Below are 55,213 nucleotides of genomic sequence, written 5' to 3' on the forward strand. Positions count from 1 at the left end.
CGAAGTCCATGCCCTTTTCGAACAACACCAGCCGGCAACGCTGGGAGAACGGGCAAGTTGTGCCGGAATACAGAACCATCATGTTTACGTTTCCTCAAAAAGCTGAAGGGCCAGCGCGCGGAAAAACCGTTCAGCAGGTTTTTCCTGGCGCCGGCCCCACGCCGATGACGGCGTGATTATTTGATATGTTTCCAGTACGCGGCGTTCAATCGCCATGCGAAAAAGCTCAGAATGCCGAGGAACAGCAGCACCCACACGCCAAGCTGTTTGCGGGTTTTCTGCGTCGGTTCGGACATCCATGACAGGTACGACACAAGGTCGGCCACAGCAGAATCATAATCTACCGGCGACATCGTCCCCGGCGTGACCTGTTGATAGCCCACAAATTTGTGCACCGTTTCGCCTGTTTTTTCGTCGATTGCGTCACCGAACTTCGCGGTACGTTGCCCCTGAAGCTGCCACAGCACGTGAGGCATGCTCACGTTTTCGTACACCAGATTGTTCCAGCCGGTCGGCCGCGTATCGTCGCGATAAAAACTGCGCAAATACGTGTACAGCCAGTCTTTGCCGCGCGCTCGCGCTTCCACCGACAAATCCGGCGGATTCGCGCCGAACCAGGCTTGCGCGTCTTCCGGGCGCAGCGCCACGGTCATGGTGTTGCCGACCTTGTCGGTGGTGAACAGCAGGTTCGACTGGATTGCGCTCGGCGTAATGCCGAGATCGGTCAGCCGGCTATAGCGCATCAGGTTCGCGCTGTGGCAATTCAGGCAGTAGTTTACAAACAATTGCGCGCCGTGCTGCAAAGAAGCGAAATTCTCCGCATTCTCGGGCGCGCGGTCGAGAGGGAAATTCTCGTCCGCGCGCGCCGGGCCTGCGGCCAGCGCGAGCAGTGCCGCGCCGATCAGCGCGCACGTCGAAAGCAGTTTTTTCATTTCGTGTTCTCCTGGGTCGCGCTTAGTGTGGCTTGAACCGCACGCGTTCGGGCGGCTGCTTGAACGTGCCAAGCCGCGTCCAGAACGGCATACCGAGGAAAAACGCGAAGTAGATCAACGCGCACACCTGCGCAATCAACGTCGAAACCGGCGACGGCGGCTTGGTGCCGAGGAAGCCCAACGTCAGGAAAGCGAGCACGAAGATCCCGTAGAACACCTTGTGAAAAAACGGCCGGTAGCGAATCGACTTCACCGGCGAGCGATCGAGCCACGGCAGGAAGAACAACGAGATCACCGCGCCGCCCATCACCACCACACCCCAGAACTTCGATTCGGTGAACGCCATCGCCAAAATCACCAGCACCGCGAGCACCGGCAAGCCGAGCTTCCACTTGCCCCGGGCGCGCACCAGTGCGAACAGGCCGAGCAGCGCGATGATGATCATCAGAACAATCTTGAACGGATCGGTGGTGGCGCGCAACATCGCATAAAACGCCGTGAAGTACCACACTGGCGCAATTTCCGGCGGCGTTTGCAGGGGATTGGCGGGAATGAAGTTGTTCGCCTCGAGGAAATACCCGCCCATCTCCGGCGCGAAAAAGATGATCGCGGCGAAGACCAGCAAGAACACGCTGACGCCCATGAAATCGTGCACGGAGTAGTACGGATGGAACGGAATGCCGTCGATCGGAATGCCGTTCGCGTCCTTCTTCGCCTTGATCTCGATGCCGTCCGGATTGTTCGACCCCACCTCATGCAGCGCCACGATGTGAGCGATCACTAGCCCGATCAGCACCAGCGGAATCGCGACCACGTGAAATGCGAAGAAGCGGTTCAGCGTGACGTCCGAGACGACGTAATCGCCGCGAATCCACAGCGACAGATCCGGGCCGATGAACGGAATCGCCGAGAACAGGTTCACGATCACCTGCGCGCCCCAGAACGACATCTGGCCCCACGGCAGCAGGTAGCCGAAGAACGCCTCGGCCATCAGGCTCAAAAAGATCGCGCAGCCGAAAATCCACACCAGTTCGCGCGGCTTGCGGTACGAGCCGTACATGAGCCCGCGGAACATGTGCAGATACACGACCACGAAGAACATCGACGCGCCCGTGGAATGCATATAGCGGATCAGCCAGCCCCACGGCACCTCGCGCATGATGTACTCGACCGACGAGAACGCAAGCGTCGCGTCGGGCTTGTAGTTCATCGTGAGGAAGATGCCGGTGACGATCTGGTTGACCAGCACCAGCAGCGCCAGCGAGCCGAAGAAGTACCAGAAATTGAAGTTCTTCGGTGCGTAGTACTCGGAGACGTGCTTCTTCCACGTCGACGTCATCGGAAAGCGCCGATCGATCCAGCCGGCCAGTCCGGTCGTCTCCACTTCGTGTTCGATCGCCATTTACGCTTCTCCTTTCTCGTCCTTGCCGATCACGAGGGTGTTCGCCGAGGTGAACATGTAAGGCGGGACGTCCAGATTCTGCGGCGCAGGTTTGTTCTTGAAGACGCGGCCGGCCATGTCGTAGGTCGAGCCGTGGCACGGGCACAGGAAGCCGCCAGGCCAGTCGTCGGGAAGATTGGGCTGCGCGCCCTCCTGGAAGCGCGGCGTCGGTGTACAGCCCAGATGGGTGCACACGGCGACGGCGACGAAAAGGTTCTTGTGATCGGTCCGCGAACGGAATTCGTTGTTGCAGTACTCCGGCAACTGCATCGAAAAAGGATTCTTGGTGTGGGGATCCGCTACTTCGTTATCGGCTTTCTGGACATCGGCGAGCATCTTGTCGGTACGGTTGATGATCCATACCGGCTTGCCGCGCCAGGCAACGGTCATCATGTCGCCGGGCTTGAGGTTGCTGATGTCGACTTCGACCGGGGCGCCTGCCGCCTTGGCCTTTTCAGATGGTGCAAACGAACTAACAAAGGGTACGACAGTGGCAACGCCTCCAATGCCACCTGCTACGGTCGTCGCTATCAGCCAGGTACGGCGGCTGCCGTCGACGCGTTCATCTTCCTTGTCTCGCATCACACGCCCCACTTCTGAGTTGGATTTTTCCTTCACGTCGCTTCTACCGCCGCTAGTTTGCGCGAATGGAGTCGCCATTTACAAGGGCCGATTGCCAAAAAGCGTGCGAAGCCCTTGATATCTCAGGGTTTCTCCGTACAGATCGCAAACTTTTTTGCAGCTCCTTTTAAGTGCTCCCTTCGTTATTCGTACCTTTTTCTTCTGTAATGCGGATTTTCAATTCAAACGGGATTAGGGATATCGATAAACAGGTGTTCGATATCGAACGACTCGGACAGGTGCTTGCCGACCGCCTGCACGCCGAAACGCTCGGTGGCGTGATGGCCGGCCGCGAGGAACGCGACACCGCTTTCCGCCGACGTGTGCATGACCGACTCCGACACTTCGCCGGTCAGATAAACGTCGGCGCCCGCGTCGATGGCGGCGTCGAACATGCCTTGCGCGGCGCCGGTGCACCAGCCCACGCGGCGCAGTTCGCGATCGGCGTCGCCGAACACGAGCGGCGTGCGGCCGAGCGTGTGCTCCACTTGCGCTGTGAAGTGCGCGAGCGTAATCGGCATCGGAAACGTGGCGAGCCAGCCGAGATTGTTCTCGCCGAAGCGCGCGTCGCTGATCCAGCCCATCTTCGCGCCGATCTGCGCGTTGTTGCCGAACTCGGGATGGTCGTCGAGCGGCAGGTGGTAGGCGAACAGGTTCAGGTCGTTGGCGAGCAGCAGCTTCAGGCGCGCGTATTTGCGGCCGGTGATCTGAGGCGCCTCGTTGCGCCAGAAGTAGCCGTGATGGACTAGCACGGCGTCCGCGCCCCAGTCCAGCGCGGCCTCCAGGAAGGCCGCCGAAGCGGTCACGCCGGTCGCGAGCTTGTTGATCTTGCGACGCCCTTCGACCTGCAGTCCATTGGGGCAATAGTCCTTGAAGCGTGCGGTTTCAAGGAGATTGTTCAAGTACAATTCAAGTTCGATCCGATCCATATAAACCTCTAGTCTTCAGATGCTTAGACGCTTTTGGCTGTTCTTTGCCCAAGCGGTGACCGTGCTGTTGGCGCTGATGTTCATCATCGCGACCCTCAAACCGCAGTGGCTCCAGCGTCAAGGGCAATTCGGCAAGCAACTTGCCGAACCGATCGTCGCGCTGCGGGAAGTGGCGCCGGGCATCGGCAGCGGCCCTGCACAGGCGTCTTATGCAGACGCCGCGCAAAAGGCCATGCCCGCCGTCGTCAACGTGTTCTCCAGCAAGGATGGCTCATTGCCCCCGGATCCGCGCGCGAAAGATCCGCTGTTCCGCTACTTCTTCGGCGACAAGAACAAAGGCAAGCAGCAGGAGCAACCCGCAGCGAATCTCGGCTCGGGAGTGATAGTGAGTTCGGAAGGTTACATTCTAACGAACCAGCACGTCGTGGACGGCGCGGATCAGATCGAAATCGCCCTGGCCGATGGTCGCACCACCAATGCGAAGGTGATCGGCGTCGATCCGGAAACGGATCTGGCCGTACTCAAGGTCAACATGACCAATCTGCCCACCATCACGCTCGGCCGCATGGACCAGACGCGCGTGGGCGACGTGGTGCTGGCAATCGGCAATCCGTTCGGCGTCGGCCAGACGGTGACGATGGGCATCGTCAGCGCGCTCGGGCGCAATCACCTCGGCATCAACACCTTCGAGAACTTCATTCAGACCGACGCGGCCATCAACCCGGGCAACTCGGGCGGCGCATTGGTCGACGTGAACGGCAATCTGCTCGGCATCAATACGGCGATCTATTCGCGCTCGGGCGGCTCGCTCGGCATCGGCTTCGCGATCCCCGTATCGACGGCGCGCAGCGTGCTCGAGAGCATCATCACCACCGGTTCGGTGACGCGCGGCTGGATCGGCGTCGAGCCGCAGGACGTGACGCCGGAAATCGCCGAATCGTTCGGGCTGGAGCAGAAATCGGGGGCGATCGTCGCGGGCGTATTGAAGAACGGTCCCGCCGACCGCGCCGGCATCAAGCCGGGCGACATCCTGATGACCGTGAACGGCCAGGACATTACCGACACCACGCGCCTGTTGAACGTGATTGCGCAGATCAAGCCGGGCACGGCCGCAAAGGTTCATCTGGTGCGCAAGAGCCGTGGAATGGATCTGGACGTGACGATCGGCAAGCGCCCGCCTCCGCCGAAGCAACCGGCGGACGAAGGCGGCGGCGATCAGCAGGACGAAGACGGCGGTTAAGACACGAGCGGGGGCGGCACGAGCCGCAAGCGCGGGCGGCACCGGCAAACCGGCAAACCCGCAGGCGGGACATGGCAGCACCGCAGCCGTAAAACAAAAGGGCAGCCCATTGTGGACTGCCCTTTTGTTTGGAAACTGCGGTTGGACACTGCGGTTTGCAAACTGCGGCTTACCGTGCTTCCAGCCGTCGCGTGAAACGCTACGTCAATTCGGCGGACTCGCGTCTTCGGCCACCACCGGCTGCTTGCCGACAATCAACCGTGCCGCGATGATGCCCGCCTCGTACAGCACGATCAGCGGAATCGCCAGAATCAGCTGCGAGAACACGTCTGGCGGCGTCACCACGGCCGACACCACAAACGCGCCGACGATCACGTACGGACGAATTTCCTTCAGCTTCTTGATGGTCAGCACGTTCATGCGAACCAGCAGCACGACCACGATCGGCACCTCGAAGGTCACGCCGAACGCAATGAACATGGTCAGCACGAAACTCAGGTAATTGTTGATATCGGTGGTCATCTCCGCGCCGAGCGGCGCATTGTAGTGCGCCATCACGCGAAAGATGGTCGGAAACACCACGAAGTACGCGAACGCCATGCCGCACAGGAACAGCGTGTAGCTGCTGCCCACCAGCGGCCCGACCAGCTTCTTCTCATGCTGATAAAGACCCGGCGCGACGAACGCCCAGATCTGGTACAGCACGATCGGCAGCGCGATCACGAAGGCGACCAGCATGGTCACCTTCATTGGCACGAAGAACGAGCCGGTGACATCGGTGACGATCATCTTGCCGTCTTTCGGCAAGTTCATCATCAACGGTCGGGCAAGTAGCCGGAAGATGTCCGGCGCCCAGTACACGAGTCCGACAAACACCACGATGACGGCGAGGCCCGCTCGGATGATGCGGTCGCGTAGTTCAACGAGGTGGGAAATGAAGGTCTCTTCAGTGCCTTCGTCCTGGGTATGCTGGGGGTCGCTCACACCGGCCCTCGGTTAGAGATTGTCGTTCTGATCATCAGAAGAACCGCGTCGGACGACGCAACGTGGCCGGCGTATGACGGGCCACGCGCGCCGCGCCCGATTGCACGCGCGTGCGGCGCGTAGTGGCGCGCTTGTACCAGGTGGGCATGGCGGTCTGCTTGACGCGCCAGTTCTTGCGTTTAGGCGCTGCGGCCGGCGTGCTGGTTTGCCACGACGACGTGCCCACGCCACCTTCGAGCGCGCCGCCGGCAATGCTCGGCGACACCGATGTGCCTGAATTCCAGGCATCGTTCAGCTCGGTTTCGTGCTTGCGCAGATTGTCGTGAACGGCGGTCTCGACATTGCTCGCCGCCGATTCGAACTCGCTCTTCATCCGGCGCAATTCGTCGAGTTCGATTTCGCGCGTGACTTCGGCCTTGACGTCGTTGATATACCGCTGCGCACGGCCAAACAGCGCGCCGGCCGTGCGAGCGACGCGTGGCAGGCGCTCAGGCCCGAGTACGACCAGCGCGACGACGCCGATCAGCGCCATCTTGGTTAGACCGAGGTCCAGCATGAAGTGGAATGTCCGTCAGTAACGCGGTTGGGCCGCGGCTTAGCGGTAATCGCCGGAACGCGGCGTCTTTTCCTTCGCCTCTACATCCACGGCGCCGTTGCGCGGCAGTTCGCGCTGCTGTTGCGCGTCAGCCGGCGTTTCGGCTTCCTTCATGCCTTCCTTGAAGCCCTTCACTGCGCCACCCAGATCGGTACCGATATTGCGCAGCTTTTTCGTGCCGAACACCAGAGCGACGATCAACAACACGATCAGCCAATGCCAAATACTCAACGAACCCATGACTACTCTCCTTAACCCCGACGCCGCCTATGGATGCGGCACAACTTTTATGCCTTGCGGTGTGAATCGAAGCGCGTACGCCTCATCTCCACGTTACCGCAGACCCTTCCGACTCAACCGGCGGCACAGTGAATGTCATTGTGACCAGACGATCGCGTCGGCGTCGTTACAATGCGGCAGAAACAACGCTGCGCTATTGTCCATGGCCAAAACTCGCCGTGCAGCCGGCGGCCATTTGTTATTCGTCAGCCCATCCGATGCCACGGACGCGGTCCCGCCAGAATGTGCGCATGCAGGTGATACACCTCTTGCCCGCCGCCGGGACCGGTATTGATCACCGTGCGAAAACCGGTATCGCCACCGGTATAAGCCACGCCCAACTGATCGGCCAAACGCGCCACCAAAACGAGCATTCTACCAAGCAGCGATGCGTCGCTTTCGGCGCAGTTCGACAGCGTCGCGATGTGCTTGCGCGGAATCACCAGCACATGCGTTTCGGCCGCCGGACGAATGTCGCGGAAGGCAACAAACTCTTCGTCTTCGTGGACTTTGGTCGACGGAATCTCGCCGGCGGCGATCTTGCAGAAAAGGCAATTAGGGTCGTGACTCATCGTGTTCCTGACGCGGTATGGCTAAAGCGCGAAGCGTAGGGCGCGGTTCCGCGGTTTGCATTGCCGGCTCGGCAGCAGCCAGCCGAAACTCAGAACCAGCCGCGCGGATTCGCGAGCGGCTTGTTATCGTACAGATACAGCCAGCCCTTGATAATACGGTACAACATCCAGATGCTGACGGCCCACAAAACCGGAATGCCGACCACGACGAAGAGCAGCACGCCGCCGATCGCATAACCCAGCAAACCGAACCAGAACGTGCGGATCTGCCACTCGAAGTGCGCTTCGTACTGTGTGCCGGCCACGTCAGGCCGCTTCACGTAGTTGACGATGATCGCAATCAGTATCGTCAGGCCGCCCGTCAGCCAGTGGACCGCATACAGCGCGTACAGCACATGAGTGAGCGTGCGCAGACTGCGTTCGCGGTCGGGTTCGATGCCGTTGCGGTAGGCCGGCGGCGGATAATTTTCATGCGACTGTTCCATGCTTGCGTCCTCCCGATGGTCCGATCAGATGCTACCGGTGCAATGCTGGCATGAGTGCCGGACGTCAATACGACGCCCGCTCGCAACGCCGCCAGATCAGTCGCCGTTCTGCTCGCGCTCGCGGCTCTTGCGCAGCGCCTTTTCCTCGATGCCCGAGGTGCCTTCGCGGCGCTCGAGTTCGGCGAGCACGTCCGCCGGGCTCAGATCGAAATGCGACAGCATCACGAGGCAGTGAAACCACAAGTCGGCCACTTCGCCGACCAGCGCATTCGGCGCGCCGCCGTGGCGCGCGTCCTTGGCCGCCAGCACGACTTCGGTGGCTTCCTCGCCGATCTTCTTCAGCACCGCGTCATCGCCCTTGTGGAACAGGCGCGACACGTACGAGATATCGGGATCGCCGCCCTTGCGGCTGTCGATGATCGAGGCGAGCCGCAGCAGCGTGTCGCTGGCAGGTTGTGTGGATTGCGTCATTTGTAGATGTGTTCGGGGTCTTTCAACACGGGCGCGACAGCGACCCAGTCGCCATCGTCGGCCGTGCCTTCGAATTTCTGGAAAAAGCACGAGTGGCGGCCGGTATGGCACGCGATGCCCGACACCTGCTCGACCTTCAGCAGCACGACGTCTTCGTCGCAATCGAGCCGCACTTCGTGCACGTGCTGCACGTGGCCGGACTCCTCGCCCTTGAACCACAGACGCTGGCGCGAGCGCGAGAAATACACCGCGCGACCGGTTTCGACGGTTTTCGCCAATGCCTCGCGGTTCATCCACGCGAACATCAGCACGTCGTTCGTCGACGCTTCCTGCGCGATCACCGGCACGAGGCCGTTCGCGTCCCACTTGACCTTGTCGAGCCAGCCCGCTTCCGAGGGATTCACCACGTTACAACCTCACCGAAATGCCTTGATCGGCCATGAAGCGCTTGGCCTCGCCCACGGTGTGTTTGCCGTAGTGGAAGATGCTGGCGGCCAGCACCGCGTCCGCGTGGCCGTTCTTGATGCCGTCGGCCAGATGCTGCAACGAACCGACGCCGCCTGAAGCGATCACCGGAATCGGCACCGCGTCGGACACGGCTCGCGTGAGCGCGAGGTCGAAGCCGCTCTTGGTGCCGTCGCGGTCCATACTGGTCAGCAGGATTTCGCCCGCGCCGAGTTCGGCCATCTTGCGCGCCCATTCGACGGCTTCGAGGCCGGTTGCCTTGCGCCCGCCATGCGTGAAGACTTCCCACCGCGGCGGCTCGCCGTCCGCAGACACGCGCTTCGCGTCGATCGCGACGACGATGCATTGCGAGCCGTATTTGTCGGTGGCGTCTTTCACGAGCTGCGGATTCGCGACCGCCGACGAGTTCATGCTGATCTTGTCCGCGCCCGCATTCAGCAGGCGCCGCACGTCTTCGACGGCGCGCACGCCGCCGCCGACCGTCAGCGGAATGAACACCTGCGAGGCGACCGCTTCGATGATCGGCAGGATCAGATCGCGCTGGTCGGAAGTGGCGGTGATGTCGAGGAAGGTGAGCTCGTCGGCGCCCTGATCGTCGTAGCGGCGCGCGATTTCGACGGGGTCGCCCGCATCGCGCAGCTCAACGAAGTTGATGCCCTTGACCACGCGTCCAGCCGTGACGTCGAGACAGGGGATGATGCGTTTAGCTAGAGCCATGATCTTGCAATTCTGCCAATACCGCTGATGGGGCCGCTCGTTCGGGAGCGGCACAGTGCCGGCGCGGCTCGCCGCGTCAGGCCGCCAGTGTGTCGAACACGCCCGGCATGACGCGCGCTCGGGACGCGCCTCTATGTCCGCTCAAGTCCGCTTGAGCGGATTGCGCGGTTCAGGCGTCGTCCGATTCGCGCAGCCGGTCCGCGAGGGTCTGCGCAGCCGCGAAGTCCAGATCGCCCGAGTAAATCGCCCGGCCGCAGATCACGCCTTCGATGCCCTCGTCCTCGACTTCGCACAACGATTCGATGTCCGCGAGATTCGACAAACCGCCGCTCGCGATCACCGGAATCTTCACCGCGCGCGCGAGACGCACCGTCGCTTCGATGTTGATGCCTTGCAGCATGCCGTCGCGGCCGATGTCGGTGTAGATGATCGATTCGCAGCCGTAATCCTCGAACTTGCGCGCCAGATCGGCCACTTCATGGCCCGTCAGCTTGCTCCAGCCGTCGGTGGCGACTTTGCCGTCTTTCGCATCCAGCCCGACGATGATATGGCCGCCGAACGCCGTGCACGCATCCTGCAAGAAGCCCGGGTTCTTCACCGCCGCCGTGCCGATGATCACGTACGACAAACCGTCGTCGAGGTAGCGCTCGATCGTGTTCAGGTCGCGGATGCCGCCGCCCAGCTGGACGGGAATCTCGCCGCCCACCTCGTCGATGATCGCGCGAATCGCGTCTTCGTTCTTCGGCTTGCCGGCGAATGCGCCATTCAGGTCGACGAGATGCAGGCGCCGGGCGCCGCGGTCGACCCAATGCCGGGCCATCGCCGCCGGTTCCTCGGAAAAAATCGTCGCCTGGTCCATATCGCCTTGTTTGAGGCGTACACACTGACCATCTTTCAGGTCGATGGCGGGAATCAGCAGCATAGCAATCGGGTGTTGTCTGGGAGGTGGTTGAAGGTTGGCGGCAGTGGCTGGTGAGCCAGCTCGACGCGACGCCGTTCCGCTAGTTTAGTACAACTCTTTGGGCACCCTTGCCGGGCGCCGTGGAGCCGGGAAATCGCCGTGCTGCGGTTGCGGCGCGCGGCAGCCGCCCGGCCTGTAGTGGAACGGTGCACGGCAACTGGATGGGGAAAGGCGCTCACGGGTTCCAGTGCACGAAGTTGCGATACACGCGCAAGCCCGCTTCGGCGCTCTTTTCCGGGTGAAATTGGGTGGCGAAGATGTTATCCCGCGCCACCGCCGACGTAAAGGGCACACCGTACACCGTTTCGCCCGAGGTATGAGCGGCGTTGTCCGGCGCCACGTAATAGCTGTGCACGAAATAGAAGAACGCGTTGTCGGCGACGCCGTCCCACAGCGGATGCGGCTGCACCTGACGCACGCGGTTCCAGCCCATCTGCGGGACCTTGAAGCGCGAGCCGTCGTCCTGCAGCTGGCCTTCCAGGTCGAAGCGCAGCACCTTGCCGGGCAGAAGGCCGAGGCCAGGCGTGTCGCCTTCGGCGCTCCAGTCGAACAGCATCTGCTCGCCGACGCATACACCCATCAGCGGCTTGCTGCGCGACGCCTCGAGCACGGCGTCCTGAAGGCCGGATTCGGCGAGGCAGCGCATGCAGTCGGGCATCGCGCCCTGGCCGGGCAGCACCACGCGGTCGGCCGCGCGGATCGCTTCAGGCTGATCGACGATCGCCACGTCCGCTTCCGGCGCGGCCTTGCGCAGCGCCTGAGCCACCGAACGCAGGTTGCCCATTCCGTAATCAACAATCGCTATCGAAGTTTTCATTTCAAGTTAGGCAGCAATGCCTTCAATCCGTCGACGATGAATTCCACCGCCAGCGCGGATAACATCAAACCCATGAGCCGCGTGCCGATGTTGATACCCGTGCGACCCACCCAGCGGGCAATCGGTTCGGCAAGACGCAGCGAAAAAAAGCAGATCACCGCCAGCACCGCGCCGATCGCGATCAGGCTGAGCCGGTTATACCAATGCGCCGAGCCGGCCGCATAGATGATCGTCGTGCTGATCGCGCCTGGGCCGGTCAGGAGCGGAATCGCCAGCGGCACGACCGCGACGTTGTCCTTCTGCTCGGCTTCGTGGCGCTCTTCCGGTGTCGAACGGCTGTTGCCGATCTGCGCGTTCAGCATGTTGATCGCCATCAGCAGCATGATGATCCCGCCGCCCACTTCGAGCGAGCCGACCGAAATGCCGAAGAAGCTGATGATCTGCTGCCCGAGCAGCGTGGTCACCGCGATCACGCAGAACACCGAAATCGCCGCGATACGGATCGTCCTGCGCCGCTCGAGCTCGCCCTGCTGCGCCGTCAGGCTCATGAAGAACGGGATGGCGCCGATCGGATTGATCAGCGCCAGCAGCGAAATAAACGACTTCAGACTGTCCATCGCATACCGGGCGCGCGCGAGCGCAGCCGGTCCAGGTTCCGAGGCGGGTAAATGAGCGCTTAAAGGCTGCCCTTGGTCGACGGAATCTGCCCCGCCGCGCGTTCGTCCAGTTCGACGGCCATGCGCAACGCACGTCCGAACGCCTTGAACACCGTTTCCATCTGGTGATGGGCGTTCAGGCCGCGCAGGTTGTCGATATGCAGCGTCACGCCGGCGTGATTCACGAAACCGCGGAAAAATTCGATGGAGAGATCGACGTCGAACGTGCCGATGCGCGCGCGCGTGAACGGCACATGGAATTCGAGGCCCGGACGGCCGGAAAAGTCGATCACGACGCGCGACAGCGCTTCGTCGAGCGGCACGTAGGAATGACCGTAGCGGCGAATTCCCTTGCGGTCGCCGATGGCTTTCGCGACTGCCTGACCGAGCGTGATGCCGGTGTCTTCGACCGTGTGGTGGTCGTCGATGTGCAGGTCGCCATGCGCTTCGATGTCGAGATCGATCAATCCATGCCGCGCGATCTGGTCGAGCATGTGGTCGAGGAACGGCACGCCGGTGGCCAGCTTCTGCTGACCGGTGCCGTCCAGATTGATCTTCACACGGATCTGCGTTTCGCTGGTGTTGCGAACGACTTCCGCAAGGCGCATGGTAATTCCTCGAATCTAGCTAGAAAGCAGTAATAGTGTGGGATGGGAAAACGGCGGGCCGCGCGCGTCATGCCGAAGCGCTCACGCAGCCCTTTAACGCCGTTCAATGCAGCACGAGTTTCAGTGCGGCGACCAACTGGGCGTTTTCATCAGGGGAACCGACAGTCAAACGCACGCAATTGGCCAGCAATGGATGCATTTTACTCACGTTTTTGATCAGAACCCGTGCTGCCAGCAGCGTTTCGAACATAACGGACGCATCGGGCACCCGCACCAGCAGGAAGTTGCCGGCGCTCGGGAACACTTCTGCGCCCGGCAATTGGGCCACGGCCTGCGCGAGTTTCGACCGCTCTTCGCGCAACTGCGCGGCCTGGGAGTCGAGCACATCGACGTGGTCGAGCAGGAAATCGGCGGCGGCCTGCGTCAGCACGTTGGTGTTGTACGGCGGGCGCACCTTGTCGAATTCGGTCAGCCACGCGGGCTTGCCGACCAGGTAACCGAGGCGGATTCCGGCCAGACCGAGCTTGGATACCGTGCGCATCACGACGACGTTGTCGAACGCGTCGGCGCGCGGCAGCCAGCTTTGCTGCGCGAACGGCTGATACGCCTCGTCGATCACCACGAGGCTCTTGCTCGCCGCGGCGATGATGCGCTCCATGCCGGCGTCGTCGTAGAGCGTGCCGGTCGGATTGTTCGGATAGGCCAGGTAGACGATGGCCGGTTCATGCTCGGCGATCGCGGCGAGCATGGCCTCGGTGTCGAGCGTGAAGTCGGCCTTCAGCGGCACGCCGATGAACTCCAGATTCGCCAGCTTCGCCGACATCTGGTACATCACGAAACCCGGCATCGGCGCGAGCACCTTGGCGCCCGGCTTCGCGCACGCAATCGACAGCATGCTGATGATCTCGTCCGAGCCGTTGCCGAGCAGCACGTCACAGCCGACCGGCACGCCCATCACGCGCTTGATCTTCTCGATCAGCGCTTCCGGACGCGGCGCCGGATAACGGTTCAGCGCGACGCCGGCCAGATGCTCGCCCAGATGCGCGGCCAGCACCGGCGGCAGCGGAAACGGATTTTCCATCGCGTCGAGCTTGATGTAGCCCGTCGCGTCCGGAACCGGGTAGCTCGTCATCGCGAGCACGTCGCGGCGGATGATGTCTTGAGGTGTCGTCATAAGTCAGCGGACCGGGCCGCAAGGGAGACGCCGGCCTGGTATCGGCGGCGCGCCGGCCGTTCCAGGTTGGTCTGTATTGTCGTTATTCAACGGAAAACCGCACGAAATCCGTCGGCGAAGTTCGCGGACATCGGCCCGATGCCCGCCTGCTCCAGCATCGAACAGTCCGTGTTCGGCCGCTTTCACGCCCGCCTTCAGCTGTTTTGCCGCATCCGGTATTCGGCGCTGCGGGCATGCGCCTGCAGGCCTTCGCCGTAGGCGAGTTCGGCGGCGATCTCGCCGAGCGTCTGCGCGCCTTCCGCGCTGACTTCGATCACGCTGGAGCGCTTGAAGAAATCATAGACGCCCAGCGGCGACGAAAATCGTGCGGTACGCGACGTGGGCAGCACGTGATTCGGCCCCGCGCAATAGTCGCCGAGGCTTTCGCTGGTGTAGCGGCCGAGGAAGATCGCGCCGGCGTGGCGGATCAGCTTGCCCCATTGATGCGGCTCCAGCGCGGAGATTTCGAGGTGCTCCGGCGCGATGTCGTTGGCGATCGCGCAGGCTTCGGCCATGTCGCGCACCTTGATCAGCGCGCCGCGGCCTTCGAGCGAAGCGCGGATCACGTCCCGGCGCGGCATGGCGGGCAGCAGCTCGTCGATCGCTTCCTGCACGCGGCCGATGAACGCCTCGTCCGGACACAGCAGGATGGATTGCGCGAGTTCATCGTGCTCGGCTTGCGAGAACAGGTCCATCGCGACCCAGCGCGGATCGGTGGTGCCGTCGCACAACACGAGAATTTCCGACGGCCCGGCGATCATGTCGATGCCGACCGTACCGAACACGCGGCGCTTGGCCGACGCGACGTACGCGTTGCCGGGGCCGCAGATCTTGTCGACGGGCGGTATGGTTTCGGTGCCGTAGGCGAGAGCGCCCACCGCCTGCGCGCCGCCGATCGTAAACACGCGATCCACGCCGCCCAGCAAGGCAGCCGCCAGCACCAGCGGATTCTTTACTCCGTCCGGCGTGGGTACGACCATGATGATTTCGCGCACGCCGGCCACCCGCGCCGGTATCGCGTTCATCAGCACCGACGACGGATACGCCGCCTTGCCGCCCGGCACGTAAATACCCGCTCGATCCAGCGGCGTGACCTTCTGGCCGAGCACAGTGCCGTCGGCTTCTGTGTACTGCCAGCTGTGGCTGCCGCACTCGATCTTCTGCTTCTCGTGATAACCGCGCACACGCGCCGCCGCCGCTTCGAGCGCCGCGCGACGCTTAGGCTCGAGGCCTTCGAGCGCCGCTTCGAGTTCCGACATCGGCAGCTCGAGCGCCGCGACGCTCGTCGCGTCGACGCGGTCGAAGCGGTTCGTGTACTCGAGCACAGCGGCATCGCCGCGCGCCTTCACGTCGTTCAGAATCTGCGCGGCCGAGCGCTCGATTGCTTCGTCCTCGCTCGCCTCGAACGCGAGCACCGCGTGCAGCGACTTCTGGAAGTCGGAAGCAGTGGAATCGAGTTTGCGAATCTTGATAGACATACGGATATCCGTTTCGGTAAGGCGCGCTTTACAGCGTGGTCAAACTGCTCAGGCCGCCGCAGCGCCGGGCTTCGACGCGCGTTCGAACGCGTCGAGGATCGGCCGCAGCGCGGCGCGCTTGAGCTTCAGCGCCGCCTGGTTCACAACGAGGCGCGACGAAATCTGCATGATCTCCTCCACCTCGACAAGATTGTTGGCACGCAAGGTATTGCCCGAGCTCACCAGGTCGACGATCGCATCGGCGAGGCCGACCAGCGGCGCCAGCTCCATCGAGCCGTACAGCTTGATCAGGTCGACGTGAACGCCCTTGGCGGCGAAATGCTCGCGTGCGGTTTCGACGTATTTGGTCGCCACCCGCAGCCGGGCACCCTGACGCACGGCGCTCGCATAGTCAAAACCCGCCGCCACCGCGACCGACATCCGGCAACGCGCGATATCCAGATCGACCGGCTGATACAGCCCGCTGCCGCCGTGTTCGAGCAGCACGTCCTTGCCGGCCACGCCGAAATCGGCTGCGCCGTACTCGACGTAAGTCGGCACGTCAGTGGCGCGCACGATGATCACCCGCAGGTTCGCGTCCGTGGTGGGCAGAATCAGCTTGCGCGAGGTTTCCGGATCTTCGGTCACTTCGATGCCGGCTGCGGCGAGCAGCGGCAGCGTCTCTTCGAAGATACGCCCTTTCGACAAAGCCAACGTGAGCGGTGCGCTCGCCGCCGGCGACGACGACGTTTGCGGCATCGAGCTCATGCCTCGCTCCCGGAAATGCGGCGCACTTTCGCGCCGATCGCAGTGAGCTTGGTTTCCATCCGGTCATAACCGCGATCCAGGTGATAGATGCGGTCGATCAGCGTTTCGCCTTCGGCACGCAGCGCGGCAATCACGAGACTCGCTGACGCTCGCAGATCGGTGGCCATCACCTTCGCGCCCGAGAGTTTGTCGACGCCGGTCACGAGCGCAGTGTTGCCGTCGATCGTGATGTTCGCGCCGAGGCGGTTCAACTCCTGCACGTGCATGAAGCGGTTTTCGAAAATCGTTTCCACGACCTGCGACGTACCTTCGGCGAGCGTGTTCAGCGCCATGAACTGCGCCTGCATGTCGGTCGGGAACGCCGGGTACTCGGAGGTGCGGAACGTGACCGCGCTCGGACGCCTGTTCATGCGCACGCGCATCCAGTCCTCGCCTTCCTCGATCGTCACGCCCGCTTCGCGCAGCTTGTCCGTCACGGCTTCGAGAATCAGCGGACGCACTTTACGCAACGTCACGTCGCCACCGGCTGCGGCCACCGCGCACAGGAACGTGCCGGCTTCGATGCGATCCGGAATCACCGTGTGCTTCGCGCCATGCAGCTTGTCGACGCCCTGGATCATCAGACGGTCCGTACCGATGCCTTCGATCTTTGCCCCCATCTCGACCAGCAGATGCGCGAGGTCGCCGACTTCCGGTTCGCGTGCGGCGTTCTCGATCACCGTTTCGCCTTCGGCCAGCACGGCGGCCATCAGCAGGTTTTCGGTGCCGGTCACCGTGATCATGTCGGTCACGATGCGCGCGCCCTTCAGACGCTTCGCGCGCGCTTCGATGAAGCCGTGTTCGATCGTGATCTCGGCGCCCATCGCCTGCAGACCCTTGATGTGCTGATCGACCGGACGCGCGCCGATTGCGCAGCCGCCCGGCAGCGACACCCTGGCGTGGCCGAAGCGCGCGACCAGCGGGCCGAGCACCAGGATCGACGCACGCATCGTCTTCACCAGTTCGTACGGCGCGACGAGGTTATCCACCTTCGACGCGTCCAGCGCCACGCGCCCCGCGCCGCTCTCGATACGCACGCCCATCTGGCCGAGCAGCTTGAGCATCGTGCGCACGTCCTGCAGGTCGGGCACGTTTTCCAGATGCACCGGCTCCGCGCTGAGCAGACCCGCGCACAGGATCGGCAACGCCGCGTTCTTCGCACCTGAGACGACGATTTCACCCGAAAGCGGGTAGCCACCTTCAATGACGAGTTTATCCATGCCTGTCAGTTCCTGATGGACCCGGATTTCAGCCGGGCTTGCTTTGCTTGTGTTCGGCGCGCCGCTACCGGCCTCGCGCCCTTCTTGAGTAATTCGCACTAAATTTCCAGATTACGCGTTCTGCCATTCGGCGGGCGTCAGCGTCTTCATGCTGAGCGCGTGGATTTCTTCGCGCATGCGGTCGCCGAGCGCCGCATACACGAGTTGATGGCGCGCGATCAGACGCTTGCCTTCGAAGCTGGGCGAAACGATGGTCGCAAAGAAATGCTGGCCGTCGCCTTCGACTTCGAGATGCTGGCAAGCAAGCCCAGCCGCGATGTATTGCTTGACCTGTTCGGGAGTCGGCAACATGAGAGAAGCTCCTGATCAGTGGCGCAGCTTGTAGCCGGACGCGAGCATGCGCATCGCGATCACCGCCAGCACCACGAAGAAACCGGCAACGATCGCGAGGCTCGTGAGCGGATCGACATCCGACATCCCGAAGAAACCATAGCGAAAGCCGTCGATCATGTAGAAAAAGGGATTGAGCCGCGACACTTCGCGCCACACCGGCGGCAGCGTATGCGTGGAGTAGAACACGCCCGAGAGGAACGTGAGCGGCATGATCAGAAAGTTTTGAAACGCAGCGAGCTGGTCGAACTTTTCGGCCCAGATGCCGGCGATCAACCCGAGTGTGCCGAGGATCGCCGCGCCGAAAATAGCGAACAGAATGATGTAGAGCGGCGCGCTGAAGCTGACCGGCACGAACCAGATCGTCACGATGAATACGCCGGCACCCACTGCCAATCCGCGCGCGACGGCCGCCAGCACATACGCGCCGAACATCTCGTAGTGCGACAGCGGCGGCAGCAGCACGAACACGAGATTGCCGGTGATCTTCGACTGGATCAGCGACGACGAGCTATTCGCAAACGCATTCTGCAACACGCTCATCATGACGAGGCCCGGAATCAGGAAGCTCGTGTATTCGACGCCCGGGTAGACATGCACATGATCGCGCAGCGCGTGGCCGAAAATCGTCAGATACAGCAGCGCGGTGATGACCGGCGCCAGCACGGTCTGGAACGACACCTTCCAGAAACGCAGGATTTCCTTGTAAAACAGCGTGCCGAATCCGCTATAGCCGTTCATGCCAGCCCCTCGATCACTTCCGGACCGTTCATCACCTGAACGAACACATCTTCGAGGTCGGCCTTGCGGACCTCGATTTCCTCGAATGTACAGCCCGCCGCACGGCACTGCGCGAGAATCCGCTCGACGTCGTCGTAGCTCGCGAGGCGCAGCAGATGCTGGCGGCCATTGCCGTTGCCCGCGCCGCTCTCCACTTCAAGCGAGCGCAGCTCGGCGGGCAGCACGCCTTTCGCGAGGCGCACGAACAATTGCATGCCGGCAAAGCGTTGTAGCAATGCGCTGGTGCGATCGAGCGCGACCACTTCGCCGCGCCGCAGCATCGCAATACGGTCGCACAGCGATTCAGCCTCTTCCAGATAGTGCGTAGTCAGCACGATCGTGTGACCTTCGCGATTCAGGCGCGAGATGAATTTCCACAGCGTTTGACGCAATTCGACGTCGACGCCCGCGGTCGGCTCGTCGAGCACGATCACCGGCGGCCGGTGCACCAGCGCCTGCGCGACCAGCACGCGGCGCTTCATGCCGCCCGACAGCGCGCGCATGTTGGCGTCGGCTTTTTCGGTGAGATCGAGATTGGCCATGATCTCGTCGATCCACGCGTCGTTGTTGCGCAGCCCGTAATAGCCGGACTGAATGCGCAAGGTTTCCCGCACGGTGAAGAACGGATCGAACACGAGCTCCTGCGGCACCACGCCGAGCGCGCGGCGCGCCAGACGAAAATCGTCGACGACGTCGTGGCCGCGCACTGCGATGCTGCCTGCGTCGGCACGCGCCAGACCGGCGAGGATGCTGATGAGCGTCGTTTTGCCCGCGCCGTTCGGACCGAGCAGTCCGAAAAACTCGCCTTCTTCCACCGTGAGGCTGACGCCCTTGAGCGCCTGCAAGTCCTTGTAGCGCTTCTTGACGTTACGAATTTCTATGGCTGACATGACTGTGGGCCGCGTGCATCGCGGCGCCTAAATGAGCCCTGACGGGGGCGCAAAGTGCTGGAAGGAACGAAATTGGGGCCGGTTATCTGCCCCAAAAAACGTTTGATTATAGGGCAAAAATCGACTGCCCCGGCTCAGCCTGGGGCATTGGGAGTGACGCTATTGACGTGTCAATGGGGTGTCGACGCGGCGTCGATGCGGCGTCAATGTCGCGCCGAAAGGAGGGTATCGACGCCGTAGGCTTGCGCGAGGCTGGCGAGGCCGGCCGGCAGATTGACGATCTCGAAGCTCGCGCCACGTGCCTGAGCGGCACGCTGCCAAGCGAGCAGGACCGCCAGCGCGGATGAATCGAACTGCGCGAGCGGCGCGCAATCGACACCGTTCGCGCCAGCCGCGATCCGCTGCAAACCCGCCGCGAGCGCAGCGGGCGTGCTCGCGTGGGTCAGCGTCGCGCCGCTGTCGAAACAGTTGGCGACGGGGCTCAGCACCTCGCTCACGATTGCTTGCCCGAGGCCAGTTGCTGATTGCGCTGCGTGAGGAACTGGATCAGTCCGTCCACACCCTTCTGCTGGATCTGCTCGTTGAACTGTTGCTGATACGCCTGGATCAGCCACGCGCCGAGCACGTTAATGTCATAGACGCGCCACCCGTTCGGCGTCTTGTACAGACGGTAGTCGAGTTCGATCGGCGAGCCGTTGTTCATCACCACCGAGCGCACCACCGCATCGGTGTCGTCCGGGTTCATGCGGAACGGCTTGTACTGGATCTGCTGGTCGCGCACTTGTGCCAGCGCGCCCGAGTACGTACGGATCAGCAGCATCTTGAACTGCTCGACCACGGCGCTCTGCTGCTCCGGCGTAGCGGTGCGCCAGTTGCGGCCCATCGCCAGTTGCGTGGTGCGGCGGAAGTCGGTGTACGGCAGGATCTTTTCGTTGACGAGGCGCGTGATGTGCGTGATGTCGCCTTGCTGGATCGATTTGTCAGCGTGGATCGCGTCGATCACCTGCTGGGTGACGGTCTTGACCAACGTGTCGGGCGAATTCGAGTCGACGGTTTGTGCCGATACACCAGCACTTCCGAACGAAAACAACGCGACGAAGAACGGAATCAGGAAGAATTTTTTCATATCGAGCCTTGCCTTAAAAATAGTGCGAACCGTTTGAGCCGACATTAACACGCGAGTTCAGCAACAATCCATGCGCAAACTGCGAGAGTCGTATCGAGGTGTTACGGCTGCCCATTAACGCAATTTGAATGACGGAAAGGTGAAACGCGACGGCGGGACCAGTTGGCCGGCCGGAATCTGCGTGGTTTCCGGGCCGCCGTTCAGATCGAGCGGAGGCGATTCCGAGGTGCCGGACGCGGCTTCCGGCGCAGCCGCATTACCGGTCGCGCCCGTGGCCGCAGCCGCCGCCGAAGCCGCTTGCGGCGCTGTGGCCGCGGCCGGGCCGGACACCGCCTTCGCTGCGCCGGCCGGGGCCGCAGCCGCGCCCCCGTCGACGTCTTCATACTTCGGCAGCGCCGCTTCATCGCCGTAGTTCGGCAGCGCCTGCGATTGCTTGCCGTCCGACAGCAAATACTGACGGCGTTGCAGATACGCGTTACGCACGAACGAGTACTTGTCGAGCGCGGCGCCTTCCAGCACCTCGCCCGCGTTGAGCAGGTTCGCGCGCGTATTGATCACGTTCAGGCCGTACAGCGCCCAGCTCAAACCCGGCGGATCGATGTAACTGAGCGGGTTCACATAATAATTGCCGATCGAGCCGACCGCGTCGCGCACGGTGCTCGGCCCGAACAGCGGCAGCACGAGGTACGGCCCCGGTGGCACGCCGTAGTGGCCGAGCGTCAGACCGAGGTCGTTGTCGTGCTTGGGCAGCTTGGCAAGAGTCGCCACGTCGAACAGGCCGCCGACACCGAACACCGTATTGATCACGATTCGCATGATGTCTTCGACGCCATCGGTGATCTTCAATTGCAGCAGGTTGTTGGCCGCGATGTAGACGTCGCCGATGTTCGAGAAGAAGTTGGTGACGCTGTCGCGCACCGGTTGCGGCGTGATAAACACGTAGCCCTTCGCGACCGGCTTCAGCGCGTACTGGTCGAGCTTGTCGTTGACGGTGAAGATCGTGCGGTTCAAGCCTTCCAGCGGGTCGCCCTTGGTCGGCGTCTGCACGGTCGTGCAGCCCGCGAGCGTGGCGGCCGCCGCCGCCAGCGTCGCGACCTGGAAGGCGCGCACGCCTTTGCTGCGTAGGGTCTGCATTCTTGTTCTCCTTATTGACCGGCCGCACCGGAGGCGGCGGGCAGGGTCGGTGCCGGGGCCGCCGGCGCAGGCGCCGCGGCAGGTGCAGCAGCGGATGCGCCGGATTTGGACGCGCCCGAATCTGCCGCCTTGCTGTACAAAAACTGTCCGATCAGATTTTCCAGCACGATCGCCGATTGCGTCATGGAGATCGTGTCGCCCGCTTTGAGCGTCTCGCTGTCGCCGCCGGGTTCGAGCCCGATGTATTGCTCGCCGAGCAGTCCCGAAGTCAGGATCTTCGCCGATGTATCTTTCGGAAACTGATATTGCTTGTCGATATCGATCGTGACGAGGGCCTGATACGCATTGCTGTCAAAGCCGATCGACGCAACCCGGCCCACCGTCACGCCAGCGCTTTTCACCGGCGCGCGCGCCTTCAGTCCGCCAATATTGTCGAACTTGAGCTTGACCGGGTACGTTGCCTGAAACGACAACGAGCTCATGTTGCCGGCCTTCAGCGCGAGAAACAGCAACGCCACGAAACCCAACACCACGAACAGGCCGACCCAGAAGTCGAGAACAGTCTTTTTCATCGTCATCCCAAAGTGAATCCGCTACGCCACCCACACTCCCGCCGCGCGCAGCCCGTGACGCGCCCGCCGACGGCAAACGTGCGGCGCAGTCTTAACTGAACATCAGTGCAGTCAGCAGAAAATCGAGGCCGAGTACCGCAAGCGATGCGTACACGACAGTCTTGGTCGTGGCACGCGACACGCCTTCCGGCGTCGGCATGGCTTCGTAGCCTTGAAACAGCGCCACGAACGTCACCGCGAGGCCGAACACCACGCTCTTGACGACCCCGGCGCCGACGTCGCGCCAAACATCGACGCCGCCTTGCATCTGCGACCAGAACGCGCCGGCATCGACGCCGATCAGCAGCACGCCCACCACATAACCGCCCAGCACGCCGACCGCGCTGAAAATCGCGGCCAGAACCGGCATTGAAATAATGCCCGCCCACATGCGCGGCGCGACCACGACCTTGACCGGGTCCACCGCCATCATTTCCATCGCGGTGAGCTGCTCGCCCGCCTTCATCAAGCCGATCTCGGCGGTGAGCGACGTGCCCGCGCGTCCCGCGAACAGCAGCGCGGTCACCACCGGCCCGAGTTCGCGCACCAGCGACAGCGCGACCAGCAGCCCGAGCGCCTGTTCGGAGCCATAGCGGTTCAGCGTGTAATAGCCCTGCAAGCCGAGCACGAAACCGACGAACAGGCCCGACACCGCAATGATCACCAGCGAATAATTACCGACGAAGTGGATCTGCTTTGTGACAAGACGCGGACGGCGCAGCAAGGGGAAAAACTCGAGCACCAGCCGGAAGAAGAAGCGCGTGGCGTAGCCGGCCGTTCCCAGCCCGTCGAGCACCGAGCGGCCGAGTGAGCTGATCATGACTGACCTCCGCCGATGCCGAAATCCGCCGCAAGCGGCGTCTGGCTGGGATAGTGGAATTTGAACGGGCCGTCCGGCGCGCCGTCGATGAACTGGCGCACCGTAGGATCGGTCGACGCGCGCAGTTCAGCAGGCGTGCCTTCGGCGAGCACGCCGCCGTTGGCGAGGAAATACACGTAATCGGCGATCGCAAACGACTCGGGCACGTCGTGCGTGACGAGGATCGACGTTGCGCCGAGGGCCTGATTCAGCGTGCGAATCAGGTTCGCGGTGATCCCGAGCGAGATCGGATCGAGGCCGGCGAACGGCTCGTCGTACATCATCAGTTCGGGATCGAGGGCAATCGCGCGAGCCAGCGCCACGCGCCGCGCCATCCCGCCGGAAATCTCCGACGGCCGCAGATCGCGCGCGCCGCGCAAGCCCACTGCGTTGAGCTTCATCAACACGAGGTCGCGGATCAGTTCTTCGGGGATCTCGGTATGCTCGCGCAGCGCGAAAGCCACGTTGTCGAACACCGACATGTCGGTAAACAGCGCGCCGAACTGGAACAGCATGCCCATCTTGCGGCGCAGCGCGTAGAGGCCTTCACGCGTTTGCCGGCCGACGTCCTGGCCGTGAAACAGGACCTGGCCGCGCTGGGCGTGCTCGAGGCCGCCGATCAGGCGCAGCACCGTGGTCTTGCCGCAACCCGAGCCGCCCATGACCGCGACCACCTGGCCGCGCTTGAAGCGCAGATTCAGGTTCGACAGGACGAGCCGATCGCCATAACCGAAGTCGACGTCGCGCAGCTCGAGTAAGGTCTCGGGGGAGGAAGACACGAAACTGACAGTCCTTTTACACGGAAGGCCGAATTATAGGGCCATCATGCAAAAGCTGCCGTGAGGTGCCCTGTCCCTTTACTCAAGTTGACGATTATTGCGTAAACGCGTGTTGCAACGCAGCAACAGCGGCAGCGGGATCAGCCGCCTCCGTCACCGCCCGCACCACCGCTGCGCAGCCCACGCCTGTTGCCAGCACGGCCGGCAGCACGTGCAGATCGATTCCGCCGATCGCCACCAGCGGCACGACGCCGTCGAGCAGCCGCACGTAACGCGCGAGGCGCCGCAGGCCCTGCGGTGCGGTGGGCATGACCTTGGTGGTGGTGGGGAACACCGCGCCCAGTGCAATATAGCTTGGCCGGAAATGCAGAGCGGTCAGAATCTCGTAGAAACCGTGAGTGGACAACCCGAGCCGGCCGCCTGCGGCGGCCAGCGCCTCGAGATCAGCCGTATGCACATCTTCCTGGCCCAGGTGGACGCCATACGCGCCCGCTTCCAGCGCGGCTTGCCAGTGATCGTTGATGAAAACCTGGGCGTCGTGCTCACGGCCGGCGGCGACGCAACGGGCGATTTCGCGCTTCAGCTCAGCGGCGGGTTCGGCCGATTTGCGGCGCAGCTGAACGGTTTTCACACCGAAGCCCACCACCCGTTCGACCCACTCCGCGGTCGGCAGCACCGGATACAGACCCAGCCGGTCCGGGCAGCGCGCGAAGGCTTGCGCCGGCGCGTCCGGCAAACCGGCGATCCGCGGAAAGCGCGCGAGGTCGGCCGGAAAGGCGTCGTCGGCGCGGGTTTCGTCGCCGTCACGCCAGGCCAGAGCCAGCACCAGCGCGTCGTGGGGATCGAAACCGCAGTCCAGAAACGCGGCCAGCGCGGCGCTCCAGTCTTCCGCGAGATGGCCCTCCAGCCGGTATTTCTCGCCGCCCAGATGCAGCGTCGCGCGGTTCTCGGCGGCTTCGATCACGCCCGCCCCCCGCACCAGCCAGCGCGCCACCTGTTCGCCATGCTGCTGCTCATCGGCGACGATGATCAGGTCGCTGCCGTTCGGCTCGTCCGGCGCGGTCAGGCAGATGCGCCACGGCGCATGCGTCGGCGGCCAGTCGCCCAGACGGGCGCGGATGCGCTCGGCGGCTTCGGTGAGTTCGTCGGCGGGCGGCCAGAAGAGGTCACGGTCCTGCAAAGCCAAAGTCTGCGTCATGCGGCACTCCCGTCTTGATGCCAGAACGGCATGCCGACCACCGGCGTGCTCGCGTGCGCGCTTTCGCGCTCGGCCATCGGCCCTGCCAGAAAGGCCTGGCGGCCCGCTTCGACGCCCAGTGCGAAGGCCCGAGCCATCGCGTCAGGATGCGTGGCCTGCGATACCGCGGTATTCAGCAGCACGCCGTCAAAACCCCACTCCATCACCTGCGCGGCATGCGACGGCACGCCGAGCCCCGCGTCGACGATCAGCGGCACATCCGGCAGCCGCTCGCGCAGCACGCGCAGGCCGTACGGGTTGATCACGCCCTTACCGGTGCCGATCGGCGCACCCCACGGCATCAGCGCTTCGCAGCCCGCATCCAGCAGACGGCGGCCGATCACCAGATCCTCGGTGCAATACGGCAGGACCTTGAAGCCGTCCTTGACGAGCTGCGCGGCCGCTTCGATCAGGCCGACCGGATCGGGCTGCAACGTGTAGTCGTCGCCGATCAGTTCGAGCTTGATCCACTCGGTTTCGAAAATTTCACGCGCCATGTGCGCGGTCGTCACCGCCTCGCCGACGCTCAGACAGCCGGCCGTATTCGGCAACAGCGGCACGCCGTGGCGCTTGAGCAGATCGAAGAAGCCGGCTTCGGCGCCGCCCTCGTTCATCTGCCGGCGCAGCGCGACGGTCACCATGCCGGGGCGTGCGGCATCGATCGAAGCGGACAGCGATTGCAGCGACGGATAGCGCGAGGTGCCGAGCAGCACGCGGCTCGCGAAGGTTTCGCCGTATAGCGTGAGCGCGTCAGCGGACTGGGGGGAAGTCATTTGCATAATCCTTGTCTCCGGCCATGCGTGGCGGCGCTCAGCCGCCTGCCACGGGTTGCACGACATCGAGCTTGTCGCCGGGCTGCAGCGCGCGCGCCGCATGCTGGGTGCGCGCGACGAAATCGCCGTTCAGCGCGACCGCGAACGGCGGACGCGCGCCGTACACGGCGAGCGCATCGGCGACGGTCGCGCCTTCGGGCAGCGACAACGGCTTCTGGTTGATATGAATGTCCATGGTGTTCGAATACGGTTCAATCGATGGCGGCAGCGGCCTCGCGCGAGCGCGCAGCAAAACGCGCAACGCTCATGCCGGCTCCCGCGTGGAATCCAGTTGAAACAGTTCGCTCCAGCGCGCAGCGCGTTGCCAGTCGGCGAAGGCGTCGGCATCGCCGATGCGGCCGTCGAGCAACGCCGCGGCGAAACGCACGGCTTCGTCGGCGACTTCGGGCACGATCATGTAGCCGTGCCGGTACAGGCCGTTCACGCGCAAGGTCTGCGCGCCGTCCCACAGCAAGGCCGGACGGTGGTCCGGCAAAGTCGGGCGGCACTGCGAATTCAATTCGAGGATGCGTGCCTCGCCGAAGCCAGGATGCACGGAAAATGCCGCGCTCAGCAGTTCGAGCGCCGAGCGCACGCTGACCGGCGACATGTCCTCGCCCTCCACCTCGGTCGCGCCGATCACGTAGCGATCGTCCTGCTTCGGTGCGATATAGAGCGGGTAGCGCGGATGCAGCAGGCGCACCGGCCGCGTCAGGTTGATACCTGGCGCATGCACGCGCGCGACTTCACCGCGAATGCCGCGCAAGGTGGGCAGAACCGCCTTCGCGCCGAGACCTCGGCAATCGATCGTGATGCGCGCAGGCGGCAGCGCATGATCGTCGACGGGCGCGTTCCAGTGCGTTTCGACGCCGCGCTCGGCGAGACCCGCTGCCAACGCGGATAGCACCTGACGGTTATCCAGCTGCCCCTCGCGCGGCAGCAGCCAGCCCTGATTGAAGCGGCCCGCCAACGCCGGTTCGGCGGCGCCGACCTGTGCGCCGGCGAGCGTCACGAAGCCGCCGTCGAGCAGCTCGGCGGGCGCATTCGCGCGCACCCGGCGTTCGAACAGCGGCGCTTCGGTGCGGTCGGCATGATGCCAGACGACCAGCGTGCCGTTGCGCTGGAAAAACACCGGTTCGGGCAACTCGGCCAGCACGCGCGGCCAGGTTTCGAGCGAGCTCGCGCCCAGCCGCGTAATCAGCATCTCGGCGCTGGCGGCCTCGGCAAGCGGCGCGAGCATGGCTGCGGCGACCCACGCGGCGGCCTGCGAACCCGCTGCGTCGCCACGCTCATAGAGCGCCACGCGATGTCCCTCGCCGGCCAGGCGCCACGCCACGAGGCGCCCGCACAGGCCGCCGCCGAGTACCGCGAAGTCGGGTTGTGCAGGACGGTTCATCGTGCACACCCCCGATTACAGCGACGCCAGGCACGGCTAAAGCAGACCGGCGCGCAAACGGCCGCGTGGCGAAGAGCAAAAGTCATATCTGAAGAATAGGCGGTCATCGAGTCCTTTCCGTACGGCAACAAACGCACGTACCCAGGACGAAACCGGCGGGTAAGGCCGGCCGGACAACACGCGCGTCGCGATGACGGACGCCGCCCGGCGGGGAATGGAAGACTGGCTGCTTCCGGAAACTTCCCGCGCCGGTATTACCCGGATCGGGTGCAAAGGGTCTCTCTCAGCCTCGCCGCCGTTGCATGGACATCCGTGCAATCCGTACGCGAAGCACCCCTGTTTCGTCGAAGGTCATTAGACCATAAAAGGCGCGGCGCCCGCAAACCAGCGGCTCGTGCGATCGCCCGCAGTCGATCCGGCACCATCTATTGATTCACCAATACGAACGTGCGCGCCGCTCTGGCACAATGCCGAGACCGGATGCCGCAGGAACCTGGCGTCGGCGGCACGGCTGGCAGCCGCTCAGTCGGGCGCTCAGTCAGCCGCTTAGCCAGGCGGGCTCAGTCAGCTGGCTGGCTAGCCGCACGACGGCGGCATCGAGGCGGCTCCCCAAGGCGGAAGTTAATTTTCGCTTAAGGGGGTCGAGCCAGAATTGAACGCTCACCCGGGCGTGCGTTCGTCGTGCACGACGGCGAGGCACGCACCGCGAACCCGCCGTGGATCAGCCCGATACGGGCCCGCTCCACATGGGCCGGCCTGAGATGGGCCAGCCCGTGATGGGCCAGCCCGTGATGGGCCAGCACTACATCAGGATGCTCATGACAATGAATACCTCTGCCAGCCCCACGCTGCCACCGGACGAAAAAGTCTCCGCCTGGAGCCTGATCAAGCCTTACTGGGTCTCCGAAGAACGAAAAACGGCGTGGGGGCTGCTCGTCGCGATCATCGTGATGAATCTGCTCGTCGTGTGGATCAACGTGCGCCTGAATCGCTGGAGCGCCGACTTCTACAACGCGCTGCAAACCAAGAACGTGCACGATTTCCCGCACCTGCTGATGGTGTTCTCGGGGCTCGCGTTCGGCTTCATCATCCTCGCGGTGTACGGCCGCTATCTGCGCCAGATGCTCGGCTTCCGCTGGCGCCAGTGGCTGACCACGCGCTATCTGAACGAATGGCTGCATGACAGCGCCTTCTACCGGATCGAACGCGACCGTCTCGCCGACAACCCCGACCAGCGGATCAGCGACGACCTGCAATCGTTCGCCACCAGCACGCTGACGCTGACGCTCGATCTGCTGTCCACCGTCGTCACGCTGGTGTCGTTCATCACGATCCTGTGGTCGCTGGCCGGCGCGCTGACCCTCTCGCTCGGCGGCATGCCGATTCAGATTCCGGGCTACATGGTGTGGGCCGCGGCGCTCTACGCGGTGCTCGGTTCGCTGATCATCCAGAAGGTCGGCCACCCGCTCGTGTCGATCAATTACCAGGCGCAGAAGGTCGAGGCGGATTTCCGCTTCGGCCTGATCCGTCTGCGTGAAAACGCCGAGCAGATCGCTTTCTACAACGGCATGGAAACCGAGAAGACGAACGCGCGCACGCTGTTCGGCCGCATCCGCGACAACTGGTGGCGGGTGATGAAGTACACCAAGCGGCTCACCTTCGTGCTGAGCTTCTATGGTCAGATCGCGATCATCTTTCCGTTGGTGGTCGCCGCGCCGCGCTACTTCGCGGGCGCCTTCACGTTCGGCGTGCTGATGCAGATTTCGAGCGCATTCGGCACCGTCAGCGATTCGTTTTCGTGGTTCATCAACAGTTACGGTACCCTGGTCGAATGGCGCGCTACCGTGAACCGGTTGCGTGAATTCAGGCGCGTCGTGCATGCGCCGCGCCTGAAGGAATCGGTGTCCCCGGCTACCGCGCATGGCGGCATCAACCTGCATTTCGTCGACGACGACAAGCTCTCCACCGACGGCCTCAAGCTCGCGCTGCCGAACGGCAACCCGCTGTCGCGCATTCGGGATATCGCGATTCAGCCGGGCTCGCGCTGGCTGGTGCGCGGTCCGTCCGGCTCGGGCAAGAGCACGCTGATGCGCGCACTCGCGGGCCTCTGGCCGTTCGGCGACGGCTCGATCGACGCGCCGGTCAACGCGCGCATGATGTTCATCCCGCAGGTCAGCTACATGCCGATCGGCACGCTGAAAGCGGCGCTCACTTACCCGTCCCCCGCCGATACCTATACCGACGAAGAATGCCGCGAAGCGCTGCGTGTCTGTCATCTGTCGGAGTATGCCGACCGGTTGCAGGAATCCGGACACTGGACGCGGATTCTGTCGCCGGGCGAACAACAACGTTTGGCCGCCGCGCGCGTTCTGCTGCACAAGCCCGACTACCTGTTCCTCGACGAAGCGACCAGTGCGCTCGACGCAGAAAACGAAGCGCGTCTTTATCACCTGTTCACCGAGCGGCTGCCGAAGGCGGCGATCGTCAGCGTCGCGCATCGCGAATCGCTGGCGGCCTATCACGGGGAAACGCTTGACGTCGAGCGTTCTGACGAACCCGTCGCGGCATGAGCGGCGCTGAAGTCGAGCGCGTCGTGCTGATCACCGGAGCCGGCTCCGGGATCGGTGCGGCACTAGCCCGACGCATTGCCGCGCCGCGCACGGCGTTGATGCTGCATGCACGCGGCGGCGACGACGAAGCGCGCCAACGGCTCGCCCAGGTTGCCGCCGATTGCAGCGCGAACGGCGCAAACTGCGCGACGGTGTTCGGCGATCTGGCCGAACGCGGCGCCGCGGAGCACATCGTTCACCAGACGCTCGCGCGCTTCGGCGCCCTCGATCAGCTGGTCGCCAACGCGGGCCACGCGCAACGGCAAACGCTCAACGCGCTCGACACGGACAAATTGAGCGCAGCCTTCGCCGCGATGCCGGCCGCGTTCGCCGCGCTGGTCAAACGCGCGACACCTGCGCTGGAGACATCGAAACGAGGCCGCGTCGTCGCGCTCAGTTCGTTCGTCGCGCACCGCTATCGCGCGGACGCACCGTTCGCCGCTACGGCTGCGGCGAAGGCAGCAGTCGAATCGCTGGCGAGAACCGCGGCCGCCGAACTCGCGCCGCATGGCGTGACGGTCAATTGCGTCGCGCCCGGCTACACCCGTAAAGATCGCGGCCCCAGTGCCGATAATGCATCCGTGTGGACTCGCGCCGCCGAAGCGACACCGCTCGGCCATGTCGCCGAGCCCGCGGATATCGCCGCCCTGATCGCGTTTCTGTTGTCGGACGAAGCGCGCCACATTACCGGCCAAGTGATCCACGTCGACGGCGGCCTCACGCTCGGCTAAGCGGCGCGGCGCCAGTCGCAAGGCCAGCGCATGCTGCGAGGCAACCCGCCGCAAGATCCGGAAACACGCGACAAGAGTTAGAAAGCATTTACGAAGCGGGCAAGCTGTTCCGCGCTTTGAAAATGCGCTGTAGCAGCGACGATAGTCGTGCGGGCCGAACCACGTCCGGCCCACCATGCCATTCACTGCTACCGGACTCGCCGCCCATGTCATTCGATCGCCGCGCCACTCCTCTGATCCAGCGCCTCGCGCTTGTTCTCGGCGCAGGACTGCTGCTGCCGAGCGCCGCTGACGCTGCCCAAACCTCCCAGCCGGGCGAGCCGGCGGACGTTTGCCCGGCGCTCAAATTCATCGTCGACGCACCCGACTTCAAGCAATTGCACACGCAGCCCGCCGCGCAATTGCCGGGGCTGTCGAACGCGGACGACTGCCGCGCGAACAGCCGCTCGTACGATTGCCACTGGCGCGCGCATTGGCAAGCCGACGGCGTCGTCAACGATCCGCTCGAAGAATTCGGCGCCGATATCGCCGCCTGCTTTCCGAACGTCGTGCACGACGTCAACACGCCGACGCAGCAGCATTTCATCGTGACCACCGCCGAGCGGCGCGTCAACGTCACCGCCAGCGTACATGGGCAAAACGAATTGCGCCTGCGCGTCACCCGCTGAGCGTGAACTCGCTCGCCGTTACCCGCCGCCTTGCTCACCGTTGCGAGAGGCCCCGCGTCATGACCTTCACGCCGAGCTTGCGCGCTTGCGCTTCAACGCATGCCCCACTGGCTGGATGGGCCAAGTTGCGGCGGCTTGCCGCCGTCGCCGTGCTCGCCTTCGGCCTGAACGGTTGCGCGTGGACACTGATCTCGGCGGCCGACGCCACCGGTTCGGTGATTCAGGCGGGCTACGCGATCGCATCGAACTATTCGTCGCCGACCTTCGTCAACGGGCGGCCGGCGTCAGTGCATAACGTCTGCATCGAAGTGAATCAGACGGTATCGGTCGGCGATTTCGTGCCGGCGCTGCAACTCGCGCTCGAGCGGCGCGGCATTCATTCGGATGTCTACAATCCGGGCACCTCGCCGGCCGGATGCGAAGCGCGGCTCGTCTATAACGCCGCGATCGACTACGGCCGCCGCTCGTTCAGCGACGAGTCGATTCAGTACCTGTCGATCATCGATCTGACGCTGATCCAGAACGGCCGCATTCTGGTCACCGCGCGTTATCAGACCGGTGGCCTCAATGCCGACCGCTTCTCCAACGCATCGACCAAGCTCAACGGCTTGATCGAGCGGATGGTGGTCGATCAGACCGTGTTCCGCCCGCAAACGATGCAGACCATTCAGACTTCCCAGGTAAACTGAACAAGCTCTGAACAAGCAGACTGAGCAGGTGAAGCGAGTAAGCAGGCTGAGCAGTTCGCTTGCCATTTCTTACGCGGGAAAGGATTCGAAAGCGTTGTGCGCTTTGCGCTGCTCGCACGGATCACTAAGATGATCCGAATGAACCAATCCATTCTGGTCGTCGACGACGACCCCGTCGTACGCGAGCTCGTCAGCGAATATCTCCAAGGGCGCGGTTTCAAGGTTTCCGTGCTCGAACACGGTATGGCGTTGCAGCGTAAATTGCAGGACGACCGTCCGGCGCTGGTCGTGCTCGACATCATGATGCCGGAGCTCGACGGCATCAGTGCGCTGCGCGCGCTGCGCGTCGCCGGCGACGATATTCCCGTGATTCTGCTGACCGCGCGCGCCGACGTGATCGACCGCGTGATCGGCCTCGAACTCGGCGCCGACGATTATCTCGGCAAGCCGTTCGAACCGAGCGAGCTGGTCGCGCGGATCCGCACGGTGCTGCGCCGCCGCGGCGCGATTGCGCCGAGCGCGCCGGAACATCGTGCGCCGTATCGCTTCGGCCGCTTCGAGGTGAATTTCCCGGCGCGCGAGTTGCGCCGCGACGGCGAGCGCATCACGCTGCGTTCCAGCGAATTCGCCATGCTCAAAGTGTTCGTCACGCATGCGATGACCGTGCTGACGCGCGCGCAGTTGCTCGAGAAACTGCACGGCAATAGCGAGGTGCATCGCAATCGCAGCCTGGACGTGTCGATCTGGCGTTTGCGGCGGCTGATCGAAGTCGATCCGTCCGAGCCGCGCTATGTGCAAACCGTGTGGGGACGTGGCTATGTATTCGTGCCCGACGGCGAAATCGGCGCGGCGGAGCGCAGCGCGCCCCCGCTCGTCTAGCGCAGCGCGCGAGTGTGAAACGAGGCACGCCTCGCGTTCGAGGCGTCGGCGCTAGAACGTCAGCACGCTCAGGAACATGCGCTGCAGCCAGCCCATCGTCGTCGCGTCGGACACCATCCCCACGCCCGTCTGTTCGATGCGCGCGTTCGCGACCTTGCTCGAAGCGACATAATTGCCCGCGTCGATATCCTTCGGATTGACGATGCCGGACAGGCGCAAGCGGTCGCGGTTGCCGCTCATCGAGATGACCTTCTCGCCCGACACCACCAGATTGCCGGTAGACATGGTGCCGATCACGGTGACCGCCAATGTGCCGGTCATGCCATTAACATCGGTGAGACTGCCCTGCCCTTTGAAGTCGGTGTTGGCCGAGCCGACATTGAAGAGTTTCGCGAGCCGCGCGGCGGCGTTGCTCGAATGATCGGCGGCGTCGGCGGTGATGCTGCTCGAACGGCTCGCCGCCGCGGTCGAGCTATTGTTGCCGCTGTACGATTCCGCAAGGCGAATCGTCAGCACGTCGCCGATATGCTGCGCGCGCGGCGTTTCATAGAGCAGCAGCGGCGCGCCCGCCTGATAGATCGCGCCCTGCGTGTTGACGTTCAGCGGCGCCGACGCGAGCGGCGGCAACATCGGCGTGTCGACGATCGAGGGCTGGCTGCTGCTTGCGCAAGCCGCGAGGCAGGCCGCCGCGCCTAGCGCGACAGTGAGACGTAGCGCAGTCATGGGTGCTCCTTGGCCGGATCGGCCGGAATAAAAAAAACGGACCTTGCGGCCAGCGTGCCGCAATGGTCACAGACGCGATCACACGCGTGGTCGTCTGCGTGGTAGCCGAAGCGACGCATCAACCCGCCTCCGCGCCGCTCGCCTGCCACTGCCGCACGACCGATTTCACCCATGCGTCCGAACCCTTCAGCAAATAGGTGAGCGTGCCGTTGCGGGTGCCCGGCAGAAAACACAAGGTGATCGAACTCACCGCGTTTTCCCAGATGTACATCGGTATCGCGCCGGACGACGATGCCTGTTGCGCGACGAGACGCGGTGCGCCGTAACGGTCGGCGAGCGCCTCGTGCAGGTCTTCGGCGGTGACCTCGTCGATCACGAAGGAAATCTCGTACAGACGCAGCGCGCTCTGCTCGTCGACGCGCGCAAAGCGCAGCACGTGCTCCTGCGCCGGCGCGCCGTCGACGACGGCTTGCGAGACGGACCAGCCGTCGTCCGCGCGATGCGCCCAGCGGCACGCCACGGTCAGACTCTCACGCGATTTCAGGCGCATGCCGAGCGCACCCGCCTGCACGTCGGTCTCGCAGACGGGCACGCTGCCGAGCGGCGTCGCCCGCACGGTCGAGCCGGAACGGAACTCGTCGAGCGTGATGCCGAGCGCAATGCCTCGAAACGCGAACGGAACGTCCGGCGAACGCTTGCGCGTGTCGGCGGATGCCGCCTTCGACGCAGCGCTGGCAGCCGCTTCGCGCGCCGCCGGCTGGGACTTCGCGAGCAACGGGAACATGGCGCCGACGAGCGCCAACGCACAGGCAATCCGTTTGAGTTTCATGATTCAGTCGAGGGCGGATGAACACATGTCGAACGGCGTGGCCGCCGCATGGCCGACCACGGGGACGATTTTCAGCGTCGCCGAGACCACCCGGCACGGCAGCGCCGCGACGCCGCAGCCGCCGAGCGGCAGCAGCGCCGCGCCAAGCGTCAACCACGCAGCGACACGGATGAAGCGGTCGAATATTTTCGGGGTCGACACAGGGGCCTCGGTGCGTCAGGCTGTCGTATTGACGGAATGCCCGACGAGGCCGGCAGGCATCGACGGCGACGGCTGAGCGGCGGATTCCCGCGCTTGCGGCGTCACCGCCTGGCTGCTCGGAGCCGAAGGCTTTTCCACCGCCGGCGTAGACGCTAGCGAAGGAAGGTGGGCTGAACTGAAATTACTGTGAACGGTCATGATGAGCCTCGCGTGGCACCGGGTTTCGATTTCACGCCGCCTGTCGCGGGCCCAAGGCGTTAGGCTGTATTCGACATGCGGCGCAACGTACTGCATGACGAATCATGTCGCCGCACGCGCGGTGGCGATGCATGAAGAAAAGCGCGCTTTTCAGCGGTTCTTACGAGTCGTTGCGAGCCGTTGCGATTCATTTCGATCGAGCGCCAATTCTTTCATCAGAGGAATATCAGTGATGCGAAACGTTTCCCGCCTGGCCGGGCGGGTTGCCAAATATGGCAGTGCCGAAATATGCGATGAGCCTTTGGCGGCTGGCCTCGCGCGAGAAGCGGAGCGCGCGGCGCGTGACTGCGTAAGCATTGGTAAGAAAACAGTCGGCCGCGCGTCACGCGCGCCAGTCTAAAATTTCGGCCATGAATCCACAGGTCCTTATCGTCGACGACGACCCGGTCGTACGCGATCTGCTATGCAAGTTTCTGCAATCGAACGGCTTCGACGCGTCGGTGCTGCACGACGGCACGCATCTGCAACGCCGGCTCGAACGTGAACGCCCGTCGGTGGTCGTGCTCGACATCATGATGCCGAACACCGACGGCCTGCGCGCGCTCACCGCGTTGCGCGCCGCCGGCGACGACATCCCGGTGATCTTCGTGACGGCGCGCGGCACGGTGGCCGACCGTATCGTCGGGCTCTCGCTCGGGGCGGACGATTACCTGACCAAGCCGTTCGATCCCCGCGAATTGCTCGCGCGGATCCACACGGTGCTGCGCCGCCGCGGCCCTTCCACCACCAGTGCGCCGGAGGCCCGCAAGCCGTATCGCTTCGGTCCGTTCGAACTCGACTTCGCCACGCGTTCGCTGTCGCGCGAGGACTCGAAGCTCCCGCTGCGCGACAGCGAGTTCGCGCTGCTGAAGATCTTCGTCAACAACCCGTACAAGGTGCTGTCGCGCGTGCTGATTCACGATCTCGTGCATCGCGACAACCTCGCCTTTCGCGACCGCAGTCTCGACGTGCCGATCTGGCGCCTGCGCCGGGTAATCGAAGACGATCCGTCCAACCCGTGCTACGTGCAAACCGTGCGCGGTAAAGGCTACGTGTTCGTGCCCGACGCCGACGGCACGCCTTTCGCCGATGAGGCCGCCTCAAGCGCATGAAAAACCCGCTGAACACGCTGTTCGGCAGAATGGCGTTGCTGTCGACGGCGGTGTTGTTCGCGATTCAGGCAAGCTGGTTCGTACTGGTGGTGATGCAGCCGCCGCGCCATGAAATCGACGGCTTCGCGCGCGGCGTTCTGCTGGTCCTGCAGGCGCTCAACGGCGAGCCGATCAAGGGCGCCGCGCTCGCGCCCGCTATGAGGGTGCACCTCGTGCCCACCTGGAACATGCCGGCGAGCGTCCATCTGAGCACGCCGACCAGCCGTCCGCTGGTCGAATTGAGCCGGCATTTGCGCGAGAACCTGCCTGCCGGCACCCAGATCGCCGTCGACGATGTGCACCCGCCCCAGTTGTGGGTGCTGTCCCCCGGCAAATCCAACTGGGTGGTCATGCCGGTCGACGTTCCGCCGCGTCCTCGCTTTCTCGTCGAATCGGTATCGATGCTGCTGGCCGCGCTGCTCCTGTCGCTGCTCGCGGTCTGGCAGATGCAGCGGCCCCTGTCGCGCGTCGCGGAGGCCGCGCTCGAGTTCGGCTCCGGTGGACGGCCGGAACCGGTCACCGTGCAGGGGCCGCGCGAGCTGCGCGAACTGATCGGTTCGTTCAACGACATGATGCAGCGCCTGAACGAAGCCGGCGACGACCAGGCAGTCATGCTGGCCGGCGTCGCGCACGATCTGAAGGCGCCGCTCACGCGGCTCAAATTGCGCGCGAGCGTGCTGGTTGCGGAAAGCGAGCGCGCGGGCCTGATCCGCGACGTCGACTCGCTGACCAACATCGTCCAGCAGTTTCTGGAATTCGCCGGCCAGTCCGCGGACGCCGGGCCGCCGGTCGAAGTCGACGAATTTCTGCAGGAACAGTTTTCCGCCACCGACAGCGCCGAGGCGCCGCTTTTCACGCTCGATCTGCAAGCCGGATCGTCATTCAGGCTGCCGCGCACGCTGCTCGACCGGCTGGTGACGAACCTCGTCGACAATGCGCTCGAGCATGGCGTGCCGCCGGTGGATATCACCACGGCGCGTAGCGACCGGAATTGGGTCATCAGCGTGCGCGACCACGGTCCGGGCATTCCCGACGACCGCATTGCCGCGGCCATGAAACCGTTCGTACGGCTCGATGCAGCGCGTGGCGGCGAAGGCCATTGCGGCCTGGGACTCGCGATCGTGGCGCGGCTTGCGCACGATCGCGGCGGCCGCTGTCATGTGCGCAATCATGCGCAAGGCGGCCTGGACGTGCGGATCGAACTGCCGGTTGGATTGGGAGAAGCGTGAAAGGGTTGGGCGGCGATACCGGCGGATCCACCGACGCGCCCATCGAGGTACCCACTTACGCACCCTTACCGGATGGGCTTTCCCGATGGTTGCGGCCTTATAGTCAACCCCGGCAACCTCGATGCCGCCCTTCTCCGTCCGCCCTGTTATTTCGGGCGGACTTTTTTTTCGTCTGCGCCTGCCGCTCGGGTGCGTGCGCGGCGCGGCGCGCCGCCGCGGTTCAGCCCACGAGACGGTCGTGCAAGGTATCGATAGTCGCCTGAGACACTCCGAGGCCCTGCGTCAGATAGCTCGCCATCGTGCCGTAGCTCGACTGCACCTGATCGAACCCCGCTTGCAGATAACTTTCCTGAACGCTGAGCAACGGCGCCGCAATCGCCGCCGCCGCGGCGCCGCTTTGCGACCGCACCGCGTCGGTGCTCGCCCTGATCGACACCCCCAAGTAGACGTTGCTCAGCAGGTAGTCCTGCATGATGACGTCGAGCGGCACGTTGGCGATGCTGAGCAGCAAAGCCGCGACCCAGCCGGTGCGATCCTTCCCGGCGCTCGAATGAAACAGCTGCGCGCCGGCCCCGTTGGCGAGTTGCGTAAGGAGCGCGCCGTAGCTGGCGCGCTGGGCGGCGCCGGTGACATAGGAGCGCGCCTCGGCTTCCTTGAAGGCGACGGCGGCGGCGGCCGAATCGAGCGAGGGCACGACGAAGTCGGTCGTGCCGAGGACGTTGAAGACTGTCGATGCCGCACCGGCGGGCAGGACGTCGGCGGTGCGCGCGATTTCGCCCGGCGTGCGCAGATCGTAGACCGTGGCGATGCCGAGTTTGCCGAGGGCGGTCTGATCTGCCGGGCTGAGCGTCAGGGCGTTCGAGCGATAGAAAGCGCCACGGCGCGTCTGTTTGCCGTCGACGGTCGGGTAGCCGGCGGCGGCGCCCGCCACATCGCGGAAGTTGCTGACCGAAGCCAGGCGCGGGGTTTCCGGCTGATCGGCATCGAGATTCCCGCCGCCACAGGCGGAGAGCAGCGGGCTGCTCAGGGTCGATAGCAGCAGGACGCCTGCCGAGCTTTTCAGGAACGCGCGGCGTGAGTCGACTGCCCGTAAGGACGGGCGCTGGGCTGCCCGCAAGGGCGTGCTCGCGGAGCGGAGGTGTAGCGAGCAGGTTTTTCCAATTGCGGACATTCGGGTCGGTGGCGCGCGCGCGTAAGGGTGGATTGTCACAGCTTGAACGCTGCGGACGCAGTTTAACGGCGGAGAATATTTTTTGGGTTACATCGTAGTAGTTGGTAAGAATAGGATTCCGATTTGCCGTTTTTTAACCACGCCTGGCCCCACAACTCCGCCCCCCGTAGAATACGGAAACCCCGCCACAAAGCCGCCGACCGGCAAGATATTCCCGGAGACTACAAAAAAATATGCCTTCTCTCCATTGGTTTACCGAGCTTACCCAGCGCGAACGCCGCACCCTTTATGCCGGCTTCGGCGGCTACGCAGTAGATGCCTTCGACTTCATGATCTACTCATTCCTCATCCCGACATTGATCGCGACATGGGGCATGACCAAAAGCGAAGCGGGCATGATCGCCACCAGCTCGCTGATCTCATCGGCTTTCGGCGGCTGGCTCGCCGGCATACTCGCCGATCGCTACGGCCGGATCCGCGTGCTCCAGTGGACCATCGCCACCTTCGCGATCTTCACCTGCCTGTCGGGCTTCACGCACTCGTTCTGGGAACTCCTTACTACCCGCACCCTGCAAGGCATCGGCTTCGGCGGTGAATGGTCGGTCGTGACGATCATGATGGCGGAAACTATCCGCTCACCTCAGCATCGCGCGAAAGCGGTGGGCACGGTGCAAAGCAGCTGGTCCTTCGGCTGGGCCGCGGCGGCCATCATTTATTGGGCGTTCTTCGCGCTGCTGCCGGAACAATACGCATGGCGCGCCTGCTTCTGGATCGGCCTGCTGCCCGCGCTATGGATCATCTACATCCGCCGTAATGTCAGTGATCCGGACATTTTTCTCCAGACCCGCCGCGCGCGCGAAAGCGGCCTGGACACCTCGCACTTCCTGCAAATCTTCTCGCTCCCCCACCTCGGCACCACCCTGCTCGGCAGCGCACTGTGCACCGGCATGCTCGGCGGCTACTACGCGATCACCACCTGGCTGCCCACCTATCTGAAAACGGTCCGCCATCTGTCCGTGTTCAATACGAGCGGTTATCTGATCGTGCTGATCGTCGGTTCGTTTACCGGCTATGTCGTCGGGGCGATTCTGAGCGACAAGCTCGGCCGACGCGCGTCGTTCGTGCTGTTCGCAATCGGCTCGTTCGTGCTCGGCATGGCCTACACGATGCTGCCGATCACCGACGGCATGATGCTCGCGCTCGGCTTTCCGCTCGGTATCGTCGTACAAGGAATTTTCGCGGGCGTGGGCGCCTATCTGTCGGAGCTGTATCCGAATGCGATCCGCGGGTCGGGGCAAGGCTTCTGCTACAACCTGGGGCGCGGCCTCGGCTCGTTCTTTCCGATTCTGGTCGGTACCCTGTCGCAAACCATGACGCTTGTTAAGGCGATGGGCATCGTCGCCGGTTCGGGCTATCTGCTCGTGATCGTCGCCGCGTTGTGTCTGCCGGAAACCAAAGGCAAAGTGCTCGGCGCGACCATTCCCACCGCCTGACATCGCGGTACAAACACATGCATACGATTGTTCTGGGCGGCGGCGTGATTGGCGTCGCCACCGCTTTTTATCTGCGTCAGCAAAGCTGCGAAGTCACCCTGATCGAGCGCGAGCCGGACGTCGCGCTCTCCACCAGTTTCGGCAACGCCGGTGTGATCGCACCGGGCTACGTGACGCCGTGGGCCGCGCCGGGCATGCCGGCGAAAATCCTCAAATATCTGTTCAAGCCGGCCTCGCCGCTGATCTTCCGGCCCACTTTCGATCCGGCTCAATGGCGCTGGATTGCGCGCTGGCTGCGCGAATGCGATCTCGAACGGTTTCGCGTCAACAAGCAGCGGATGCAACGCATCGCTTATTACAGCCGGGACTGTCTGCACGAATTCCGCAGCCGTCATCCGTTCGATTACGGCCGCAGCCAGGGTTATCTGCAGTTGTTTCGCAGCGAGTACGACGTCGAACTCGCGCAACCCGCGCTGACGGTTCTGCGCGACGCCGGCATCGCCCACCGCGAGGTCAGCGCGGCGCAATGCGTGGAGATCGAGCCGGGCTTGCGCTGGGCGCGTCAGGCGCCGCTGTCGGGTCTCTACCTGCCCGACGACGAAGCCGGCGATTGCGCCCGCTTCACTCGCGAATTGCGCGCGATCTGCGAGCGCAACGGCGTACGCTTTCGCTTCGACACGCGCGTCACGTCGCTCGATGTGCAAGGCCGCGCGGTGCGCGGCGTTCGTATCGAGAGCGAGCGCGGCAGCGAGACGTTGCAGGCGAATGCGGTGGTGGTCGCGCTGGGCGTCGATAGCGCGGCGCTGCTCGCGCCGCTCGGCGTGAAGGTGCCGCTCTATCCGGTGAAGGGCTATTCGGCGACGCTGCCGGTCACCGATGATGAAAAAGCGCCGCGCGCGGCGTTGATGGACGAATCGCTGAAAACGGCGATCACGCGCTTCGGCAACAACCTGCGCGTGGCCGGCACGGCGGAACTCGGCAATCGCCAGACGACGCTGCGCGAGCAGGCATTGCAAACGCTGATGAAAGTGCTCGGCGACTGGTTCCCGCACGCGGCCAATCCGACTTCCGCGCACTTCTGGGTCGGCCGCCGCCCGATGACGCCCGATGGCGCACCGTTGCTCGGTGCGTCCGGTGTGGACAATCTGTGGCTGAACCTCGGACACGGCTCCACGGGCTGGGCGATGTCGATGGGTTCGGGCCACGTGGTCGCGGATCTGATCACGCGGCGCAAGCCGGAGATCGATCTGGAAGGACTCACGTTGACGCGGTATCGGAAGTAATTAGCAGCGGACATTAAAAAGCCGGGTCACCCTCTCGGGCGCCCGGCTTCGTTTTACCGCTTTGATGTACTGCGTATGTACTGCTTATGTGCCGCTTATGTGCCGCTTACGTGACACATTGTCGTCTCCACCTCTTCCTGCAAGCTGTGGCCGGTTTCCGTGCCCGGAGGCGTGAAACCGGCCGGAGACGTTTAGCGCGGCAGTTCCGAATGGCCCATCAGGTACGCGTCGACCGAACGTGCGCACTGGCGGCCTTCGCGGATCGCCCACACCACCAGCGACTGGCCCCGGCGCATGTCGCCCGCGGTGAACACCTTGTCCACCGAGGTGTAATACGCCTTGTCGCCTTCGGTCGACGCCCGCACGTTGCCGCGGTTGTCCTTGTCGACGCCGAACGCTTCGAGCACCGGCGACACCGGCTGCGTGAAGCCCATCGCGAGCAGCACCAGATCCGCCTTCATTTCGAATTCGGAGCCCGGCACTTCCTGCATCTTGCCGTCCTTCCATTCGACGCGCGCAGCGATCAGCTTCTCGACCTTGCCGTTCTTGCCTTCGAGGCGCTTGGTCGCCACCGACCAGTCGCGCGAGCAGCCTTCGTCATGCGACGACGAGGTGCGCAGCTTGATCGGCCAGTACGGCCATACGAGCGGCTTGTTCTCTTCTTCCGGCGGCTGCGGCAGCAGTTCGAACTGCGTGACGCTCTTCGCGCCATGACGGTTCGACGTGCCGACGCAATCCGAACCGGTATCGCCGCCGCCGATCACGACCACATGCTTGCCCTTGGCGAGCAACTGGTTCGGGACCTTGTCGCCGGCATTGACCTTGTTCTGCTGCGGCAGGAATTCCATCGCGTAGTGAATGCCTTCGAGCTCACGGCCCGGCACCGGCAGATCGCGCGGCGTTTCCGAACCGCCCGTCAACACGACGGCGTCGAATTGTTCTTTCAGCTCGGCCGGCGTGATGGTTTCCTTCGCCGTGTTGCCGATGTGCGCCGGCAGCGAATCCGCACGGCCGATGAACACGTTGGCGCGGAACGTCACGCCTTCGGCTTCCATCTGGCGCATGCGGCGATCGATCAGCCACTTCTCCAGCTTGAAGTCGGGAATGCCGTAACGCAGCAGGCCGCCGATGCGGTCGTTCTTTTCGAACACGGTGACATCGTGCCCCACGCGCGCCAGTTGCTGTGCGACCGCCAGACCGGCGGGGCCGGAACCGACCACCGCGACCTTCTTGCCGCTCTTGTGCTTCGGCGGCTGCGGCGCAACCCAGCCTTCGGTCCAGGCTTTGTCGATGATCGCGTGTTCGATCGACTTGATGCCGACTGGGTCGTCGTTGATGCCAAGCGTGCACGCCGCTTCGCACGGTGCCGGGCAGATACGGCCCGTGAACTCCGGGAAGTTGTTGGTGGAGTGCAGCACTTCGATCGCGTTCTTCCAGTCCTGATGGAACACCAGGTCGTTGAAGTCCGGGATGATGTTGTTCACCGGGCAGCCGTTGTTGCAGAACGGAATGCCGCAGTCCATGCAACGGGCGCCTTGAATCTTCGCTTCGTCGTCGGTCAGTGCGGCGACGAATTCCTTGTAGTGCTTCACACGCGTGAGCGGAGCTTCGTACGCCTCGTGGCGGCGTTCGAACTCGAGAAAACCGGTTGCCTTGCCCATGTGGTTCTCTTCTCTATCTGTATCAGGTGGGGTGATCTACACCCGCCGCGCGGATCGCTTCAACGGTCGGCGCGGCGGGTACGGCTAAATGTGACGTCTTTCTGCGCTGGCAGCGACGAGTCCGGCAGTCAAGCAGCGAGGACTTCCTTGTTCGCCTTCTTCGCGGCCATTTCGCCCAACGCGCGCTTGTATTCGGTCGGGAACACCTTCACGAACTGACGGCGCGACGCATCCCAGTTTTCGAGCAGCGCCTTGGCACGCGGCGAACCCGTGAACTGGAAGTGACGTTCGATGAGGCCCTTGAGCAGCGCTTCATCGGTCGTGCCGGTGTGCCACAAACCCTTGTCGACCGTGCGTTCCTGTTCGGCCTGTTGCAGGACCGGGTCGAGCGCGACCATCGACTTGTTGCACTTGCCCGCGAACGTGTTGTCCGGGTCGTACACATACGCGATGCCACCCGACATGCCGGCCGCGAAGTTACGGCCCGTTTCGCCGAGCACGACGACCGTGCCGCCCGTCATGTATTCGCAACCGTGATCGCCCGTGCCTTCGACCACCGCCGTCGCACCCGAATTACGCACGCAGAAACGCTCGCCGGCCACGCCGCGGAAGAAGGACTCGCCTTCGATCGCGCCGTACATCACCGTATTGCCGCAAATGATGTTTTCTTCCGACTTGCCGCGGAAATCGTTCGTGGGACGGATGATGATGCGGCCGCCCGACAGACCCTTGCCGACGTAGTCGTTACCGTCGCCGACCAGATCCAGTGTGATGCCCTTCGCGAGGAATGCGCCGAAGCTCTGGCCCGCGGTGCCTTTCAACTGGATGTGGATCGTGTCGTCGGGCAGACCGTCGTGGCCGTACTTCTTCGCGATCGTGCCGGACAGCATCGCGCCGACCGTACGGTTCACGTTGCGCACCGGCTGGATGAACGAGACGTGCTCGCCCTTCTCGATCGCGGCCTTCGCCTTCTCGATCAGCGTGTGGTCGAGCGCGCGGTCCAAACCGTGATCCTGCACGTCGACGTGCTTGCGTGCGACTTCAGCCGGCACTTGCGGCAGGTAGAACACACGTGAGAAGTCGAGACCCTTCGCCTTCCAGTGCTCGATGCCCTTCTTCATGTCGAGCAGTTCGGCGTGGCCGATCAGGTCGTCGAACTTGCGGATGCCCAGTTGCGCCATGAGTTCGCGCGCTTCTTCGGCAACGAAGAAGAAGAAGTTGACGACGTGTTCCGGCTGCCCCTGGAATTTCGCACGCAGCACCGGATCTTGCGTCGCGACGCCGACCGGACAGGTGTTCAGGTGACACTTGCGCATCATGATGCAGCCTTCCACGACGAGCGGCGCCGTCGCGAAACCGAATTCGTCCGCGCCGAGCAGCGCGCCGATCACGACGTCGCGGCCGGTCTTCATCTGACCATCGGCCTGCACGCGGATACGGCCGCGCAGCTGGTTCAGCACCAGGGTCTGCTGCGTTTCCGCCAGACCTAGTTCCCACGGCGTGCCGGCATGCTTCACCGACGACAGCGGCGACGCGCCCGTGCCGCCGTCATGGCCGGCGATCACGACGTGATCGGCCTTCGCCTTGGCGACACCCGCGGCCACCGTGCCGACACCCGATTCCGACACCAGCTTCACCGACACGCTGGCCGCCGAGTTGGCGTTCTTCAGGTCGTGAATCAGTTGCGCCAGATCTTCGATCGAGTAGATGTCATGGTGCGGCGGCGGCGAAATGAGGCCGACACCCGGCACCGAGTAACGCAGCTTGCCGATGTACTCGGACACCTTGTGGCCGGGCAGCTGACCGCCTTCGCCCGGCTTCGCGCCCTGCGCCATCTTGATCTGGATCTGATCGGCCGACGCGAGGTATTCCGCCGTCACGCCGAAACGGCCCGACGCCACCTGCTTGATCTTCGAGCGCAGCGAATCGCCTTCCTTCAGCGGAATGTCGACGATCACTTCGTCGCCGATCACGGACTTCATCGTGTCGCCGTTCTTGATCGGAATGCCGCGCAGTTCGTTGCGGTAACGGTTTTCGTCCTCGCCGCCTTCGCCGGTGTTCGACTTGCCGCCGATGCGGTTCATCGCGACCGCCAGCGTGGCGTGCGCTTCGGTGCTGATCGAGCCGAGCGACATCGCGCCGGTGGCGAAACGCTTGACGATTTCCTTCGCCGATTCGACCTCGTCGAGCGGGATCGCCTTGGACGGATCGAGCTTGAACTCGAACAGGCCGCGGAAGGTCATGTGGCGCTTGGTCTGATCGTTGATCAGATGCGCGTATTCCTTGTACGTCTGGTACGAGTTGCTGCGCGCCGAGTGTTGCAGCTTGGCGATCGCATCCGGCGTCCACATATGTTCTTCGCCGCGCACGCGGTACGCGTACTCGCCGCCCGCGTCCAGCATGTTCGCGAGGACCGGGTTGTCGCCGAATGCGTCGCGATGCAGACGGATCGCTTCTTCCGCGACATCGAACAGACCAATCCCGCCGACCTTCGACGAAGTGCCCTTGAAGTACTTCGCGACCAGATCTTCCGCGAGACCGACGGCTTCGAAAATCTGCGCGCCGGTGTACGACATGTAGGTCGAAATGCCCATCTTCGACATGACCTTCTGCAGGCCCTTGCCGACTGCCTTGGTGAAGTTGTAGACCGCCTTTTCCGCCGACAGGTCGCCCTTCAGACCGGCGGCCAACTGGCCGAGCGTTTCCATCGCGAGGTACGGGTGCACGGCTTCCGCGCCGTAGCCCGCAAGCAGCGCGAAGTGGTGCGTTTCACGCGCCGAGCCGGTTTCGACGACCAGACCCGTGCTCGTGCGCAGACCTTGCTGCACGAGGTGCGTGTGGATCGCGGCGGTAGCGAGCAGCGCCGGGATCGCGACGTTGTCGCGGTCGGTCTTGCGGTCCGACACGATCAGCATGTTGTAGCCGGACTTCACAGCGTCGACGGCTTCCGCGCACAGCGAGGCGAGGCGCGCTTCAATGCCTTCCTTGCCCCAGGCCACCGGATAGCAGATGTTCAGTTCATACGAGCTGAACTTGCCGCCCGTGTACTGATCGATCGCGCGGATCTTCGCGATGTCCTTGAAGTCGAGCACCGGCTGCGACACTTCGAGACGCATCGGCGGGTTGATGTTGTTCGTGTCGAGCAGGTTCGGCTTCGGACCGACGAACGACACCAGCGACATCACCATGTTTTCGCGGATCGGGTCGATCGGCGGGTTCGTCACCTGCGCGAACAGCTGCTTGAAGTAGTGATAGAGCGTCTTGTTCTTGTTGGACATAACCGCCAGCGGCGAGTCGTTGCCCATCGAACCGACGGCTTCCTCGCCGGCTTGCGCCATCGGCGCCATCAGGAACTTGAGATCTTCCTGCGTGTAGCCGAACGCCTGTTGGCGATCCAGCAAGGCAGCGGCCTCGCGGCGTTCCGTGACGACGTCTTCGGCCTTCGGTTCGATTTCGTCGAGCTTGATGCGAACTGCGTCGATCCAGCTCTTGTACGGCTTGGCGTTGGCGAGGTTGTCCTTCAGTTCCTTGTCATCGATGATGCGGCCGTGTTCCATGTCGATCAGGAACATCTTGCCCGGCTGCAGACGCCACTTCTTGACGATCTTCGACTCCGGGATCGGCAGCACGCCGGCTTCCGACGCCATGATGACGAGGTCGTCGTCGGTAATCAGATAGCGGGCCGGACGCAGGCCGTTACGGTCGAGCGTCGCGCCGATCTGACGACCGTCGGTGAAGGCAATCGCGGCGGGGCCGTCCCACGGCTCCATCATCGCGGCGTGGTATTCGTAGAACGCGCGGCGGTTGTCGTCCATCAGCGTGTGCTGTTCCCAGGCTTCCGGGATCATCATCATCATTGCGTGGACGAGCGGGTAGCCGGCCATCACCAGCAGTTCGAGACAGTTGTCGAACGATGCCGTATCGGATTGGCCCGGGTAGATCAGCGGCCACAGCTTCGGCAGATCGTCGCCGAGCACATGCGACGCGATCGCGCCGGTGCGGGCGTTCAGCCAGTTGACGTTGCCCTTCACCGTGTTGATTTCGCCGTTGTGGGCGATCATCCGGTACGGGTGGGCCAGTTCCCACGCCGGGAACGTGTTGGTCGAGAAGCGTTGGTGCACCAGCGCCAGCGCCGAGACGGTGCGCTCGTCCTGCAGGTCGCGGTAATACACACCGACCTGGCCGGCCAGCAGCAGGCCCTTGTAGACTACCGTGCGCGCCGACATGGACGGCACGAAGTATTCCTTGCCGTGCTTGAGCTTGAGCGCCTGGATGCGGTGGCTGGCGGTCTTGCGGATCACATACAGCTTCCGCTCGAGCGCGTCGGTCACCATGATGTCCTTGCCGCGGCCGATGAAGATCTGGCGGATCAGCGGCTCGCTCGCCTTGACGGTGGGCGAAATCGGCATGGTGTGGTCGACTGGCACGTCGCGCCAGCCGAGCACGACCTGGCCTTCGGCCTTCACCGTGCGCTCGAGCTCCTGTTCGCAGGCCAGACGCGACGCGTGTTCCTTCGGCAGGAACACCATGCCGACACCGTATTCGCCGTGCGGCGGCAACGTCACGCCCTGCCTGGCCATTTCCTCACGATAGAAGCCATCTGGAATCTGAATCAGGATGCCCGCGCCGTCGCCCATCAGCGGATCGGCACCGACAGCGCCCCGGTGGTCGAGGTTCTCGAGAATCTTCAGGCCTTGCTCGATGATCTCGTGGCTTTTCTTGCCCTTGATGTGAGCGACGAAGCCGACGCCGCAGGCGTCGTGCTCGTTTTGCGGGTCGTACAGACCTTGTGCGGCGGGAACCGGGTGAGTCGGTTGCTGGTGGTCGTTCATGGGGACACCGTCTGTGAGGGGCCGGACAGGCCGTTAAACCGTTTTTCTATTGCCGCAGTGCGCACCGCCACCGCGACGACGCTCTCTACGCGGGATGCTACGCGTACCAAAAAACGCCGGAATTCGGAATATACGCGACGAATCAATGGAATAGCAAACAAAACCTGATGGTATGACCCCTATTATCAAGTTGGTGCATTGCGGCTAATTTTTATTGGTTCCACATCAAAACGGTGCAAAGAAAACGGCATCCGAAGATGCCGTTGCGCGCGCAGCCCTTTGATGCGAAACGCTTTATTGCGTCTGCGGCGTCTCACGCACCTTGCGTGGCCGCCCGCGCGGCAGCGGCGACACCCGCCGGTTCGCGGCCCGCGCCGCCCACTCGCGATAGGTTTCGCTGCCCAGAACCCAGCCTTTCAAGGTGGCCTGCTGGAGCTGGCTGGCTTCGCGCTCGTCGAGCGGCTGCTCGCACAGCTCGCGGTACGCGCGTTGCCGCTCGAACGGCGTGTTGCCGAGCGACCAGTACAACGGATGATCAGTAATGAGGCTGTCGAGCGTGAGGCCGATGTGATGGCGGTAGCTCGACCAGCGGCAGTCCTCTGGCGCGCTCACGATCTGCGTGCGCACCGGACACATCTCGACGACCCGGCTCGCCAGCAGGAAGTAACGCTCGCCTTCGATCACCGTGGCGCGGTAGCGGCCCTCCCATAGTGTGCCGCGACGCGCGTAACGCCGGTTGAAGTGGGCGACATAGCGGCGCCCTACCGCCTGCATCGCCTTCGGCAGACTCGACTCCTCGGTCGGTGTGACGAGCAGTTGCACCGCGCCCGGCATCAACGCATACGCGTGGATCGACAAATGGTGGTCGCGCGAAGCCGCTTTCAAACAGTCGATGAAAAGCTCGTAGTCCTGGTCGTCGACAAATGCGGGCTGCTGGTCGAGTCCACGGAGGATGACGTGCTGCGGCTGATCAGGGACATAGAGACGTGCAAGCCGTGCCATGCTGGAGTATCCAATAGTCGCGTTGGTATATACCCGAAGGTCCGAAAAGCCGCATGGGCGCTGGGTTCGGCGCGGCGCGGCTTAGCCGGAAACCGCCCGGCGCTTAGGGAGAAAGCTCTAACTGCCGCTTATGGTTTGTTTCAAACGTTGTGGTCATAATGAGCGGGCCTTTTTTGGAGGAGCACATATGAAATTAAAACAAGCCATAACGGGGATCGCGGCGCTCGCCTGCATGACGGCAGCTCACGCGCAATCGGCCGGCAGTTTTTACGCTACGACGGGGTGGTTCCATTTCGCCCCCCAAGACAGTAGCGATCCGTTGAAGGAAACAAGCGTCGGCGGGACACCCGTCAACATCTCATTCCCCGGCACCGGCGCTGGCATCGACAGCGCCGACACCATCGGCTTAAGCCTAGGCTACTTTGTCACCGATCACATCTCCGCGGAAGCCGAAATTGGCATTCCGCCGAAATTCAACCTGCTAGGCAAAGGCAGCTTCGAGCAATTCGGTACGCTAGGCTCCGCGAGGCAATGGAGCCCTGCGCTCCTGTTCAAATACTACTTCAACGACGCCACTGCCGCGTTCCGACCGTATGCCGGCCTCGGCGTCACGTACGTCTGGTTCACGGACGCGAAGATCACCAACACTGCGTTTGAACAAGGCGTACTGCATGGTCCGACCTCGGTATCCACGGATCGTTCCTGGGCACCGGTGTTTAATCTCGGTTTCAACTATGCGTTCAACAAACACTGGTTCGCAGGGCTCTCCGTCTCATACATACCGCTCAGCGTAACCGCGAAACTGACCTCGAACGCGTCGACTCCGGTCGGCAACCTGACCGTGACGTCCGAGGCAAAAATCAGACTCAACCCGATCGTTACTTTCGCGAAGATAGGTTACGTGTTCTAGGAAGGCAGGCTGTGCCTGCATGGATCGAACCGTCGCGAACAGTCCGCACCTCGGCCAAACGCCGTCACACCTGTGACGGCGTTTTTGATTTTATGCCTCTGTCACCTATTGTGGTGAATGCGGGACGCATTGTAATTTTGACCACCAATCGACCTTTCCGGTGCAATTTCTGCCGCCAGAAACCGTCGGCACGTGTGCGATGATCTCGCTGGAACACCGCGCAGCCTTTGGCACCCAAGTTGCGTGACGCCATGTTTCCCGCATGAGTACGCGGAGGTTTTTCTCACCCTCATCGACGGAGCGATCATGACAGCACTTCCGAATACGCGAGACGCCCTCGGCGAATCCTGGACCGCCACCAGCCGCCGTGCGCGGCGTATCGCTCGCCGCAGCCGCCACGCGGCTGCAGACATCGCAGGCGAACTGCGCACGCTGATGTCCGAACTCGAAGATACTTTGGCCGACGGCACCCAGGCCGATGCCGTGGCGTTGCACAGCAAATTGCGCAAACAACTCGACGTGGCGCGAGCCCGCTTGAACGACACGCGCGAAGCCATGCGCCAGCGCGCCGAAGCCGCGCTCTCGGATGCGGACACGTACGTGCACGAAAACCCGTGGCAGACGATTGCGATCGTCGGCGGCGTCGCCCTGATCGCGGGTGCGCTGTTCGCGTCGCGGCTGCGCTAAGCGGCGAGCCGGGCCGCCGCACGGGCGGCGGCATTTTCACTACGGGCATGCACAGCGGCGCCGCCCTCCGGCGCCGATGCCCACTGGCGCGGCTCCGATCAGTTGTCCTCGATCACGAACAGCCGCTGATACTCCTTCACCGCGTACCGATCCGTCATGCCGGCAATGTAGTGGGCGATCAGGCGCGGCTGCAACGACGCGTCCGGCGACTGATAGCCGGGCGGCAACAGCCGCGGGTCTTCCGTGAACGCGCTGAACAGGCCGACCACCACACGGCGCGCCTTGTTCGCCATCCGCATCACCCGGTAGTGGCGATACAGGTTCTTGAACAGAAAGCGCTTGAGCATCGCCGCCTGCGACGCAATCGCCTCGCTATGCGCGACGAGCGGCGGCGCCGCCCGCACCGCATCCAGCGAAGCCGGCGCATGCCGGACCAGATTGAGCGAGGTCGTATCGATCAGGTCGACGATCAGCGTGTTGATGATGCGGCGCACAGTTTCGTGAATCAGCCGACGACCTTCGATCTGCGGAAAGTCGCGGCGCGCCGCCTCGTAGTGCGTCTGCCATAACTCCACTTCGGCAAGCTGTTCCACGGTGAGTAAGCCTGAGCGCAATCCGTCGTCGACGTCGTGATTGTTGTACGCGATCTCGTCGGCGACGTTTGCAATCTGCGCTTCGATCGACGGCTGCCGTCCTTCGAGAAAGCGCTCGCCGAGTGCGCCGAGCCGCCGCGCGTTCTCGCGCGAGCAATGCTTGAGGATGCCTTCGCGCGTTTCGAAGCAGAGGTTGAGGCCATTGAACGCGCCGTAGTGCTCCTCGAGATCGTCGACCACCGCAAGGCTTTGCAAGTTGTGCTCAAAGCCGCCGTGTTCGCGCATGCATTCGTTCAGCGCGTCCTGCCCTGCATGGCCGAACGGCGTATGACCGAGATCGTGCGCGAGAGAAATAGCTTCGACGAGGTCTTCATTGACCCGCAGATTGCGTGCCACGGAACGCGCGATCTGCGCGACTTCGAGACTGTGCGTGAGACGCGTGCGGAACAGGTCGCCCTCGTGATTCACGAATACCTGGGTCTTGTACTCGAGCCTGCGGAACGCCGTCGAGTGGACGATGCGGTCGCGATCGCGCTGGAATTCGGTGCGCGCGCTAGGCGCGGCTTCGGGATAGCGGCGGCCGCGCGACTGCGCGGAATGCGCCGCATACGGCGCGAGATGCGCTTCGAGTGCTGCGGGCGAAGGCACGCCGATCGCTGGCGTACCCTCCTGGTCATCCATTACATCGTCGCTGCGCCTGTCAGTCACCGGTTTCTCCGAAACATGGGCGGCGCCTCGTGACGCTGGCGCGTGATGCCTTGCTGCGGTACCTCGCCGTATCTAGACGGCGGCGGCCAGCGTGGCGAGCACGGCGGCGTCGGGCGCCTGGGTGATCAGCGTCTCACCGAAACGCATCAGCAGAATGAATTTGATCGCGCCGGCTTCGGCCTTTTTGTCGACCTGCATCAGTTCGACATAGCGCGACTCGCCGAGCGCGGGCGCGCGAGTCGGCAGACGCGCGGCGACGATCACGTCGACGAGACGCTTGCGCGCGGCTTCGTCGAGATAGCCCAGGCGCACGGACAGATCCGCCGCCATCACCATTCCGCAGCCCACCGCCTCGCCGTGCAGCCATTCGCCGTAGCCGAGTCCGGCTTCGATCGCGTGGCCGAAGGTGTGGCCGAAATTGAGAATGGCGCGCAGCCCGCCTTCGCGCTCGTCCTGCGCCACCACCGACGCCTTGATCTCGCACGAGCGCTTGACCGCCTCGGCCAGCGCCTCGGGCTCGCAGCGATTGAGCCGCTCGACATTCGCCTCGATCCAGCTGAAGAAACCAGCGTCGGCTATCGCGCCGGTCTTGATCACTTCGGCGACGCCCGCCGCCAGTTCGCGCGCCGGCAGCGTGCGCAGCGCGCCGATGTCGGCGATCACGGCTTGCGGCTGGTAGAACGCGCCGATCATGTTCTTGCCGAGCGGGTGATTGATGCCGGTCTTGCCGCCCACCGACGAATCGACCTGCGACAGCAAGGTGGTCGGCACCTGGATGAACGGCACGCCGCGCATGTAGCAGGCCGCGGCAAAACCGGTCATGTCGCCGATCACGCCGCCGCCCAACGCGATCAGCGTGGTTTTGCGGTCGGCGCGCGCGGTGAGCAGCGCGTCGAAAATCCGATTCAGCGTTTCGAGGTTCTTGTACGCTTCGCCGTCCGGCAACACGACCGTGGAAACCTGCTTGCCGAGCGGTGCCAGCGCGGCGCGCAGCTTGTCGCCGTATAGCGGATCGACCGTGGTGTTCGTGACGATGGTGACCGAACTGCCGACGATGTGCGGCGCGAACAACGCGGTCTGGCCGATCAGGTCGGCACCGATATGGATGGGGTAGGCGCGCTCGCCCAGTTCGACATTGACGGTAATCATACGGTCCATTATGACGCAGGATGTTTGGCGACGCCGGCCATCTCGAGCTGCATCAGAACCATGTTGACGAGTCCGTTGACCGAAGGCCGGCCGGTTTCGATCACGAAATGCGCGCATTCGCGGTACAGCGGGTCGCGTACTTCGTAGAGCGCCTCGAGGCGCGCTTTGGGGTCTTCGGTCTGCAAAAGCGGGCGATTCTTGTCGCGCCGTGTGCGCAGCCACAAATCGTGCGGGTTGGCGCGCAGATAGATCACCACGCCGCGATTTTGCAGGGCTTCGCGGTTTTCAGGCCGCAGCACCGCGCCGCCGCCCGTGGCGAGCACGATATTGTCGCGCGCGGTCAGGTCGGAAATCACGTGCGCTTCACGGTCGCGAAAGCCCGCTTCGCCCTCGAGTTCGAAGATCACCGGGATGCGCGCGCCCGTGCGTGCCTCGATTTCGTGATCGGAATCGAAGAACGGGCGGTCCAGCCGGCGCGCAACGGCCCGGCCCACGGTGGTCTTGCCTGCCCCCATGAGCCCTACAAAAAATACATTGGCGTGTGCGTCCCGCGCTTGCAACGGTGTCCTCTGGCTAATCCGGTATGGTTCGTGCCGCAGCTTACTGGCAAAGCGGCTGCCTTGTCGAGCCTGCGCGCCGCCGCTCCCGGGCGGCAGCAGCATGCCCCTAATTTGTCTGAACGACGCGCGGCGTGATGAAAATCGCCAGTTCACTGCGCTTGTCGCGATGGGCCCGGTGGCGAAAAAGCGCGCCTAAAACCGGTATTTTGCCCAGGAGCGGCACCCGCGTCACATCGTCCCGATTGTCGGTCGCGTAGATGCCGCCGATCGACACCGTACCACCATCTTCGACTTCGACCCGCGTTTGCACATGTTTGGTGTTGATCGCCGGGCCGGCGTCGGTCTGCTCGCCAACGCTATCTTTGGCGACGTCGAGATCCAGCACCACCCGGCCGTCGGGCATGATTTGCGGCTCGACCTCCAGTTTGAGCGTGGCGCGGCGAAACTGCACGCCGGACACGCCCTGCCCCACTTTGGCCTGATACGGCAGCTCGGTGCCCTGCTCGACGACCGCTTTCATCCGGTCCGCTGTCACCACCCGCGGACTCGAAACGATTTCGCCGCGACCTTCGGCTTCCAGCGCGCTCAACTCGATATTGAGCAACCGCGTGGCTTGCGCGGCGAACAGCGTCAGGCCGGCGGTGGCGGCGTCGAACCCGGAAATCGGCCGCGCCGAGAGATCGTAGACGACGCCGTCCTTGCCGCCAGTGAGACCCAAGGCGGTGCCGTCGGCATTGGCCGCGGCCATCGACAGGCGCACGCCGAGATTGCGCGAAAACCCGTGCTCGCCTTCGACGATACGAGCCTCGATCAGCACCTGGCGGCTCGGCCGGTCGACGGACCCGAGCAGTTCGGTAATTTGCGCGAGGCGGCCCTCGAGATCGGTGACGAACAGCAGATTGGTGCGCGGATCGGCCGTCGCGGCGCCGCGCCTGGATAGCACGCGCTGGTTGCCGGAGCCTGTCAGCAGGCGCCGCACGTCCTCGGCGCGCGCGTAACGCAGGTCGAAGGTGCGGCTCGCGAGCGGCTCCAGATCGGCGGCCCGGGCGTGCGCTTCGAAGCGCTGCCGTTCACGCGCGGCCAGATCGGCGATGGGCGCGATCCAGATCACATTGCCGTGGCGCTCCATCGCCAGACCGTTGACGTCCAGCAAGGTGTCGAACGCGGTGCGCCACGGCACCTTGTCGAGCCGCAGCGAAACGGCGCCGCGCACTCTTTCGCTCGCAACGATGTTCAGTCCGGTGAACTGGGCGAATGCGTTGAGCACCGCGCCGAGTTCGGCGCGCTGGAAGTTCAGCGTGATGGGCTTATCGTCGGCGGCGAGCCCGCTGTCGGCAGGGCTTTTCGACGCGTCGCGCAGGCGCGCCAGCGGCGGCAGCGGCACCGGCGGACCTTCGAGTGCGGGTGTCCCGGCGGATTCGTCGCGAGCGGCAGTTGCGCGAGCAGAGGCGGCGGATCGCGGCCACAGCGGCGCGGAGCCGTCCGCATCGCTGAGCGCATCGTCCGCGCCGTCATCGCCGGAGGCTGCCGTTGCGCGCGATGCCCTGAGCGATGCCCCTGGTTCATCGGCGGCACCGTCGTTAAACGGGTTGGGCACTTCGCCAGCCATGCCGCGCGGCAGTGGCGGCACAGTGTATGGGACGTCGAGCTGTGCAATCGCGTCGTCGTGCGGCATGCGCGCGGACAACGTCGGCCACGGTGGCAGCAGTTGGGCCGACGCATGCGCGATGCCGG

Annotated in this window: 57 protein-coding genes and 1 riboswitch (2 of these 58 only partly in view); of the genes, 12 read left to right on the top strand and 45 right to left on the bottom strand. The window is 63.7% G+C overall.

Going from position 1 to position 55,213, the window contains the following annotated elements:
* The 5 genes from DLM46_RS29720 to DLM46_RS29740 form a co-directional block, all read right to left on the bottom strand.
* Positions 1–82 carry the beginning of a glutathione S-transferase N-terminal domain-containing protein gene (locus DLM46_RS29720; RefSeq protein ID WP_006052302.1) on the bottom strand. The gene continues 530 nt to the left of window position 1, outside the view, so 82 of the gene's 612 nt are visible here — the first part of the coding sequence; the start codon lies at positions 80–82; its stop codon lies off the left edge, out of view.
* 94 nt (positions 83–176) lie between these two features.
* On the bottom strand, positions 177–932 hold the full coding sequence (locus DLM46_RS29725; protein WP_115106602.1) for a cytochrome c1: 756 nt from the start codon (positions 930–932) through the stop codon (positions 177–179).
* Positions 933–954: 22 nt separating this feature from the next.
* On the bottom strand, positions 955–2,334 hold the full coding sequence (locus tag DLM46_RS29730) for a cytochrome b (protein WP_115106605.1): 1,380 nt from the start codon (positions 2,332–2,334) through the stop codon (positions 955–957).
* Positions 2,335–2,955: a ubiquinol-cytochrome c reductase iron-sulfur subunit gene (gene petA / locus DLM46_RS29735; RefSeq protein ID WP_115106607.1), complete on the bottom strand. Its 621-nt coding sequence runs from the start codon at positions 2,953–2,955 to the stop codon at positions 2,335–2,337.
* Positions 2,956–3,176: 221 nt separating this feature from the next.
* Positions 3,177–3,923: a Nif3-like dinuclear metal center hexameric protein gene (locus DLM46_RS29740; protein WP_115106609.1), complete on the bottom strand. Its 747-nt coding sequence runs from the start codon at positions 3,921–3,923 to the stop codon at positions 3,177–3,179.
* 19 nt (positions 3,924–3,942) lie between these two features.
* Here DLM46_RS29740 and DLM46_RS29745 point away from each other — a divergent pair, with 19 nt between their 5' ends.
* Positions 3,943–5,163: a Do family serine endopeptidase gene (locus DLM46_RS29745; RefSeq protein WP_115106612.1), complete on the top strand. Its 1,221-nt coding sequence runs from the start codon at positions 3,943–3,945 to the stop codon at positions 5,161–5,163.
* Between the two features lie 204 nt (positions 5,164–5,367).
* Here DLM46_RS29745 and tatC read toward each other — a convergent pair whose 3' ends face one another.
* From tatC to DLM46_RS29890, 29 genes are all read right to left on the bottom strand, one after another.
* Positions 5,368–6,147, bottom strand: a complete 780-nt coding sequence (gene tatC / locus DLM46_RS29750) for a twin-arginine translocase subunit TatC (protein ID WP_115106614.1) — start codon at positions 6,145–6,147, stop codon at positions 5,368–5,370.
* 34 nt (positions 6,148–6,181) lie between these two features.
* Positions 6,182–6,703 (bottom strand): Sec-independent protein translocase protein TatB, encoded by a 522-nt coding sequence (gene tatB, locus DLM46_RS29755; RefSeq protein ID WP_115106616.1) that lies wholly within the window; start codon positions 6,701–6,703, stop codon positions 6,182–6,184.
* A 39-nt stretch (positions 6,704–6,742) separates the two neighbouring features.
* A complete protein-coding gene (gene tatA / locus DLM46_RS29760; protein ID WP_115106619.1) occupies positions 6,743–6,982 on the bottom strand; it encodes a Sec-independent protein translocase subunit TatA in 240 nt (79 codons plus the stop codon).
* Positions 6,983–7,227: 245 nt separating this feature from the next.
* Positions 7,228–7,593, bottom strand: a complete 366-nt coding sequence (locus tag DLM46_RS29765) for a histidine triad nucleotide-binding protein (RefSeq protein ID WP_115106621.1) — start codon at positions 7,591–7,593, stop codon at positions 7,228–7,230.
* Positions 7,594–7,682: 89 nt separating this feature from the next.
* On the bottom strand, positions 7,683–8,078 hold the full coding sequence (locus tag DLM46_RS29770) for a DUF4870 family protein (RefSeq protein ID WP_115106623.1): 396 nt from the start codon (positions 8,076–8,078) through the stop codon (positions 7,683–7,685).
* 96 nt (positions 8,079–8,174) lie between these two features.
* Positions 8,175–8,549, bottom strand: coding sequence for a phosphoribosyl-ATP diphosphatase (locus DLM46_RS29775; protein ID WP_115106626.1), 375 nt, complete (start codon positions 8,547–8,549; stop codon positions 8,175–8,177).
* The gene (gene hisI, locus DLM46_RS29780; RefSeq protein WP_208866350.1) at positions 8,546–8,956 is read right to left on the bottom strand and encodes a phosphoribosyl-AMP cyclohydrolase; all 411 of its coding nucleotides are present in this window, start codon (positions 8,954–8,956) and stop codon (positions 8,546–8,548) included. Before hisI ends, DLM46_RS29775 begins: the two co-directional genes overlap by 4 nt.
* 1 nt (position 8,957) lies before the next feature.
* The gene (gene hisF / locus DLM46_RS29785; RefSeq protein ID WP_115106629.1) at positions 8,958–9,731 is read right to left on the bottom strand and encodes an imidazole glycerol phosphate synthase subunit HisF; all 774 of its coding nucleotides are present in this window, start codon (positions 9,729–9,731) and stop codon (positions 8,958–8,960) included.
* Between the two features lie 169 nt (positions 9,732–9,900).
* A complete protein-coding gene (gene hisA, locus DLM46_RS29790) occupies positions 9,901–10,653 on the bottom strand; it encodes a 1-(5-phosphoribosyl)-5-[(5-phosphoribosylamino)methylideneamino]imidazole-4-carboxamide isomerase (protein WP_115106631.1) in 753 nt (250 codons plus the stop codon).
* 214 nt (positions 10,654–10,867) lie between these two features.
* Entirely contained in the window at positions 10,868–11,509 is a 642-nt protein-coding gene (gene hisH, locus DLM46_RS29795) for an imidazole glycerol phosphate synthase subunit HisH (RefSeq protein ID WP_115106633.1), read from the bottom strand.
* Positions 11,506–12,126 carry a MarC family protein gene (locus DLM46_RS29800; RefSeq protein ID WP_115106635.1) on the bottom strand — a complete coding sequence of 207 codons (621 nt, stop codon included), beginning with the start codon at positions 12,124–12,126 and terminating at the stop codon, positions 11,506–11,508. Before DLM46_RS29800 ends, hisH begins: the two co-directional genes overlap by 4 nt.
* Before the next feature lie 59 nt (positions 12,127–12,185).
* Entirely contained in the window at positions 12,186–12,773 is a 588-nt protein-coding gene (gene hisB, locus DLM46_RS29805) for an imidazoleglycerol-phosphate dehydratase HisB (RefSeq protein ID WP_115106637.1), read from the bottom strand.
* Between the two features lie 103 nt (positions 12,774–12,876).
* Entirely contained in the window at positions 12,877–13,947 is a 1,071-nt protein-coding gene (gene hisC, locus DLM46_RS29810) for a histidinol-phosphate transaminase (protein WP_115106639.1), read from the bottom strand.
* 194 nt (positions 13,948–14,141) lie between these two features.
* A complete protein-coding gene (gene hisD, locus DLM46_RS29815) occupies positions 14,142–15,464 on the bottom strand; it encodes a histidinol dehydrogenase (RefSeq protein WP_115106641.1) in 1,323 nt (440 codons plus the stop codon).
* A gap of 48 nt (positions 15,465–15,512) precedes the next feature.
* Complete coding sequence (gene hisG, locus DLM46_RS29820; RefSeq protein ID WP_115106643.1) at positions 15,513–16,211, bottom strand: ATP phosphoribosyltransferase; 699 nt, start codon at positions 16,209–16,211, stop codon at positions 15,513–15,515.
* Positions 16,208–17,497 (bottom strand): UDP-N-acetylglucosamine 1-carboxyvinyltransferase, encoded by a 1,290-nt coding sequence (gene murA / locus DLM46_RS29825; RefSeq protein ID WP_425274028.1) that lies wholly within the window; start codon positions 17,495–17,497, stop codon positions 16,208–16,210. The genes hisG and murA overlap by 4 nt, the downstream gene beginning before the upstream one ends.
* An 84-nt stretch (positions 17,498–17,581) precedes the next feature.
* The gene (locus DLM46_RS29830; RefSeq protein WP_028199637.1) at positions 17,582–17,821 is read right to left on the bottom strand and encodes a BolA family protein; all 240 of its coding nucleotides are present in this window, start codon (positions 17,819–17,821) and stop codon (positions 17,582–17,584) included.
* A gap of 15 nt (positions 17,822–17,836) precedes the next feature.
* Entirely contained in the window at positions 17,837–18,601 is a 765-nt protein-coding gene (locus tag DLM46_RS29835) for an ABC transporter permease (protein WP_115106648.1), read from the bottom strand.
* Positions 18,598–19,530: an ABC transporter ATP-binding protein gene (locus DLM46_RS29840; RefSeq protein WP_115106651.1), complete on the bottom strand. Its 933-nt coding sequence runs from the start codon at positions 19,528–19,530 to the stop codon at positions 18,598–18,600. Before DLM46_RS29840 ends, DLM46_RS29835 begins: the two co-directional genes overlap by 4 nt.
* Before the next feature lie 203 nt (positions 19,531–19,733).
* Positions 19,734–20,027: an STAS domain-containing protein gene (locus tag DLM46_RS29845; RefSeq protein ID WP_115106653.1), complete on the bottom strand. Its 294-nt coding sequence runs from the start codon at positions 20,025–20,027 to the stop codon at positions 19,734–19,736.
* Complete coding sequence (locus DLM46_RS29850) at positions 20,024–20,656, bottom strand: MlaC/ttg2D family ABC transporter substrate-binding protein (protein ID WP_115106656.1); 633 nt, start codon at positions 20,654–20,656, stop codon at positions 20,024–20,026. The genes DLM46_RS29845 and DLM46_RS29850 overlap by 4 nt, the downstream gene beginning before the upstream one ends.
* 114 nt (positions 20,657–20,770) lie before the next feature.
* Positions 20,771–21,790 (bottom strand): MlaA family lipoprotein, encoded by a 1,020-nt coding sequence (locus tag DLM46_RS29855; RefSeq protein WP_115106658.1) that lies wholly within the window; start codon positions 21,788–21,790, stop codon positions 20,771–20,773.
* An 11-nt stretch (positions 21,791–21,801) separates the two neighbouring features.
* A complete protein-coding gene (mlaD, locus tag DLM46_RS29860) occupies positions 21,802–22,362 on the bottom strand; it encodes an outer membrane lipid asymmetry maintenance protein MlaD (RefSeq protein ID WP_115106753.1) in 561 nt (186 codons plus the stop codon).
* 91 nt (positions 22,363–22,453) lie between these two features.
* Complete coding sequence (mlaE, locus tag DLM46_RS29865) at positions 22,454–23,221, bottom strand: lipid asymmetry maintenance ABC transporter permease subunit MlaE (RefSeq protein WP_115106661.1); 768 nt, start codon at positions 23,219–23,221, stop codon at positions 22,454–22,456.
* Positions 23,218–24,039, bottom strand: a complete 822-nt coding sequence (locus DLM46_RS29870) for an ABC transporter ATP-binding protein (RefSeq protein WP_115106663.1) — start codon at positions 24,037–24,039, stop codon at positions 23,218–23,220. Before DLM46_RS29870 ends, mlaE begins: the two co-directional genes overlap by 4 nt.
* A gap of 94 nt (positions 24,040–24,133) precedes the next feature.
* The gene (gene thiE, locus DLM46_RS29875; protein WP_115106666.1) at positions 24,134–25,237 is read right to left on the bottom strand and encodes a thiamine phosphate synthase; all 1,104 of its coding nucleotides are present in this window, start codon (positions 25,235–25,237) and stop codon (positions 24,134–24,136) included.
* Positions 25,234–26,049 (bottom strand): thiazole synthase, encoded by an 816-nt coding sequence (locus DLM46_RS29880; protein WP_115106668.1) that lies wholly within the window; start codon positions 26,047–26,049, stop codon positions 25,234–25,236. The genes thiE and DLM46_RS29880 overlap by 4 nt, the downstream gene beginning before the upstream one ends.
* 37 nt (positions 26,050–26,086) lie before the next feature.
* Positions 26,087–26,284: a sulfur carrier protein ThiS gene (gene thiS / locus DLM46_RS29885; protein WP_115106755.1), complete on the bottom strand. Its 198-nt coding sequence runs from the start codon at positions 26,282–26,284 to the stop codon at positions 26,087–26,089.
* 69 nt (positions 26,285–26,353) lie between these two features.
* On the bottom strand, positions 26,354–27,484 hold the full coding sequence (locus tag DLM46_RS29890) for an FAD-dependent oxidoreductase (protein WP_115106670.1): 1,131 nt from the start codon (positions 27,482–27,484) through the stop codon (positions 26,354–26,356).
* A gap of 223 nt (positions 27,485–27,707) precedes the next feature.
* Positions 27,708–27,832, bottom strand: a riboswitch (TPP riboswitch).
* A 470-nt stretch (positions 27,833–28,302) separates the two neighbouring features.
* Between DLM46_RS29890 and DLM46_RS29895 the strand changes: the two genes are divergently transcribed.
* From DLM46_RS29895 to DLM46_RS29915, 5 genes are all read left to right on the top strand, one after another.
* Positions 28,303–30,054: an ABC transporter ATP-binding protein/permease gene (locus DLM46_RS29895; protein WP_115106757.1), complete on the top strand. Its 1,752-nt coding sequence runs from the start codon at positions 28,303–28,305 to the stop codon at positions 30,052–30,054.
* Positions 30,051–30,824, top strand: a complete 774-nt coding sequence (locus DLM46_RS29900) for an SDR family NAD(P)-dependent oxidoreductase (protein ID WP_115106673.1) — start codon at positions 30,051–30,053, stop codon at positions 30,822–30,824. The genes DLM46_RS29895 and DLM46_RS29900 overlap by 4 nt, the downstream gene beginning before the upstream one ends.
* Positions 30,825–31,030: 206 nt before the next feature.
* On the top strand, positions 31,031–31,492 hold the full coding sequence (locus DLM46_RS29905) for a hypothetical protein (protein WP_115106677.1): 462 nt from the start codon (positions 31,031–31,033) through the stop codon (positions 31,490–31,492).
* 59 nt (positions 31,493–31,551) lie between these two features.
* A complete protein-coding gene (locus DLM46_RS29910; RefSeq protein ID WP_115106679.1) occupies positions 31,552–32,181 on the top strand; it encodes a hypothetical protein in 630 nt (209 codons plus the stop codon).
* Between the two features lie 138 nt (positions 32,182–32,319).
* Positions 32,320–33,060, top strand: a complete 741-nt coding sequence (locus tag DLM46_RS29915) for a response regulator (protein ID WP_115106759.1) — start codon at positions 32,320–32,322, stop codon at positions 33,058–33,060.
* Positions 33,061–33,111: 51 nt separating this feature from the next.
* Here DLM46_RS29915 and DLM46_RS29920 read toward each other — a convergent pair whose 3' ends face one another.
* The 3 genes from DLM46_RS29920 to DLM46_RS29930 form a co-directional block, all read right to left on the bottom strand.
* Positions 33,112–33,783 carry a flagellar basal body L-ring protein FlgH gene (locus tag DLM46_RS29920; protein WP_115106682.1) on the bottom strand — a complete coding sequence of 224 codons (672 nt, stop codon included), beginning with the start codon at positions 33,781–33,783 and terminating at the stop codon, positions 33,112–33,114.
* A gap of 118 nt (positions 33,784–33,901) precedes the next feature.
* Complete coding sequence (locus DLM46_RS29925; protein WP_115106684.1) at positions 33,902–34,612, bottom strand: hypothetical protein; 711 nt, start codon at positions 34,610–34,612, stop codon at positions 33,902–33,904.
* A gap of 3 nt (positions 34,613–34,615) precedes the next feature.
* A complete protein-coding gene (locus tag DLM46_RS29930) occupies positions 34,616–34,783 on the bottom strand; it encodes a DUF6726 family protein (RefSeq protein WP_341868611.1) in 168 nt (55 codons plus the stop codon).
* Between the two features lie 638 nt (positions 34,784–35,421).
* Between DLM46_RS29930 and DLM46_RS29940 the strand changes: the two genes are divergently transcribed.
* Complete coding sequence (locus DLM46_RS29940; protein WP_115106690.1) at positions 35,422–36,162, top strand: response regulator; 741 nt, start codon at positions 35,422–35,424, stop codon at positions 36,160–36,162.
* Entirely contained in the window at positions 36,159–37,430 is a 1,272-nt protein-coding gene (locus DLM46_RS29945) for an ATP-binding protein (RefSeq protein ID WP_115106693.1), read from the top strand. The genes DLM46_RS29940 and DLM46_RS29945 overlap by 4 nt, the downstream gene beginning before the upstream one ends.
* Before the next feature lie 220 nt (positions 37,431–37,650).
* Here DLM46_RS29945 and DLM46_RS29950 read toward each other — a convergent pair whose 3' ends face one another.
* On the bottom strand, positions 37,651–38,601 hold the full coding sequence (locus tag DLM46_RS29950; protein WP_115106695.1) for a tyrosine-protein phosphatase: 951 nt from the start codon (positions 38,599–38,601) through the stop codon (positions 37,651–37,653).
* 233 nt (positions 38,602–38,834) lie between these two features.
* Here DLM46_RS29950 and DLM46_RS29955 point away from each other — a divergent pair, with 233 nt between their 5' ends.
* The gene (locus tag DLM46_RS29955) at positions 38,835–40,094 is read left to right on the top strand and encodes an MFS transporter (protein ID WP_115106698.1); all 1,260 of its coding nucleotides are present in this window, start codon (positions 38,835–38,837) and stop codon (positions 40,092–40,094) included.
* A 17-nt stretch (positions 40,095–40,111) separates the two neighbouring features.
* Entirely contained in the window at positions 40,112–41,377 is a 1,266-nt protein-coding gene (locus tag DLM46_RS29960; RefSeq protein ID WP_115106701.1) for a D-amino acid dehydrogenase, read from the top strand.
* Positions 41,378–41,568: 191 nt separating this feature from the next.
* On the opposite strand, the gene DLM46_RS29965 is transcribed toward DLM46_RS29960, so the two are convergent.
* The 3 genes from DLM46_RS29965 to DLM46_RS29975 all read right to left on the bottom strand — a co-directional run bounded on the left by DLM46_RS29965 (position 41,569) and on the right by DLM46_RS29975 (position 48,872).
* Positions 41,569–43,038 (bottom strand): glutamate synthase subunit beta, encoded by a 1,470-nt coding sequence (locus DLM46_RS29965; RefSeq protein ID WP_115106703.1) that lies wholly within the window; start codon positions 43,036–43,038, stop codon positions 41,569–41,571.
* Between the two features lie 128 nt (positions 43,039–43,166).
* The gene (locus DLM46_RS29970) at positions 43,167–47,870 is read right to left on the bottom strand and encodes a glutamate synthase-related protein (RefSeq protein ID WP_115106705.1); all 4,704 of its coding nucleotides are present in this window, start codon (positions 47,868–47,870) and stop codon (positions 43,167–43,169) included.
* A 294-nt stretch (positions 47,871–48,164) separates the two neighbouring features.
* A complete protein-coding gene (locus DLM46_RS29975) occupies positions 48,165–48,872 on the bottom strand; it encodes a transposase (protein WP_115106707.1) in 708 nt (235 codons plus the stop codon).
* A 187-nt stretch (positions 48,873–49,059) separates the two neighbouring features.
* Here DLM46_RS29975 and DLM46_RS29980 point away from each other — a divergent pair, with 187 nt between their 5' ends.
* Positions 49,060–49,782, top strand: a complete 723-nt coding sequence (locus DLM46_RS29980; protein WP_115106710.1) for an OmpW/AlkL family protein — start codon at positions 49,060–49,062, stop codon at positions 49,780–49,782.
* Between the two features lie 306 nt (positions 49,783–50,088).
* Complete coding sequence (locus DLM46_RS29985) at positions 50,089–50,469, top strand: ElaB/YgaM/YqjD family protein (RefSeq protein WP_115106764.1); 381 nt, start codon at positions 50,089–50,091, stop codon at positions 50,467–50,469.
* 98 nt (positions 50,470–50,567) lie between these two features.
* Here DLM46_RS29985 and DLM46_RS29990 read toward each other — a convergent pair whose 3' ends face one another.
* From DLM46_RS29990 to DLM46_RS30005, 4 genes are all read right to left on the bottom strand, one after another.
* A complete protein-coding gene (locus DLM46_RS29990; RefSeq protein WP_115106712.1) occupies positions 50,568–51,770 on the bottom strand; it encodes a deoxyguanosinetriphosphate triphosphohydrolase in 1,203 nt (400 codons plus the stop codon).
* 72 nt (positions 51,771–51,842) lie between these two features.
* Complete coding sequence (gene aroB / locus DLM46_RS29995; protein ID WP_425274026.1) at positions 51,843–52,919, bottom strand: 3-dehydroquinate synthase; 1,077 nt, start codon at positions 52,917–52,919, stop codon at positions 51,843–51,845.
* Between the two features lie 8 nt (positions 52,920–52,927).
* Positions 52,928–53,479 (bottom strand): shikimate kinase, encoded by a 552-nt coding sequence (locus tag DLM46_RS30000; RefSeq protein ID WP_115106766.1) that lies wholly within the window; start codon positions 53,477–53,479, stop codon positions 52,928–52,930.
* Positions 53,480–53,585: 106 nt separating this feature from the next.
* A protein-coding gene (locus DLM46_RS30005; RefSeq protein ID WP_115106718.1) for a type IV pilus secretin PilQ crosses the window boundary here: on the bottom strand, positions 53,586–55,213 show its 3' portion. The gene runs 91 nt beyond the window's last position; 1,628 of the gene's 1,719 nt are visible here — the last part of the coding sequence; the start codon falls outside the window, past its right edge; it ends in the stop codon at positions 53,586–53,588.

Origin of the sequence: Paraburkholderia lacunae, from assembly GCF_003353175.1 — a bacterium.
In the GTDB taxonomy this organism is placed as follows: domain Bacteria; phylum Pseudomonadota; class Gammaproteobacteria; order Burkholderiales; family Burkholderiaceae; genus Paraburkholderia; species Paraburkholderia lacunae.

What these genes read in the sequence shown, in the direction of transcription:
- DLM46_RS29960 (WP_115106701.1), top strand. Translation starts at nt 40,112, where the DNA reads ATGCATACGATTGTTCTGGGCGGCGGCGTGATTGGCGTCGCCACCGCT.
- DLM46_RS29745 (WP_115106612.1), top strand. Translation starts at nt 3,943, where the DNA reads ATGCTTAGACGCTTTTGGCTGTTCTTTGCCCAAGCGGTGACCGTGCTG.
- DLM46_RS29920 (WP_115106682.1), bottom strand. Translation starts at nt 33,783, where the DNA reads ATGACTGCGCTACGTCTCACTGTCGCGCTAGGCGCGGCGGCCTGCCTC.
- hisC (WP_115106639.1), bottom strand. Translation starts at nt 13,947, where the DNA reads ATGACGACACCTCAAGACATCATCCGCCGCGACGTGCTCGCGATGACG.
- DLM46_RS29765 (WP_115106621.1), bottom strand. Translation starts at nt 7,593, where the DNA reads ATGAGTCACGACCCTAATTGCCTTTTCTGCAAGATCGCCGCCGGCGAG.
- DLM46_RS29725 (WP_115106602.1), bottom strand. Translation starts at nt 932, where the DNA reads ATGAAAAAACTGCTTTCGACGTGCGCGCTGATCGGCGCGGCACTGCTC.
- hisD (WP_115106641.1), bottom strand. Translation starts at nt 15,464, where the DNA reads ATGTCTATCAAGATTCGCAAACTCGATTCCACTGCTTCCGACTTCCAG.
- DLM46_RS29830 (WP_028199637.1), bottom strand. Translation starts at nt 17,821, where the DNA reads ATGTTGCCGACTCCCGAACAGGTCAAGCAATACATCGCGGCTGGGCTT.
- mlaD (WP_115106753.1), bottom strand. Translation starts at nt 22,362, where the DNA reads ATGAAAAAGACTGTTCTCGACTTCTGGGTCGGCCTGTTCGTGGTGTTG.
- DLM46_RS29985 (WP_115106764.1), top strand. Translation starts at nt 50,089, where the DNA reads ATGACAGCACTTCCGAATACGCGAGACGCCCTCGGCGAATCCTGGACC.
- tatA (WP_115106619.1), bottom strand. Translation starts at nt 6,982, where the DNA reads ATGGGTTCGTTGAGTATTTGGCATTGGCTGATCGTGTTGTTGATCGTC.
- DLM46_RS29890 (WP_115106670.1), bottom strand. Translation starts at nt 27,484, where the DNA reads ATGAACCGTCCTGCACAACCCGACTTCGCGGTACTCGGCGGCGGCCTG.
- DLM46_RS29900 (WP_115106673.1), top strand. Translation starts at nt 30,051, where the DNA reads ATGAGCGGCGCTGAAGTCGAGCGCGTCGTGCTGATCACCGGAGCCGGC.
- DLM46_RS29770 (WP_115106623.1), bottom strand. Translation starts at nt 8,078, where the DNA reads ATGGAACAGTCGCATGAAAATTATCCGCCGCCGGCCTACCGCAACGGC.
- DLM46_RS29895 (WP_115106757.1), top strand. Translation starts at nt 28,303, where the DNA reads ATGACAATGAATACCTCTGCCAGCCCCACGCTGCCACCGGACGAAAAA.
- DLM46_RS29950 (WP_115106695.1), bottom strand. Translation starts at nt 38,601, where the DNA reads ATGTCCGCAATTGGAAAAACCTGCTCGCTACACCTCCGCTCCGCGAGC.
- hisF (WP_115106629.1), bottom strand. Translation starts at nt 9,731, where the DNA reads ATGGCTCTAGCTAAACGCATCATCCCCTGTCTCGACGTCACGGCTGGA.
- thiS (WP_115106755.1), bottom strand. Translation starts at nt 26,284, where the DNA reads ATGGACATTCATATCAACCAGAAGCCGTTGTCGCTGCCCGAAGGCGCG.
- thiE (WP_115106666.1), bottom strand. Translation starts at nt 25,237, where the DNA reads ATGACGCAGACTTTGGCTTTGCAGGACCGTGACCTCTTCTGGCCGCCC.
- DLM46_RS29850 (WP_115106656.1), bottom strand. Translation starts at nt 20,656, where the DNA reads ATGAAAAAATTCTTCCTGATTCCGTTCTTCGTCGCGTTGTTTTCGTTC.
- hisH (WP_115106633.1), bottom strand. Translation starts at nt 11,509, where the DNA reads ATGAAAACTTCGATAGCGATTGTTGATTACGGAATGGGCAACCTGCGT.
- DLM46_RS29730 (WP_115106605.1), bottom strand. Translation starts at nt 2,334, where the DNA reads ATGGCGATCGAACACGAAGTGGAGACGACCGGACTGGCCGGCTGGATC.
- hisA (WP_115106631.1), bottom strand. Translation starts at nt 10,653, where the DNA reads ATGCTGCTGATTCCCGCCATCGACCTGAAAGATGGTCAGTGTGTACGC.
- aroB (WP_425274026.1), bottom strand. Translation starts at nt 52,919, where the DNA reads ATGATTACCGTCAATGTCGAACTGGGCGAGCGCGCCTACCCCATCCAT.
- hisB (WP_115106637.1), bottom strand. Translation starts at nt 12,773, where the DNA reads ATGCGCCTTGCGGAAGTCGTTCGCAACACCAGCGAAACGCAGATCCGT.
- DLM46_RS29915 (WP_115106759.1), top strand. Translation starts at nt 32,320, where the DNA reads ATGAACCAATCCATTCTGGTCGTCGACGACGACCCCGTCGTACGCGAG.
- mlaE (WP_115106661.1), bottom strand. Translation starts at nt 23,221, where the DNA reads ATGATCAGCTCACTCGGCCGCTCGGTGCTCGACGGGCTGGGAACGGCC.
- DLM46_RS29740 (WP_115106609.1), bottom strand. Translation starts at nt 3,923, where the DNA reads ATGGATCGGATCGAACTTGAATTGTACTTGAACAATCTCCTTGAAACC.
- DLM46_RS29970 (WP_115106705.1), bottom strand. Translation starts at nt 47,870, where the DNA reads ATGAACGACCACCAGCAACCGACTCACCCGGTTCCCGCCGCACAAGGT.
- DLM46_RS29925 (WP_115106684.1), bottom strand. Translation starts at nt 34,612, where the DNA reads ATGAAACTCAAACGGATTGCCTGTGCGTTGGCGCTCGTCGGCGCCATG.
- DLM46_RS29940 (WP_115106690.1), top strand. Translation starts at nt 35,422, where the DNA reads ATGAATCCACAGGTCCTTATCGTCGACGACGACCCGGTCGTACGCGAT.
- DLM46_RS29775 (WP_115106626.1), bottom strand. Translation starts at nt 8,549, where the DNA reads ATGACGCAATCCACACAACCTGCCAGCGACACGCTGCTGCGGCTCGCC.
- hisG (WP_115106643.1), bottom strand. Translation starts at nt 16,211, where the DNA reads ATGAGCTCGATGCCGCAAACGTCGTCGTCGCCGGCGGCGAGCGCACCG.
- DLM46_RS29835 (WP_115106648.1), bottom strand. Translation starts at nt 18,601, where the DNA reads ATGAACGGCTATAGCGGATTCGGCACGCTGTTTTACAAGGAAATCCTG.
- DLM46_RS29800 (WP_115106635.1), bottom strand. Translation starts at nt 12,126, where the DNA reads ATGGACAGTCTGAAGTCGTTTATTTCGCTGCTGGCGCTGATCAATCCG.
- petA (WP_115106607.1), bottom strand. Translation starts at nt 2,955, where the DNA reads ATGCGAGACAAGGAAGATGAACGCGTCGACGGCAGCCGCCGTACCTGG.
- DLM46_RS29910 (WP_115106679.1), top strand. Translation starts at nt 31,552, where the DNA reads ATGACCTTCACGCCGAGCTTGCGCGCTTGCGCTTCAACGCATGCCCCA.
- DLM46_RS29965 (WP_115106703.1), bottom strand. Translation starts at nt 43,038, where the DNA reads ATGGGCAAGGCAACCGGTTTTCTCGAGTTCGAACGCCGCCACGAGGCG.
- DLM46_RS29980 (WP_115106710.1), top strand. Translation starts at nt 49,060, where the DNA reads ATGAAATTAAAACAAGCCATAACGGGGATCGCGGCGCTCGCCTGCATG.
- DLM46_RS29955 (WP_115106698.1), top strand. Translation starts at nt 38,835, where the DNA reads ATGCCTTCTCTCCATTGGTTTACCGAGCTTACCCAGCGCGAACGCCGC.
- DLM46_RS29945 (WP_115106693.1), top strand. Translation starts at nt 36,159, where the DNA reads ATGAAAAACCCGCTGAACACGCTGTTCGGCAGAATGGCGTTGCTGTCG.
- tatB (WP_115106616.1), bottom strand. Translation starts at nt 6,703, where the DNA reads ATGCTGGACCTCGGTCTAACCAAGATGGCGCTGATCGGCGTCGTCGCG.
- DLM46_RS29855 (WP_115106658.1), bottom strand. Translation starts at nt 21,790, where the DNA reads ATGCAGACCCTACGCAGCAAAGGCGTGCGCGCCTTCCAGGTCGCGACG.
- DLM46_RS29840 (WP_115106651.1), bottom strand. Translation starts at nt 19,530, where the DNA reads ATGTCAGCCATAGAAATTCGTAACGTCAAGAAGCGCTACAAGGACTTG.
- DLM46_RS29880 (WP_115106668.1), bottom strand. Translation starts at nt 26,049, where the DNA reads ATGACTTCCCCCCAGTCCGCTGACGCGCTCACGCTATACGGCGAAACC.
- DLM46_RS29905 (WP_115106677.1), top strand. Translation starts at nt 31,031, where the DNA reads ATGTCATTCGATCGCCGCGCCACTCCTCTGATCCAGCGCCTCGCGCTT.
- DLM46_RS29975 (WP_115106707.1), bottom strand. Translation starts at nt 48,872, where the DNA reads ATGGCACGGCTTGCACGTCTCTATGTCCCTGATCAGCCGCAGCACGTC.